At 28.7% G+C, this 57,671-nt stretch carries 50 protein-coding genes (1 of these 50 only partly in view); 29 read left to right on the top strand and 21 right to left on the bottom strand.

The annotated features are described in order from the left end of the window. On the bottom strand, positions 1 to 352 hold the 5' portion of the coding sequence (locus BM335_RS04540; protein ID WP_090223583.1) for a (2Fe-2S)-binding protein. It extends 134 nt beyond the left edge of the window; only the first 352 of its 486 coding nucleotides appear in the window; its start codon is at positions 350 to 352; its stop codon lies off the left edge, out of view. A 222-nt stretch (positions 353 to 574) separates the two neighbouring features. On the opposite strand from BM335_RS04540, the gene BM335_RS04535 reads away from it, so the two are divergent. Together BM335_RS04535 and BM335_RS04530 are read left to right on the top strand one after the other, a co-directional pair. Next, positions 575 to 1,498 (top strand): SPFH domain-containing protein, encoded by a 924-nt coding sequence (locus tag BM335_RS04535; protein ID WP_090223581.1) that lies wholly within the window; start codon positions 575 to 577, stop codon positions 1,496 to 1,498. Beyond that, the gene (locus tag BM335_RS04530) at positions 1,498 to 1,815 is read left to right on the top strand and encodes a heavy metal-binding domain-containing protein (RefSeq protein ID WP_090223579.1); all 318 of its coding nucleotides are present in this window, start codon (positions 1,498 to 1,500) and stop codon (positions 1,813 to 1,815) included. Before BM335_RS04535 ends, BM335_RS04530 begins: the two co-directional genes overlap by 1 nt. 70 nt (positions 1,816 to 1,885) lie before the next feature. Here the strand turns inward: BM335_RS04530 and BM335_RS04525 are convergent, their stop codons facing one another. From BM335_RS04525 to rnr, 3 genes are all read right to left on the bottom strand, one after another. Beyond that, entirely contained in the window at positions 1,886 to 2,083 is a 198-nt protein-coding gene (locus BM335_RS04525; protein ID WP_090223577.1) for a Sec-independent protein translocase subunit TatA/TatB, read from the bottom strand. Between the two features lie 151 nt (positions 2,084 to 2,234). Continuing rightward, the gene (locus tag BM335_RS04520) at positions 2,235 to 2,909 is read right to left on the bottom strand and encodes a head GIN domain-containing protein (RefSeq protein ID WP_090223574.1); all 675 of its coding nucleotides are present in this window, start codon (positions 2,907 to 2,909) and stop codon (positions 2,235 to 2,237) included. A 62-nt stretch (positions 2,910 to 2,971) separates the two neighbouring features. Then, positions 2,972 to 5,182 carry a ribonuclease R gene (gene rnr, locus BM335_RS04515; RefSeq protein WP_090223571.1) on the bottom strand — a complete coding sequence of 737 codons (2,211 nt, stop codon included), beginning with the start codon at positions 5,180 to 5,182 and terminating at the stop codon, positions 2,972 to 2,974. A 112-nt stretch (positions 5,183 to 5,294) separates the two neighbouring features. Here rnr and BM335_RS04510 point away from each other — a divergent pair, with 112 nt between their 5' ends. From BM335_RS04510 to BM335_RS04455, 13 genes are all read left to right on the top strand, one after another. After that, a complete protein-coding gene (locus BM335_RS04510; protein ID WP_090223568.1) occupies positions 5,295 to 6,209 on the top strand; it encodes a diacylglycerol/lipid kinase family protein in 915 nt (304 codons plus the stop codon). Between the two features lie 78 nt (positions 6,210 to 6,287). Further along, the gene (locus BM335_RS15550; RefSeq protein ID WP_143102379.1) at positions 6,288 to 6,470 is read left to right on the top strand and encodes a hypothetical protein; all 183 of its coding nucleotides are present in this window, start codon (positions 6,288 to 6,290) and stop codon (positions 6,468 to 6,470) included. 502 nt (positions 6,471 to 6,972) lie between these two features. Next, complete coding sequence (rpiB, locus tag BM335_RS04505) at positions 6,973 to 7,410, top strand: ribose 5-phosphate isomerase B (RefSeq protein WP_090223565.1); 438 nt, start codon at positions 6,973 to 6,975, stop codon at positions 7,408 to 7,410. An 11-nt stretch (positions 7,411 to 7,421) separates the two neighbouring features. Further along, positions 7,422 to 8,333 carry a cation diffusion facilitator family transporter gene (locus BM335_RS04500; protein WP_090223562.1) on the top strand — a complete coding sequence of 304 codons (912 nt, stop codon included), beginning with the start codon at positions 7,422 to 7,424 and terminating at the stop codon, positions 8,331 to 8,333. Between the two features lies 1 nt (position 8,334). Further along, positions 8,335 to 8,778 (top strand): GNAT family N-acetyltransferase, encoded by a 444-nt coding sequence (locus BM335_RS04495; RefSeq protein WP_090223560.1) that lies wholly within the window; start codon positions 8,335 to 8,337, stop codon positions 8,776 to 8,778. Between the two features lie 3 nt (positions 8,779 to 8,781). After that, positions 8,782 to 9,363, top strand: coding sequence for an NUDIX domain-containing protein (locus BM335_RS04490; protein ID WP_090223558.1), 582 nt, complete (start codon positions 8,782 to 8,784; stop codon positions 9,361 to 9,363). Positions 9,364 to 9,614: 251 nt separating this feature from the next. Continuing rightward, positions 9,615 to 10,328 (top strand): 3-ketoacyl-ACP reductase, encoded by a 714-nt coding sequence (locus tag BM335_RS04485; RefSeq protein WP_218157803.1) that lies wholly within the window; start codon positions 9,615 to 9,617, stop codon positions 10,326 to 10,328. A gap of 146 nt (positions 10,329 to 10,474) precedes the next feature. Further along, positions 10,475 to 11,479 carry a recombinase RecA gene (gene recA / locus BM335_RS04480; protein WP_090223553.1) on the top strand — a complete coding sequence of 335 codons (1,005 nt, stop codon included), beginning with the start codon at positions 10,475 to 10,477 and terminating at the stop codon, positions 11,477 to 11,479. Positions 11,480 to 11,651: 172 nt separating this feature from the next. Further along, a complete protein-coding gene (locus tag BM335_RS04475; protein WP_317041022.1) occupies positions 11,652 to 12,101 on the top strand; it encodes an ATP-dependent zinc protease family protein in 450 nt (149 codons plus the stop codon). Between the two features lies 1 nt (position 12,102). Next, positions 12,103 to 12,975 (top strand): 30S ribosomal protein S6--L-glutamate ligase, encoded by an 873-nt coding sequence (gene rimK / locus BM335_RS04470; protein WP_090223551.1) that lies wholly within the window; start codon positions 12,103 to 12,105, stop codon positions 12,973 to 12,975. Then, on the top strand, positions 12,968 to 13,927 hold the full coding sequence (locus BM335_RS04465) for a succinylglutamate desuccinylase/aspartoacylase family protein (RefSeq protein WP_090223549.1): 960 nt from the start codon (positions 12,968 to 12,970) through the stop codon (positions 13,925 to 13,927). Before rimK ends, BM335_RS04465 begins: the two co-directional genes overlap by 8 nt. A gap of 6 nt (positions 13,928 to 13,933) precedes the next feature. Further along, positions 13,934 to 14,875, top strand: coding sequence for an ABC transporter ATP-binding protein (locus BM335_RS04460; RefSeq protein ID WP_090223546.1), 942 nt, complete (start codon positions 13,934 to 13,936; stop codon positions 14,873 to 14,875). 40 nt (positions 14,876 to 14,915) lie between these two features. Further along, complete coding sequence (locus BM335_RS04455; protein WP_090223544.1) at positions 14,916 to 15,782, top strand: NAD(P)-dependent oxidoreductase; 867 nt, start codon at positions 14,916 to 14,918, stop codon at positions 15,780 to 15,782. A 4-nt stretch (positions 15,783 to 15,786) separates the two neighbouring features. Here BM335_RS04455 and BM335_RS04450 read toward each other — a convergent pair whose 3' ends face one another. The 4 genes from BM335_RS04450 to BM335_RS04435 form a co-directional block, all read right to left on the bottom strand. Continuing rightward, positions 15,787 to 16,980: a sensor histidine kinase gene (locus tag BM335_RS04450; RefSeq protein ID WP_177219156.1), complete on the bottom strand. Its 1,194-nt coding sequence runs from the start codon at positions 16,978 to 16,980 to the stop codon at positions 15,787 to 15,789. A 203-nt stretch (positions 16,981 to 17,183) separates the two neighbouring features. Then, positions 17,184 to 17,615, bottom strand: a complete 432-nt coding sequence (gene dut, locus BM335_RS04445; RefSeq protein ID WP_090223540.1) for a dUTP diphosphatase — start codon at positions 17,613 to 17,615, stop codon at positions 17,184 to 17,186. Positions 17,616 to 17,623: 8 nt separating this feature from the next. Next, positions 17,624 to 18,457: an alpha/beta hydrolase gene (locus BM335_RS04440; RefSeq protein ID WP_090223538.1), complete on the bottom strand. Its 834-nt coding sequence runs from the start codon at positions 18,455 to 18,457 to the stop codon at positions 17,624 to 17,626. Between the two features lie 10 nt (positions 18,458 to 18,467). After that, on the bottom strand, positions 18,468 to 19,928 hold the full coding sequence (locus BM335_RS04435; protein WP_245780604.1) for a lipopolysaccharide biosynthesis protein: 1,461 nt from the start codon (positions 19,926 to 19,928) through the stop codon (positions 18,468 to 18,470). Positions 19,929 to 20,076: 148 nt separating this feature from the next. Between BM335_RS04435 and BM335_RS04430 the strand changes: the two genes are divergently transcribed. The 5 genes from BM335_RS04430 (at position 20,077) to BM335_RS04410 (ending at position 27,491) form a co-directional block, all read left to right on the top strand. Then, a complete protein-coding gene (locus BM335_RS04430; RefSeq protein WP_090223534.1) occupies positions 20,077 to 21,072 on the top strand; it encodes an NAD(P)H-dependent glycerol-3-phosphate dehydrogenase in 996 nt (331 codons plus the stop codon). 109 nt (positions 21,073 to 21,181) lie between these two features. Then, a complete protein-coding gene (locus tag BM335_RS04425; protein ID WP_090223532.1) occupies positions 21,182 to 21,373 on the top strand; it encodes a cold-shock protein in 192 nt (63 codons plus the stop codon). A gap of 137 nt (positions 21,374 to 21,510) precedes the next feature. Then, entirely contained in the window at positions 21,511 to 22,038 is a 528-nt protein-coding gene (gene hemG / locus BM335_RS04420; RefSeq protein ID WP_090223531.1) for a menaquinone-dependent protoporphyrinogen IX dehydrogenase, read from the top strand. A gap of 47 nt (positions 22,039 to 22,085) precedes the next feature. Further along, entirely contained in the window at positions 22,086 to 26,570 is a 4,485-nt protein-coding gene (locus BM335_RS04415) for a PAS domain-containing hybrid sensor histidine kinase/response regulator (RefSeq protein WP_090223530.1), read from the top strand. Positions 26,571 to 26,588: 18 nt separating this feature from the next. Further along, positions 26,589 to 27,491 carry a PD40 domain-containing protein gene (locus BM335_RS04410; protein ID WP_143102378.1) on the top strand — a complete coding sequence of 301 codons (903 nt, stop codon included), beginning with the start codon at positions 26,589 to 26,591 and terminating at the stop codon, positions 27,489 to 27,491. Here BM335_RS04410 and BM335_RS04405 read toward each other — a convergent pair. Genes BM335_RS04405 through pheS form a run of 3 tightly spaced genes read right to left on the bottom strand, consistent with a single transcriptional unit; the run spans position 27,480 to position 30,022 of the window. Beyond that, on the bottom strand, positions 27,480 to 28,538 hold the full coding sequence (locus BM335_RS04405) for a lactonase family protein (RefSeq protein WP_090223528.1): 1,059 nt from the start codon (positions 28,536 to 28,538) through the stop codon (positions 27,480 to 27,482). The two genes, BM335_RS04410 and BM335_RS04405, sit on opposite strands and share 12 nt — an antisense overlap. 17 nt (positions 28,539 to 28,555) lie before the next feature. Then, a complete protein-coding gene (locus tag BM335_RS04400) occupies positions 28,556 to 28,957 on the bottom strand; it encodes a hypothetical protein (protein WP_090223527.1) in 402 nt (133 codons plus the stop codon). A gap of 45 nt (positions 28,958 to 29,002) precedes the next feature. After that, on the bottom strand, positions 29,003 to 30,022 hold the full coding sequence (gene pheS / locus BM335_RS04395; RefSeq protein WP_090223526.1) for a phenylalanine--tRNA ligase subunit alpha: 1,020 nt from the start codon (positions 30,020 to 30,022) through the stop codon (positions 29,003 to 29,005). 262 nt (positions 30,023 to 30,284) lie between these two features. Between pheS and gdhA (BM335_RS04390) the strand changes: the two genes are divergently transcribed. From gdhA (BM335_RS04390) to dinB, 4 genes are all read left to right on the top strand, one after another. Continuing rightward, positions 30,285 to 31,628, top strand: coding sequence for an NADP-specific glutamate dehydrogenase (gene gdhA / locus BM335_RS04390; protein WP_090223525.1), 1,344 nt, complete (start codon positions 30,285 to 30,287; stop codon positions 31,626 to 31,628). 108 nt (positions 31,629 to 31,736) lie between these two features. Next, positions 31,737 to 34,766: a PEP/pyruvate-binding domain-containing protein gene (locus tag BM335_RS04385; protein ID WP_090223524.1), complete on the top strand. Its 3,030-nt coding sequence runs from the start codon at positions 31,737 to 31,739 to the stop codon at positions 34,764 to 34,766. A 166-nt stretch (positions 34,767 to 34,932) separates the two neighbouring features. After that, a complete protein-coding gene (gene gdhA / locus BM335_RS04380) occupies positions 34,933 to 36,270 on the top strand; it encodes an NADP-specific glutamate dehydrogenase (protein WP_090223523.1) in 1,338 nt (445 codons plus the stop codon). A gap of 69 nt (positions 36,271 to 36,339) precedes the next feature. Continuing rightward, entirely contained in the window at positions 36,340 to 37,434 is a 1,095-nt protein-coding gene (gene dinB, locus BM335_RS04375) for a DNA polymerase IV (protein ID WP_090223522.1), read from the top strand. Positions 37,435 to 37,449: 15 nt separating this feature from the next. On the opposite strand, the gene BM335_RS04370 is transcribed toward dinB, so the two are convergent. The 10 genes from BM335_RS04370 to BM335_RS04325 form a co-directional block, all read right to left on the bottom strand. After that, on the bottom strand, positions 37,450 to 38,424 hold the full coding sequence (locus BM335_RS04370) for a DUF4837 family protein (protein ID WP_090223521.1): 975 nt from the start codon (positions 38,422 to 38,424) through the stop codon (positions 37,450 to 37,452). Then, positions 38,421 to 39,959, bottom strand: a complete 1,539-nt coding sequence (locus BM335_RS04365) for a lytic transglycosylase domain-containing protein (RefSeq protein WP_090223520.1) — start codon at positions 39,957 to 39,959, stop codon at positions 38,421 to 38,423. The genes BM335_RS04370 and BM335_RS04365 overlap by 4 nt, the downstream gene beginning before the upstream one ends. Then, on the bottom strand, positions 39,960 to 40,913 hold the full coding sequence (locus BM335_RS04360; protein WP_090223519.1) for an OmpA family protein: 954 nt from the start codon (positions 40,911 to 40,913) through the stop codon (positions 39,960 to 39,962). A gap of 25 nt (positions 40,914 to 40,938) precedes the next feature. Next, positions 40,939 to 41,700 carry an exodeoxyribonuclease III gene (locus BM335_RS04355; protein WP_090223518.1) on the bottom strand — a complete coding sequence of 254 codons (762 nt, stop codon included), beginning with the start codon at positions 41,698 to 41,700 and terminating at the stop codon, positions 40,939 to 40,941. Continuing rightward, the gene (locus tag BM335_RS04350; RefSeq protein ID WP_090223517.1) at positions 41,697 to 43,517 is read right to left on the bottom strand and encodes an AMP-binding protein; all 1,821 of its coding nucleotides are present in this window, start codon (positions 43,515 to 43,517) and stop codon (positions 41,697 to 41,699) included. Before BM335_RS04350 ends, BM335_RS04355 begins: the two co-directional genes overlap by 4 nt. Positions 43,518 to 43,522: 5 nt before the next feature. After that, positions 43,523 to 45,811: a transglycosylase domain-containing protein gene (locus BM335_RS04345; RefSeq protein ID WP_090223516.1), complete on the bottom strand. Its 2,289-nt coding sequence runs from the start codon at positions 45,809 to 45,811 to the stop codon at positions 43,523 to 43,525. Next, a complete protein-coding gene (locus BM335_RS04340; RefSeq protein WP_177219155.1) occupies positions 45,811 to 46,293 on the bottom strand; it encodes a gliding motility lipoprotein GldH in 483 nt (160 codons plus the stop codon). The genes BM335_RS04345 and BM335_RS04340 overlap by 1 nt, the downstream gene beginning before the upstream one ends. After that, complete coding sequence (locus BM335_RS04335) at positions 46,286 to 47,776, bottom strand: PSP1 domain-containing protein (protein ID WP_090223514.1); 1,491 nt, start codon at positions 47,774 to 47,776, stop codon at positions 46,286 to 46,288. The genes BM335_RS04340 and BM335_RS04335 overlap by 8 nt, the downstream gene beginning before the upstream one ends. 113 nt (positions 47,777 to 47,889) lie before the next feature. After that, positions 47,890 to 48,120 carry a ferredoxin gene (locus BM335_RS04330; protein ID WP_090223513.1) on the bottom strand — a complete coding sequence of 77 codons (231 nt, stop codon included), beginning with the start codon at positions 48,118 to 48,120 and terminating at the stop codon, positions 47,890 to 47,892. After that, complete coding sequence (locus BM335_RS04325) at positions 48,121 to 49,374, bottom strand: peptidase U32 family protein (protein ID WP_090223512.1); 1,254 nt, start codon at positions 49,372 to 49,374, stop codon at positions 48,121 to 48,123. Positions 49,375 to 49,546: 172 nt separating this feature from the next. Here BM335_RS04325 and BM335_RS04320 point away from each other — a divergent pair, with 172 nt between their 5' ends. The 5 genes from BM335_RS04320 to BM335_RS04300 all read left to right on the top strand — a co-directional run. Beyond that, the gene (locus BM335_RS04320) at positions 49,547 to 50,536 is read left to right on the top strand and encodes an aspartate-semialdehyde dehydrogenase (protein WP_090223511.1); all 990 of its coding nucleotides are present in this window, start codon (positions 49,547 to 49,549) and stop codon (positions 50,534 to 50,536) included. Between the two features lie 288 nt (positions 50,537 to 50,824). After that, complete coding sequence (locus BM335_RS04315) at positions 50,825 to 52,855, top strand: sensor histidine kinase (RefSeq protein WP_090223510.1); 2,031 nt, start codon at positions 50,825 to 50,827, stop codon at positions 52,853 to 52,855. Next, positions 52,852 to 53,478, top strand: coding sequence for a response regulator transcription factor (locus tag BM335_RS04310; protein WP_090223509.1), 627 nt, complete (start codon positions 52,852 to 52,854; stop codon positions 53,476 to 53,478). Before BM335_RS04315 ends, BM335_RS04310 begins: the two co-directional genes overlap by 4 nt. A gap of 43 nt (positions 53,479 to 53,521) precedes the next feature. Then, positions 53,522 to 53,761: a helix-turn-helix transcriptional regulator gene (locus BM335_RS15990; RefSeq protein ID WP_090223508.1), complete on the top strand. Its 240-nt coding sequence runs from the start codon at positions 53,522 to 53,524 to the stop codon at positions 53,759 to 53,761. 63 nt (positions 53,762 to 53,824) lie between these two features. After that, the coding region (locus BM335_RS04300) for a PKD domain-containing protein (protein WP_177219154.1) at positions 53,825 to 57,671 on the top strand (3,847 nt) is incomplete at its 3' end.

Below are 57,671 nucleotides of genomic sequence, written 5' to 3'. Positions count from 1 at the left end.
TTAATAATAAACCATAAGCGTTTAATATCATTCCAGGTGTACAAAAACCACATTGTAGTGCATCTAATTCTACAAATGCTTTTTGAATTGGGTGTAAATCACCATTTTTAGATTCTAATCCTTCAATGGTTGTAATTTCTTTATTTTGAACATCTTCAACCAAAATCATACAAGATCTGATGGCTTCATTATCTATTAAAACAGTACAAGCACCACATTGCCCAATGCCACATCCATATTTAGTACCTGTTTTGTCTAAGTAGGTTCTAATTACTGTTAATAATGTTTCATCACCAAAAACATCTACAGAAACCACTTCTCCATTTAATTTAAAATTGACTGCTTTATACATTTTAAAATCATTTTATTCAATCTTTAAATTTAACTAATTATTTATAAAATTAATTTAGCTTTTGTAATTTATACTAATTATTAATTAGCAAAAAAATAGTTTTTAACTTAAAATGTAACTTATAGAAGTTTTGATATACATATAGTTATAATTTGTTATAATAAAACTTATAAAAACATTGTATCTTTAATACTTAAATTATTAATCTTTAAATTTTGAAAAATGATTGGAACATATTTTGCTATTTTTATTATAGTAGTAATTGTATTATCAGGGCTTTTTACTGTTAAGCAACAAACTAATGCCGTGATTGAACGATTTGGAAAATTCACTAGCATTAGAGGTGCTGGTTTACAACTTAAAATTCCTTTAATAGATAAAGTTGCCGGGCGTGTTAGTTTAAGAATTCAACAATTAGATGTTATTGTTGAAACAAAAACGAAAGATGATGTATTTGTACATTTAAAAATTTCAGTTCAGTTTTTAATTCAAAAAAATCATGTTTACGATGCTTTTTACAAACTTCAAAATCCACATGAACAAATAACAGCCTTTATTTTTGATGTTGTTCGTGCTGAAGTTCCAAAAATGATTTTAGATGATGTTTTTGAAAAGAAAGAAGAAATTGCCTTGGCTATTCAACGTGATTTAAAACAAGCTATGTTAGATTACGGTTATGATATTATTAAAGCACTAGTTACTGATATTGATCCAGATGAAAAAGTGAAAATAGCCATGAATCGTATTAATGCAGCAGAACGTGAAAAAATTGCTGCACAACACGAAGGTGATGCACAACGTATTTTAATTGTAGAACGTGCTAAAGCAGAAGCAGAAAGTAAACGTTTACAAGGTAAAGGTATTGCTGACCAACGTAGAGAAATTGCACGTGGTTTAGAAGAAAGTGTAGATGTATTAAACAGAGCAGGAATAAATAGTCAAGAAGCATCAGCATTAATTGTAATTACACAACATTATGATACTTTACAAAGCATTGGTTCTGATACAAAATCTAATTTAATTTTATTGCCAAATAATCCAAACGCCGCAAGCAATATGTTAAATGATATGGTTACTAGTTTAGTAGCTGCAAATAAAGTACAAGAATCTTCACATGAAAATGAAACTAAAAAACCTAAAAAATAATGATTTTAAGCACAACAAATACCATTGAAACACAACCTGTTAAAAATTATTTAGGAATTGTTACAGGTGAAACCATTATTGGAGCAAACATATTTAAAGATTTTTTTGCTGGAATAAGAGATATTGTTGGAGGAAGATCTGGTTCCTATGAAAAAGTATTACGTGAAGCAAAAGATACTGCCTTAAAAGAAATGCAAGAACAAGCTGAAAGGCTTGGTGCAAACGCTGTTATTGGAATAGATTTAGATTATGAAACCGTTGGTCCAAACGGAGGAATGTTAATGGTAACTGCTTCTGGTACTGCAGTTAAAATATAAAATAAGATAAATTATTTACAAAAAAACCTGTGAAATTCACAGGTTTTTTGTTTTAGTTTAATTGTAATAACTAGTCTTTATCATCAATTTTTTTTTCTGAATCTTTATCATCATCAGAAGAAGCCTTTTTAAATTCCTTAATACCACTACCAAGTCCTTTCATTAATTCAGGGATTTTTTTACCTCCAAATAATACTAATATTAATACTACAATAAGTATTACTTGTGGAGCTCCAATAACTCCTAAAAATATATAAAGTGAGTTCATATTTTTTAAATTTTAAAGTACAAAGATAGTAATTAATTCAAAACCAATTGTAACTTTTATAAAACTGAAATTAATTTATGTTTTATTTAAGAAAAAAGCGTTTTGTATATTTTTTTTTACAATTAAATAAACCTAAAATAGTGAGATTTAATTAATTCATAGATTTTATGGTTCCTTTTACTACGGTTTTAGATTTTAAAACCTCTGGCGAACCTTCATATAAAATTGTGCCACCAAATTGTGCTTTTGCATCTAATATTTCAGAAGCTCTAACTTCAGCAGTAGAACCAGCTGCTGAATTTACAATAGTTTGTTTACTTTGTAAATCAAATCCATAATAAATACCACCAGTATTTGCTTCAACAGTTTGATTATCAGTATTTCCAGTTAAAGTAATAATTCCTCCTGAAACTGTTTTAACAGACAAATGTTTTATTTGAACATTTAAATTAATTTTAGCACCTTCTTGTACTTTAACTTCTAAATGTTGTTGATTAATTACTTCATCTGATATAATATGAGCACCTTCATTAGCATCTAAAATTGCAATATTATTTGCATAATATAAAACGATATTTGCATCCTCAGCTATAAAACTTTCAGGAAATTTTAAACGAATTTTTAAAACTCCATCGGCATTTTTTATAGAAACATCATCGGCTTGTGATCCAGAAATTTCAATTTTTGAACTTGATGATTGTACTAATTTAACAGTTAAACCATTAAATACTTTAAGTTCATTAAAATCACCTAAATTGGTTGTAATTGGTTCTTGTGCAAACAAAGTTGCACTAATTAATAATAATAATACAGTTAATTTTTTCATTTTATATTCCTTTATAAGTTATAACTACTTTTAAAAGCAATAATTATGCCTTTAAAGTTAAATTATTTACTAATTTTTTCTAATAAGCTAAAATCTAAATGTTTACGTTCTAAATCGGTATGTTTTACTTTTATTAAAACGTGATCACCTAACTGGTATAAATTTTTTGTAGATTGTCCAACAAGTGCATATTGTTTTTCATCATAAATGTAATAATCATCTTTTATTTCACGAATTCTCACCATTCCTTCACATTTATTTTCAATAATTTCAACATAAATTCCCCATTCAGTAACTCCAGAAATAACGCCTTCAAACTGTTGATCTTTATGATCTTCCATATATTTAACTTGCATATATTTTATAGAATCGCGCTCAGCTTTTGAAGCCATATATTCTTGTTCAGATGAATGCTTACATTTTTCTTCATAAGCTTCAGCTTTTGGAGATTTTCCACCATCTAAATAATGTTGTAATAAACGATGTGTCATTACATCAGGATAACGACGAATTGGTGAGGTAAAATGACTGTAATAATCAAAAGCTAATCCGTAATGTCCAATATTATCGGTTGTATAAACGGCTTTACTCATAGATCTAACTGCTAAAGTTTCAATCATATTTGCTTCACCAGTTCCGTGAACATCTTGCAATAATTGATTTAATGATGCGGATGTTGTTTGCTTATTTTTAAGATCAATTTTATTCTTATAACCAAATTTACTTACAATGGTTTGTAATGACATTAATTTATCTTCATCTGGTTCATCGTGCACACGATAAATAAAAGTATTTTTAGTTGGAACACCTTTTTTACTTCCAACAAATTCTGCCACTTTTCGGTTTGCTAATAACATAAACTCTTCAATAAGTTTATTAGCATCTTTAGATTCTTTAAAAAATACACCTATTGGTTCGGCATTTTCATTTAAATTAAATTTAACTTCTACTCTATCAAAAGTAATTGCTCCTTGCTGTAAACGCTTTTTACGAAGAATTTTTGCTAATTTATCTAATTTTAAAACTGCTTCAACAATTTCAGGTTGTACAGTATAAGATTCACCTGTTATTGAAATTTCTTTTGATATAATATTTCCTTTAGTTTCAATAATTTCTTGTGCTTCTTCATACGCAAAACGTTTATCAGAATATGTGATAGTTCTACCAAACCATTGATTAATTACATGTGCTTTTTCGTTGATTTCAAACACAGCAGAAAAGGTTAATTTTTCTTCATTTGGACGTAATGAGCAAACACCATTTGATAAAACTTCTGGTAACATTGGCACTACTCTATCTACTAAATAAACCGATGTTGCTCTGCTATAAGCTTCAGCATCTAATATTGTTTTTTCTTGTAAATAATGTGAAACATCGGCAATATGAATTCCAATTTCATAATTACCATTTTCTAATATTTTAAATGATAATGCATCATCAAAATCTTTTGCATCTTTTGGATCAATTGTAAAGGTTAAATCGCCACGCATATCTCTTCTATTTTCTATTTCTTTTGATGAAATTTCTAATGGAATTAAATCTGCTTCGGCTTCTACATTTTCTGGAAATTTATAAGGTAAACCGTATTCTAAAAGTATAGAATGCATTTCGGTTTCGTGATCACCTGGCATTCCTAAAATAGTTATTACTTCTCCGAACGGATTTTTAGAATTATCTGGCCAATCTGTCATTTTAACCAATACTTTTACACCATCTTCAGCATCTTTTAATTTATTTTTTGGAATAAAAATATCTGCATACATTTTAGCATCATCTGGTACTAAAAATCCGAAGTTTTTATTAAGTTGTAAAACACCTACAAATTCAGTTTTTGCACGTTTTATAATTTCAACAACATCACCTTCTTCTTTACTACTATTTTTGCGGTTGTATTTATAAATTTTAACAGTATCTTTATCTAAACCTCTGTTTAAATTACGGGCAGGAATGTAAATATCTTTTTCTAATTCTTCGCAAATAAAATACGCATTTCCGTTACTTGTTACATCTAAAGTTCCAATATAATATTTTGAAGCTGGCGCAATTTTAAATTTACCTCTTTCGGCTTCTTCAATCTTTTTTTGACCTTTTAATTCTTCTAATTTTTGTATAATTTGGTTTCTACCCGCAGCATCAGTAATTTCTAATTTTGAAGATAATTGTTTGTAATTGTAACCATTAGAAGGAGATTGATTTAATATTTTTAAAATTTTTTTAGTTAAATCTTTAATAACATTTCCTTTCTTTTTATAGATTTTTTTTCTTGTCGACATGTATTTCTTTTTAATTATTATCAAAAGTACAAATAATTAAACATCAAGTAAGTTAATAATAAGTTATATAAATAAGTATTTGTATTTTGGTACGCTTTTTAAAATTTAGTAAATGAGTACAAAATGGTTTGTTGTTATTAATCCTACTTCAGGAAATGGCGCTTCAAAAAAGAAATGGCCAGAGATTTATACAGAATTAATTCATCAAAATTTTGAGTTTGAATTTGTGTTTACTGAATACGAAAAACATTCTTTAGTTTTAGTTCAAAATGCTATTAAACAAGGTTTTACAAAATTAATTTGCGTTGGTGGAGATGGTACAATTCATAATGTGGTAAATGCTGTTTTAAGTTTAAATCCTAATAATTTACAAGAAATAAAAATTGGTATTATTCCCATAGGAACTGGAAATGATTGGGTTAAAACTTATAATATTTCAAAAGATTTTAAAGAAGCTATTAAAATTATTAAAGCTGAAAAAACCATTATTCAAGATATTGGTAAACTACAAATAACAGCTTCTGGTAAAGAAGTTTATTTTAATAATTTAGCTGGAATTGGTTTTGACGGTTACGTTGTTAATAAGGTTCATAAATATAAAAATTTAGGGTTTTTAGCTTATTTTACAGGTGCTATAGTTAGTTTAACTAGTTATAAAAGAAGTAATTTAGAAATTACATTTAACAATACTAATTTACAAGGTAAAACATTAATGTTATTAATTGGTATTTGTAACTATTCAGGCGGTGGAATGCGTTTAACACAAAATCCAAACTCAACTGACGGATTATTTGATATTACGTATGTAGATAGTATAACATTATTTACCATTTTAGGTAATTTACGCGGTTTATTTAATGGTACCATTACAAAATTAAAATGTGTTAAAAATTTTAAAACATCTAACCTAAAAGTAAAAATTTTAGATTCACAAGAAACTTATATTCAAGCAGATGGAGAAATTATAGGTTCAGGTAATTTTAATGTGTCATTACTTCCAAAAGCTATTAATTTTATAGTTGCATAGTTAAAAGTTAAAATTTTCTTAAAAAAAATGTAACATTTAATAAATTGTTTCGTCTATAATATATAGAACAGTCAAACAATGAAAAGGTTATATAAAATTACCATTCTATTTCTTATAATATTTTTAATAGGTATTTATATATCAATTAAAAGTATAAATAATTATTTTACTTCAGAAGATGAAATAGAAACCATTTCTGTTACTCCTAATACAACCAATAATGCATCTCAAGTTTTAGTTATTAACTTTATCAACAATTAATATATTAATAAAAAAGAATTTTAAAATTTTAAAAAATATTTTTTGTTATTATAGCTTGTTAATATGTAGCATAATTTTGTGAATTTTAATTTTGATATATCAATTATAACATGTTACTAACAACTTATAATTTTTTAAATACTTAAAAATCAATAAAATTAAATAGGTTATCAACAGCCTAAAAAAAATTGTAATTAACCGGTTTATTGTATAAAAAAATCAAGTTTCAATGTTTATAAATGGTTAAATTTTTGTTAACAACTTATTCTAAAAATCTAACAAAAAAATTTGGTGAATTAGAGTACGTTTTTGCATTAATCTTTTCTTTCTACATAACAAAATAAAGTTTTCTTTTTTAAGTATAAACTTATTGACAATTCAATACTATTTTAATGTTCTTGTAAATCAACTAATTATAAATTACTATTAACAATGTCTTTTTTTACTGTTAATAATCGTGAATTTGTATTTTTGTACTATAACTTATTAACAAAACACTATTATGACAATTGCAATTGGTAATGACCACGCGGGTACAGAGTATAAATTTGAAATTATTAAGCATTTAGAAAATAAAGGTATAAAAGTTTTAAACTTTGGAACCAATACTACTGAAAGTATGGATTATGCCGATGCTATTCATCCAGTAGCAAATGCTGTTGAAAGCGGAGAAGCAACCTACGGAATTATTTTATGCGGAAGCGGAAACGGTGCACAAATGACGGCTAACAAACATCAAGGCATTAGAGCTGGATTGGTTTGGAATAATGAAATTGTTGAATTAATAAGATTACATAATGATGCAAATATATTAGCTATTCCTGCACGCTTTGTATCGTTACAACAAGCTATTGGTTTTGTAGATATATTTTTAACTACCGAGTTTGAAGGTGGAAGACATCAAAATAGAATTGATAAAATACCAACTAAATGTTGTTAATACTATAAAAAATGAGTCATAACCACTCACACAATCACCCAACTTTATCGGGTAAAAATTTATTGCTATCCATAATTTTAAATACTGTTATTACAGTTGCGCAACTTATCGGCGGAATTATATCGGGTAGTTTAGCGTTAATTTCAGATGCTGTTCATAATTTCTCTGATGTTATTTCATTAATAATAAGTTATATAGCTAACTTATTAACACGTAAAAAAAAGCAAACCAAACAGTATACTTTTGGATATAAACGTGCCGAAATAATTGCAGCTTTTATAAATGCAGCTTCATTAATTTTTATTGCTGTTTATTTAGGTTTTGAAGCAATTCAACGGCTTTTAGAAGTACAACCAGAAATTAAAAGCGATTTAGTAATTTGGTTAGCAATTTTAGGAATTGCAGTAAATGGTTTTAGTGTTTTATTGTTAAAAAATGACGCTAAAAATAACCTAAATATGAAAGCTGCTTACTTACATTTATTAACCGATATGCTAACTTCCTTTGCAGTTTTATTTGGTGGTTTATTAATGAAATTTTATCAAATATATTGGATTGATACATTGTTGACACTCATAATTTCTACATATTTAATTTATATGAGCTGGAGTATTTTAATTGCTTCTATAAAAATTTTAATGCTTTTTGCACCAAAACACATTATTATTGATGAAGTTGCTGTTGAAGTTTTAACTTTTAAAAGTGTAAAAAATATTCATCACGTTCATATTTGGCAACTAAATGATCACGATTGCCATATTGAAGCACATTTAGAATTTAAAGATGATATAAAATTAAGCGAGTTTGATAATATTTGTGAGCAAATTGAAGAATCTTTATTAGAAAAGTTTCATATTACACATTGTAATTTTCAGCCAGAATTTAAAAGAAATGACGAAAAAGACCTTATAAAACAAGATTAAAATGTTAACTATTATTGTAAAACCTTTTTCTGAAATTTCTACCAATGAATTATATGCATTGTTACAATTACGAAGCGAAGTTTTTGTAGTTGAGCAAGATTGCGTGTATCAAGATATTGATTATAAAGATCAAAAAGCATTGCATGTTTTAGGTTATAAAAATCATAAATTAATTGCATATACACGTATTTTTAAGCCAGGAGATTATTTTTTACAAGCCAGTATTGGTAGAGTAGTAGTAGCACAAAACCAGCGTAAATTTGGATATGGTTTTATAATCATGCAACATTCAATAAAAGCAGTTAAAGACCATTTTAATGAAACAGTTATAAAAATTTCCGCACAAAAATATTTAAAAAATTTTTACGAATCTCTTCAATTTGAACAAGTTGGTGAAGAATATTTAGAAGATAATATTCCGCATATACCAATGATAAAAAAATAAACAATGTCAAACCCTAAAGTTAAAATAAATAGCATAGTAAATCTTTCAAATGATTGGTATACATTAGATAAAATTAATTTTGATTACCAAACTAATAACGGAACTTGGCAAACACAAAGTAGAGAAAGTTATGATAGAGGTGATGGCGCTGCAATTTTATTATACAATTCAATAAAAAAGACGGTAATTCTTACAAAACAATTTAGAATGCCAAGTTATTTAAATGCAAATAACGATGGAATGATGATTGAAGTTTGCGCAGGTTTATTAGATAAAAATGACCCAATTACGTGTATTATTAAAGAAGCTGAAGAAGAAACAGGTTACAAAATATCAAATCCAAAAAAAGTGCTTGAATTGTATTCAACTCCAGGAGCTGTCACAGAAAAAATACATTATTTTATTGCTGAATATAATAATGATTTAAAAGTAAGTAACGGTGGTGGTTTGGAAGAAGAACACGAAGAAATTGAAGTAATGGAATTACCATTTTCTAAAGCTTTAAAAATGATTTCATCTGGAGAAATTTGCGATGCTAAAACCATTATTTTACTACAATACGCTCAAATTCATAAATTAATTTAGTTATTTTTTTATAACAAAGCACTTGCTGAGTTTTAAATGGCATGACAAAAAGAATATATTGAAGAAGAAGTTATTAAAAAAGCAATGCGTTTATTTTGGCGTAATGGTTATGAAAATACATCGTGTTGTTTAATAATCTATAAATTTAAATTACAAAAAGGTAAGTATCATTTCACAAAATTTTAAGTAGTCTTATCAGCAATAATAGTAACTTTGAAACTAAATAAACATATTCTAAAAACTAAGAAATAATGAAATTGAAAAATAAAAAAGCCATCATTACTGGTGGAGGAAGAGGTTTAGGAAAAGCAACAGCTATTGCATTTGCAAAAGAAGGAATTGATATTGCAATTACTGGTCGTAATGAACAAAACTTGCTAGAAACCGTTGTTGAATTAAAAGAATTTGGTGTAAACGCAACCTACGAAATTTTTGATGTTGCTAATTACGATGAAGTAAAAACTGGAATTAAAAACATTATTAATAAGCTTGGTTCAGTAGATATTTTAGTAAATAATGCTGGTATTGCTGCTTTTGGAACCTTAAATGAAATGGAAGTAACTACTTGGGAAAACATCATACAAATCAACGTTATGGGAATGTATTATGTAACCAAAGAAGTTTTACCATATTTAATTGAAAAAAATGAAGGCGATATTTTTAACGTGGCTTCAACAGCTGGTTTAAATGGTAATGCAAGTACATCTGCATATTCGGCATCTAAATTTGCAGTAATTGGATTATCACAATCGTTAATGAAAGAAGTTAGAAAAAATAATATTAGAGTAGTTACTTTAACACCAAGTACCATTGCTACAGATATGGCACTTGATTTGGGAATTACAGATGGTAATACTGAAAAAGTTCTACAACCTGAAGATTTTGCTGAATTAATTGTAGCCGGATTGAAATTACCTAGAAGAGCCATGATGGCAAATGCTTCGTTATGGTCTACAAATCCATAAAATTATAGCAATTTTAAAGAATAATAAGAGTAATTATAAAAATCATTTTAATCTAAAAAACAGTTAATATAATTATTTGTAAAGCCTAAATATACTCAATAGTTTTTTATATTTTAGCAACCAAATTAATTCATTTAATAAAGATTATGGCAGACGATAAAGAAAAAGTAGCAAAATTAAAGGCATTACAATTAACATTAGATAAACTAGATAAAGCCTACGGAAAAGGAACAGTAATGAAAATGGGTGATGTTGCTATATCTGATATTGAAGCAATTTCAACAGGTTCATTAGGATTAGATATTGCATTAGGAGTTGGCGGTTATCCAAGAGGAAGAGTAATTGAAATATACGGTCCAGAATCTTCAGGTAAAACAACCTTAACATTACATGCCATTGCAGAAGCACAAAAAGCTGGTGGAATTGCGGCATTTATTGATGCGGAACATGCTTTTGACCGTTTTTATGCACAAAACTTAGGAATTGATATTGATAACTTAATTATTTCGCAACCAGATCACGGTGAACAAGCCTTGGAAATTGCCGATAATTTAATTAGCTCTGGAGCAATTGATATTGTGGTAATTGACTCGGTAGCAGCATTAACACCAAAAAGTGAAATTGAAGGTGAAATGGGTGACTCTAAAATGGGATTACATGCTCGTTTAATGTCACAGGCTTTAAGAAAATTAACAGGAACAATTCATAAAACAAATTGTACGGTAATATTTATCAATCAGTTACGTGATAAAATTGGCGTAATGTTTGGAAACCCAGAAACAACAACTGGTGGTAACGCTCTTAAATTTTACGCTTCAGTTCGTTTAGATATTCGTAAAAGAACACAAATTAAAGATGGTGAAAAAGTAATTGGTAACAGCACTAAAGTAAAAGTGGTTAAAAATAAAGTAGCACCACCATTTATGACTGCCGAATTTGATATTATGTACGGCGAAGGAATTTCTAAAGTAGGTGAAGTTTTAGATTTAGGTGTTGAGTTTGGAATAGTTAAAAAAAGTGGCTCATGGTTTAGTTATGGAGAAACCAAATTAGGTCAAGGAAGAGATGCTGTAAAAGCATTAATTAAAGATAATCCAGATTTAGCAGAAGAATTAGAAACTAAAATTAAAGAGGTAATTAAAGCGCAATAAAAGTAAAAAATTATTAAAATATTTTAAAAGGAAATAGTGAGTTCGCTATTTCCTTTTTTTATGAATGTTAACTAATTATAAATAAACTATTTATAAAATTTTCAACTTATTTACATAAAATCTTTTCAATAATTATTAAAAGATTATTTTTGGCATATAATTACACAAAATTTTGAGCATTAAACCAAATAAATTATTATTAGGCAGAACTGATATAGTTGACTTTCCAAAACTTGATTTACAAGGAATTGATATAAAAGTTGATACTGGCGCATACACTTCTAGTTTTCATAGCCACAGTATTGAAGTAGTTGATAACGTTTTAAAATGCCAATTTTTAGATCCCAAACATGAAAAATATCATGAAAAATTTTTCTTATTTAAAGATTTTACCCAAAAAAACGTAAAAAGTTCAAATGGAATAGTAGAAACTAGGTTTACCATTAAAACTGAAATACTTATATTTAATAAAATTGAGGAAATTGAATTAACCTTAACTGAAAGAGGTTCTATGAAATATCCTGTGTTATTAGGAAGAAAATTTTTATCAAAAAAATTCATTGTTGATACCGCAAAAAAAAACTTATCATTTAAAAAAAAATTAAAATCAAACATTAATTAAGATGAAAATTGTTGTTTTATCTCGTAATCCAAACTTATACTCTACAAAAAGACTTATTGAAGCTGGCAAAAAAAGAAACCATGAAATGATTATTGTAGATCATACTAAGTGTGATATTATTATTGAAAAGAAAAAACCAGCCATACGCTATAAACATGAGTTATTAACAGATGTTGATGCTGTAATTCCAAGAATTGGTGCATCTGTAACTTTCTACGGAACAGCAGTTGTACGTCAGTTTGAAATGATGAAAGTTTTTACAGCTGTAGAATCTCAAGCATTAATGCGTTCACGCGATAAACTAAGAAGTTTACAAGTACTTTCAAGAGCAGGTTTAGGCTTACCAAAAACAGTTTTTACAAACTATTCAAAAAACGTACGTGATGTAATTGAAAGTGTTGGTGGAACACCAATAGTTATTAAATTATTAGAGGGAACACAAGGTTTAGGCGTTGTTTTAGCAGAAACTGACAATGCTGCAGAATCTGTTTTAGAAGCTTTTAATGGATTACAAGCCAGAGTTATAGCACAAGAGTTTATTAAAGAAGCAAAAGGTGCTGATATTCGTGTTTTTGTGGTTGATGGTGTAGTTGTTGGAGCCATGAAACGTCAAGGAAAAGATGGTGATTTTCGCTCAAATCTTCATCGTGGTGGTACTGCTGAAGTGATTGAATTAACTGTTGATGAAGAAAACGCTGCATTAAAAGCAGCACGAATTATGGGATTAGGAGTTGCTGGTGTAGATTTATTACAATCAGCTCGCGGACCATTAATTTTAGAAGTAAATTCTTCTCCAGGTTTAGAAGGAATTGAAGCTGCAACAGGAAAAGATATTGCAGGAAAAATTATTCACTATATAGAACGTCATGTCTAAAGAAATGATTTTTTTGCATCACAAAGTGGGTTTAGGCGAAACAGTTCAAATAAATTTGGATATTGCCAGACTTACTACGCGTGCAAAAATTCAAGTTCCAGTAATTATTTCAAGAGGAAAAGAAGAAGGGCCTTGTATTTTATTAATTGGTGGAATTCATGGCGATGAAACCAATGGAATTGAAATTGTACGTCAAATTGTAGCTTCTGATTATCATAAACCAAATAAAGGAACTGTAATTTGCATTCCGCTTTTAAATATTTTTGGTTTTTTAAATCAAACAAGAGAATTTCCTGACGGAAGAGATTTAAATAGAATGTTTCCTGGTTCTAATACCGGATCTTTAGCAAGTAGATTTGCTTATGAATTAATGAAAAAAATTATTCCTAAAGTAGATTATTGTATAGATTATCATACCGGAGGTGCGCAACGTTTTAATTATTCTCAAATTAGAATTAATGGAACTGATGAGGAATCATTAAAATTGGCAAAAATATTTGATGCACCTTATATTGTTTTTAGCAAAAGCAAAGAAAAAACTTTTAGAAATACTATGGTTGGTTTAGGTAAAAAAGTTTTACTTTTTGAAGGTGGAAAATCGTTAAATTTAGATAGAAATGTTACCAAAACAGGTGTTCAGGGAGCTTTAAATGTAATGCATTATTTAGGATTTAGAGATTTTTCAACAAAAATTTCAAAACCAAATAAAGAGAATCCGCCAGTAATCATTAAAACATCTAAATGGATTAGAGCCAAACATTCTGGTATGTACAGATCGTATGTAAGTGCTGGTCAAAAAGTTGAAAAAGGAATTAAATTAGGTAGTATTTCTGATCCTTTTGGTATGTATGAAAAAGTATTTAAAAGTACTCAAGATGGCTTTATTTTAAACTCTAATCACTCACCAGTTGTAATTCAAGGTGACGCTTTAATTCATATAGGTTTTCAATAAATTTAAATGTTAAAAGTTGATAACATATCATTTGGTTATACTTCAAAAGAAGTTTTAAAAAATATTAGTTTTAGTGCTAATAAAGGTGATTACATTGCTGTAATTGGAGAAAGTGGATGCGGAAAAAGTACGTTGTTAGAAATCATTTATGGCTTACTTCATATTGAAAAAGGTGCAGTTTATTGGAATGATAAAAAATTACTTGGACCTAATTTTCAGTTAATTCCTGGTGAGGATTTTATGAAATATTTGCCGCAAGATTTCGATTTAATGCCTTACATAACTGTTGAAGAAAATATTGGTAAAAATATTTCAATTCTAGATCCAAATAGAGTAACTCGTATTCAAGAATTATTAGAAGTTGTTGATATGAGTGACTTTTTAAAAACTAAAGTAAAAAACTTGAGTGGCGGACAAAAACAACGTGTAGCTTTAGCAAAAGTAATTGCTAAAGAACCTGAAGTTTTATTGTTAGATGAACCATTTAGCCATATAGATAATTTTAGAAAAAATAAATTACGAAGAGATTTATTTCGATATTTAAAATCGAAAAATGTTTTATGTATTGTTGCCACGCACGATGCTACTGATGCTTTATCTTTTGCTGATGAAATTTTAGTAATTAGAGACGGAAAATTGGTTGCAAAAAACACTCCTGAAGCTTTATATAATAACTTAACAAGTGAATATATTGGCTCTTTTTTTAATGAAGTAAATGAAATTCAACTTTCAAAAATTGATTCTAAATCAACTTCTAAAAAAAAGATTTTATTTTACCCAAACCAACTAAAATTAGTTGAAAATTCTGAAATTAAGGCTACTGTAATTACCTCTTATTTTAAAGGAGATTTTTATTTAATTGAAGCTAATTTAAAGGGGAAAATTATTTTTTTTGAACATTTAGAAAAACTACAAACAGGTTCAAATATTTATTTTAAAAAAAACTAAATAGCAACTTTATAAAGTACTTAAATTATAATTAAAAAATATGAAAATAGCTTTTATTGGATTAGGAATTATGGGAAGCAATATGGCTTCAAACTTAGCTAAAAACAATGTGAATTTAACGGTTTATAATAGAACACCAAAAAGTTTTGAAACTTTTGGAAATTCTAACATAGCCATTGCAGATTCTGTTAAAAATGCCGTAAAAGATGCTGATATAGTGTTTAGTATGTTATCAACACCACAAGTTGTTGAAGAAGTATTTTTTGGAGCAGATGGAGCGCTTAATGCAATGAAAAAAGATGCCATTTGGGCAGATTCTACTACTGTAAATCCATCATTTAGTATGAAAGCTTTTGAAGAAGCAAAAAAATCTGAGATTCGGTTTTTAGATACACCTGTTTCAGGTTCAAAAATTCCGGCAGAAAAGGCTGAATTAATTTTTTTAGTTGGAGGAGAAAAAAAGACACTAGATGAGATTCAACCATATTTAAATATGATGGGAAATAAAGTGATGCACATTGGTGATATTGGCAAAGGAGCATCGTTTAAAATGTTGGTAAATATGATGCTTGCACAATCTATGCTTGTTTTTTCTGAAGCTATATTATTTGGTGAAAAAATGGGAATTTCTAAAGATTTTCTTTTAGATACTGTTCCTAACTTAATTGTTTCAGCGCCTTTTACAAAATTAAAAGCGCAGTCCATAAAGAGTGACAATTACGATGTGCAATTTCCGTTAGAATGGATGCATAAAGATTTACACTTAGCCGCATTAACTGCATATGAACATAATCAGCCATTATATTTGGTAAATCTTACCAAAGAACTATATGCTAGCGCCAACCAAAACGGTATGGGAAGAGATGATATGTCTGCTATTTATAAATTTTTAGAACTGAAAAAATAAAAGTTTACGAGAACTCAATTGGGAGCGTTAAATAAACTTTTGTCCCTTTTTCTAAATGGCTTTCAATTTTAATATTCCCTTTATTAATTGTTAAAAATTCCTTACAAAGTTTTAGTCCTAATCCAGTTCCTTTTTCTTTGTTTGTTCCAAAAGTTGATACAATTGAATTTATTTCAAACACCTTTAATAGGGTTTCTTTTGTAATACCAATACCATTATCAATAATTGCAATTGTACATGTATTTTGAGCTACATCAATTTTATCAATAATAATATCTATTTTTCCGTTAATAGGAGTAAATTTTATAGCGTTAGAAATTAGGTTTCTAATAACGGTATCAACCATATCATAATCAGCATAAACAAATAAATCTTTTTCAAAGTTACAGCTTAATTTAATGTTTTTCAGCTTAACTTGAGAATTAAAAAGTCGTACATTATTAAGTACTATCTCACGAAAATTTAATTTATAAGGTTTGTAAATAATTAACCCAGCATTTGTATTTGCCCACTTTAACAAATTATCTAATAAGTTAAATGTAAGTTTGCTATTTTGGTAAAGTGATTTGGTTAGTTGATCTCTTTTTTCGTCGGAAATATTGTTTAACCATAGTAATTCACCTATTTGTTGAAGACCTCCAAGCGGACCTCTTAAATCGTGGGCAATAATTGAGAAAAATTTATCTTTACTTTTATTTAATTCACTTAGTTTTAAATTGTCTTTTTCTTTTAATATAAAGATTAATAATAAAGGAATAATTAGGTTAAGAATTAAGAAAAATATGAGTGGTATAACAAGCATATAACTTGTTGAAAATAGTGCTACTGAAACTTCTAATTGTGCTCCTATTGCTCGTACTAAAAGTAATATAGATGCTAAAGTAAAAATATAACCTGTTAAATACTGTATTTTAGTTTTCCCTTTTTTAGTTAAAAGTATATATGCAGAAAATGCATATATAATTGAAACATTTAATGACATTATAGTTATTCTAGAACTTATAGAAGCTGTACTATAAAAAATTAGTAGTATAGATAAAAAGGTAGGTATTAAAATATATTTTTTAAAATGTTTAGAATTAAATTTACGTTCAATATAAGAAATGCAATAAACTTCATAAAAAACGATAAATAAATTTATTGTAGTATTTAAAATAATACCTATTGGTTTAGGTACACTTTCTCTTGTTGAAAGCATAATTAAAAAAAAAATACCCAATACTCTAGACAGCATAAAGATATTAATTATTGGATTTTTTACTTTATACAATTTAATGTATGTAGCAAAAAGGGCAATAATAAATATATTAGCCGCAGCTGAAAACAGAAATAAAGTTCTTACGTCAATATTTATCATTGCATAGGTTGTATTTATGAAAATTTAGTTTTAATAAAAAAATATTAAACTCCAGTAGATCCAAATCCACCAGCGCCACGTTCAGTTTCGCTTAAAATTTCAACTGGTTGCCATTCAGCACGCTCGTGTTTTGCAATTACTAATTGTGCAATACGTTCACCATCATTTATAACAAATTCTTCGTTAGATAAATTCACTAAAATAACACCTATTTCACCTCTATAATCAGCATCAACAGTTCCAGGAGCATTTAAAACAGTAATTCCATTTTTTGCTGCCAAACCACTACGCGGACGTACTTGAGCTTCTGTGCCAACTGGTAATGCGATAAATAATCCTGTTTTTATAATAGCTCTTTCTAAAGGTTTTAGTGTTATTGCAGCATCAATATTTGCTCGTAAATCCATTCCTGCGGAAGCAATGGTTTCGTAATTTGGTAATTCGTGTTTAGATTTGTTGATGATTTGAATTGTCATTTTTTAATTTATTTTATGTTATAAAGCCAGGAAATTACTTCTTTAAATTCGCTACTCCAAAAAGCTTCATTATGTTTTCCTTCAGGATTTATTTTCGATTTTAAATTCCGTTTCTTAAAGCCTGTTTCAAGTAATAATTTTTCCATTTTTTGAGTATCCGTATCCATACTTTCTCCTTCTTTGCCACCAACCAATAAATAGAGCTTCTGATTCTTTATTTTACCATGTTTTTTTGTAAACATTATAACTTCATCAGAAAACCAAAAAGAGGTTGATAAAGCACCTATTTTTCCAAAAACTGTTGGATATTTAAGTCCGCCGTAATACGATATTAATCCACCTAAAGAACTTCCAATTAAACCAGTATATTTTTGCTGCGGTTTTGTTCTATAAGTAGCATCAATATATGGTTTTAAGGTATTTACTATAAAATTGATATAAATTTCGCCTTTTCCGCCGCCATATTTTTTATGTTCCCAAGGTGTGTATTCGTTAATGCGTTCTTCACCACCATTTTCAACACCAACAACTATAAATCCTTTATTGGTTTTTTTATAAATTTCGTTTAAAGTTTCATCAACTTTCCACTCTCCAGCATACGAAGTTTTTGCATCAAATAAATTTTGAGCATCGTGCATATAAATTACTGGATATTTTTTTGTGGAAGTTTTATAATTTGGCGGTAAATACACCCAAATTTTATGATTGATAGTATTAAGTTCAGGAATTAAAAATTGTTTTTCAATTATAGATACATTGGAAGATGCTGTAGAATTATTTTCTTGACAAAAACCTACAAAAATAAAAGTAAAGAATATTAATAAAGAAAAGTTTGTTTTCATAAGTTAGGTACTATTTATGTTTTAGTAATGCTAAAACTTCTTTTTTCTCATTTTTAAAAATTAGTAAACCAAATAATAGCACTAATGTAAATGATGCTAAATAATTATCTCTGAAAAATGTAAAAGAAATATATGAAATTATAATAGATACGATTAAATAAGAGCCAGATTTTATTAAATTATAAGGCACATTATAATATTTTTTACCATATAAATACGAAATTACCATCATACTTCCATAAGCAGCTAATGTTGCCCAGGCGGATGCTATAAATCCAATTTTTGGAATTAAAACAATGTTTAAAACTATAGTAATTAAAGCGCCAATAATAGAGAAATACATACCATAACGTGTTTTATCTGTTAACTTATACCAAACAGCAATGTTATGATATATCCCTAAAAATAAATTAGCCAACAATACAATTGGTACTATGGAAATGGCTTCCCAATAGTCTGAGTTTTTTATAAATAATAGTTTAATAATATCAATAAAAGCTACAATACCAACAAAAACCAATGAGCCAACAATTATAAAATAGTTCATAATTTTGGCGTAAGTTTCTTTAGCATTTGCTTTATCAGCGTGATTAAAAAAGAAAGGCTCAGCACCTAACCTAAAAGCCATAATGTATAAATTCATAAAAATTGCCAGCTTATAACAGGCGCTGTAAATTCCCATAGTGCTTTTATCAATTAATTGCCCAATTAAGTATTTATCTAAATTTTCATTAATAGTATAAGCAACTCCAGCAACAGCAATTGGCCAAGCGTATTTAAACATTTTTTTAAATAAGAGCGTATTAAAACTCCATTTGAATTTCAGTAAATAAGGTAGTAATAATAACAATGAAACTGCACTACCTATAATGTTTGCAATAAAAATAAAATTAACAATATTAGTGCTGTTATAAATGTTTATTAAAAATGTTGGAACCGATTTTCCTTCGGCAATAAAATCTGGAATAAAGCGTAAAAAAACTAGGTTTATCAACACAATAATTCCAACGTTTAATAATTTTATAATTGCATATCGTATGGGTCTGTTTGCTGCACGTAAATAGGCAAATGGCACAACAGCAATAGTATCTATAACTAAAATCCCTATAAATAATTTAAACTGTAAGGCGTTGTTAGAAAAATCAAAAAGTCTTATAAACTCGTTTGAAAACAAAAAAGTACTTACTAAAAATACGATAGAAGCAATAAATACACTTATAAATGAAGTTGAAATAATAGCATCTTTTTTTTCTTCGGCTTTATAAAACCTAAAAAAAGCAGTTTCCATACCAAAAGTTAGCAATACGGTAAATAATGCTATCCAAATATAAAAATTAGTATTTTCAGCGTAGTTATTTGTTGGTAAAGCATCTGTGTGAACACGAACAAGCAAAAAGTTGATAACTCTTGGTAAAACGGCAGCAATTCCGTAAATTATAGTGTCTTTAAAAAATCTTTTAAGTGTGCTCAAAGTTATTTATAAGATATTTTTTTATAAAAGCATAAAAGTACAAAAGTATATATTGAATTCAATAAAAATATTTACAGGAAATATGTTACCATAATTTTAAGATACATTTAATTTAGTTTTTTTACTTTTGAATTTTAAAACCTTATGTATGATTAATAACCCTAAAGTTGCAGTTTTTGGAAGTGGAAGTTGGGCTACTGCAATTATTAAAATGTTATGTGAAAATTTAGATCAGGTTGGTTGGTATATCCGAAACGAATCTACAATAGAATATATAAAAGAAAACCAACACAACCCAAATTATTTAAGCTCTGCTGAATTATCTGTTGATAAATTACATTTATCAAGTAATATTAATGAACTGGTTGACTATGCGGATATTTTAATTTTTGCTATTCCATCGGCATTTTTAAAAAGTGAGTTAGATAAAATTACCATTGATATTTCTACCAAAATTGTATTTTCAGCCATAAAAGGAATTGTGCCTGAAAGCGGATTAATTGTTGGTGAACATTTTCATAAAAATTACAATATACCATTTGAAAATATTGGCGTAATTACTGGACCTTGCCATGCGGAAGAAGTGGCTATGGAACGTCTATCGTACTTAACTATTGCTAGTCAAGATGCTAAAAAAGCCAAATTAATGAGTAAATTTTTAGCAAGTAATTATATAAACACTAAAATTTCTGATGATATCATTGGTACAGAATATGCCGCAATGCTTAAAAATATTTATGCAATTGCTGCTGGTATGGCGCACGGATTGGGTTATGGAGACAACTTTCAATCAGTTTTAATGTCAAACTCTATTCGCGAAATGAAACGTTTCATAAAAAAAGTGCATAAAATGAAACGTAACATAAACAATTCTGCCTATTTAGGAGATTTATTAGTAACTGGTTATTCCGTATTTAGTAGAAATAGAATGTTTGGAAACATGATTGGTAAAGGCTACACGGTAAAAAGTGCTATGATGGAAATGAGTATGATTGCCGAAGGTTATTATGCAGCTAAAAGTGCGTATGCAATAAACGAGAAAAATAAAGCTAAAACACCAATAATTGATGCTGTTTATGAAGTGTTATATTTAAATAAAAATCCAAAACAAATATTTAAAAAATTAACAGAATTATTAGATTAATAGTTGATTTCTAGTATTTAATTAAAGTTAACTTTTAATAAAAAATTTGTGCTTTTTGTAATTTGCATCGAAATAATTATACCTTTGTGCTTTAATTTATTTTTTAACAATGAAAAAAGGTACAGTAAAGTTCTTTAATGAATCTAAAGGTTTTGGATTTATTACAGAAGACGGATCAAAAACAGAATACTTCGTACACATTTCTGGTTTAGTAGACGAAATCAGAGAAGGTGATGAAGTTGAATTTGATTTAAAAGAAGGTAAAAAAGGTTTAAACGCAGTAAGTGTTAGAGTAATTTAAGTATTATCCAAACTTTTTAAAAAAACTTAAAGTCCATCATTTGATGGACTTTTTTTATATTTTTAATTCTGATATTAATCATATATCTAATTTTTATGTTTTTGTAAATTTGATAAATATTTCATTTAAAAATAGTTATGGGTGTTAAAATAGGTATAGTATATTCAACTGTTGATGGGCAAACTTTAAAAATTTGTAAAAAACTACAAGAATATCTTAAAGATGCAAATACAGAAATTTCGCTTTTTTCAATTGAAGATTTTAATGAAGATATTTTAAGTTTTGATAAGTTAGTTATTGGCGCAAGTATTAGATATGGAGTTCATAATGATAAAATTATCAAATTTATTAACACAAATAAAAATCAGTTAAACGCTATTAAAACGGCATTTTTTTCAGTTAACTTAGTGGCGCGTAAACCAGAAAAAAATACGCCAACAACAAACCCTTATGTTATAAAGTTTTTTAAAACAATAAATTGGAAACCAACAGTGGTAGAGGTTTTTGCAGGTAAATTAGATTATAAAAAATATCCTTTTTTTGATAGAATTATGATTCAATTTATTATGTGGATGACTAAAGGACCAACTGATAGTAATACCAAAATTGAATACACTAATTGGGATAAAGTGAAATTGTTTAGCAGTGTAGTACAAACAATTTAATTTGTTATATTCGCTTTTACTTTATTTAAACCCCAAATAATGCTATTATGGTAGAGGCACGTATTGATAAATTATTAGCGTTTATTTCTAAAAAAGGATATAAATCACATAATAATCAGTTTTTAAAAGAATCAGCTATTTTTTTAACTGAATTATTAGATGTTAATTATGTGATTATTGATAAATATTCAGTAGATGAACCTACTGTTGCAAAAATTGAATGTTTTTACTCTAAAAAAGAACAAAAATTTTTACCAAAAAACACCTATAATTTAGCAGACACACCTTGTGAAAATGTTATAAATAAAAGCGTTTGTAGTTACACTTCCAACACACAAAATTTATTTCCAAAAGATATTTTGTTAAAACAATTAAATATTGAAAGTTATATTGGTATTCCATTATGGAATTCAAATAAACAACCAATAGGTTTAATTGCTATTATGGATGATAAACCAATAATTGATGTAAAAATAGTTGAAAGCATTGCACAAATAATAGCTATTAAAATTGAAAAAATTCTTGCCAAAATAATTTTTAATGATCAAATTAACATTAAAAACGAAAACATTGAAGCCTCTCAAAAGAATTTCGAAAAACTCTTTAATTTAACATTCGAAGGAATTTTAATTCATGATAACGGTATTGCAATTGATGTCAATCTTTCATTTGCAAAAATGTTTGGGTATACAAAAGAAGAATTAATTGGCAAAAACGTTATTGATTTACTTTTTGATAAAAAATTTCATTCAAAAATATACACTAAAAATAAAAATAGTTATACGTTACCTTATGAAATTGAAGGAATTAGAAAAGATAACACTACTTTTTTTATTGAAATTGAATCTAAAACTATAGACACAAATATATCTGGACACACAAGATTAGCTGCAATAAGAGATGTATCAAAAAGAAAATTAGCCGAAAATAGGTTACAAGAAGCGCAACAAATTGCAAATGTTGGTTCCTTTATTTATGATATTGCAAAAGAAACTTGGGAAAGCACACCTGTTTTAGATTCTATTTTAGGTATTGATAAAAATTTTAAAAAAGATCTTGAAAGCATAGCAAAATTTATTTATTCAGAAGATTTAACAACTATTTTAACTGACATAAATGATTTAATTGAACAAAAATTAAATTTTTATAATAAAGAATACCGTATTTTAAGACAAGATAATAAGGAAATAAGTTGGATAAATACGTTAGGTAAATTAGAATTTGATATTCAAGGAAATCCAACTAAAATTTTTGGAACAGTTCAAGATATTACTACAGCAAAAAATAATCAAGAAGAACTTCAAAAGGCAAAAGAAAAAGCTGAAGAAAGTGAAAATAGCTTGTTTGAGGCACAAAAAATTGCAGGTTTAGGTTCTTATACCTTTGATATAAATTCAGGTTATTGGAGTAGTTCAGTTATATTAAATAATATTTTTGATATTGATGTTAATTATACTAAAAATTTAGATGGTTGGCTACAATTAATTCATCCAGAAGATAGAGCTGATATGGATTTATATTTAAAAGATGAAATTTTAGCCAAACGTTTATTTTTTGATAAACAATATAGAATTGTTAGAAACAATGATAAAGAAATTAGATGGGTTCATGGTTTTGGAAAATTGAATTGTGATACTAAGGGAAATCCACTCCAATTGATAGGAACAATTCAAGACATAACAGCTACTATAAAAACACAAAACGAACTTCAAAAGGCAAAAGAAAAAGCTGAAGAAAGTGAACTGTTATTTAAATCACTTATAAAGCAAGCAGGAGATGCAATGTATTTAGCGGATTTTGAAGGTAATATTATTGAAGTTAACAATAAAGCTGTTGAAAATTCAGGTTACAGCAGAAAAGAGCTTTTAAATATGAATGCTAAAGAACTTGAAGCTGAATTTAATGAGCTTGATGGAAAGAAATCAGTTTGGAGTAAATTAACTAAATCTCATCAAATTACCATTGAAACTTTGCATAAAAGAAAGGATGGGTCAATTTTTCCAGTAGAAATTAGTATTGCAGCACTTAAAATAGGAACCAAAAAATTATTACTTGGTTTTGCCAGAGATATTTCGGTAAGAAAAAAAGCATCAAGTGAAATAAAGTTATTATCTACAGCTGTAAACCAAAGTGCAAACTCAATTGTAATTACGGATGTTCAAGGTAAAATAGAGTTTACAAATCCTAAATTTTCTGAAGTTACAGGATTTAGTGCCAAAGAGGTTTTAGGAAAAAACACCAATATTTTAAAATCTGGTTTACATGATAATGATTTTTATAAACATTTATGGGAAACTATTTTAAAAGGAAAAACTTGGCAAGGGCAATTTCAAAATAAATCTAAAAACGGAACCTTAATTTGGGAACAAACAACAATAACTCCCATTAAAAATGATTTAGGAATTATTACCAATTTTTTAGGAATTAAAGAAGATATAACCGAACAAAAAAAATCTGAAATAGATTTAAAAGCTGCGTATGCTAAAATTAAAGAAAAAGAAGATTATTTAAAAAGAATTCTTGAAACTGCCAACGAAGGTTTTTGGATAATAGACAATAAAGGTTTTACGGTAGATGTTAATATTAAACTTTGCAGTATTTTAGGGTATAATAAAGAAGAAATTAAGAATAAATCAATTTTTAATTTTGTTGATGAAAAAAATAGCGAAATTTTTACAGAACAACTAAAATTAAGAGAGCAAGGACTATCAACAACCTATGAAATAGAGCTTATAAAAAAGAATGGTAAAAAAGCTATTTGTTTATTTAATACCTCACCGATTTACGATAGTGAAAACAATAAAAAAGGTTCATTTGCATTAGTTACCAACATTACAAAATTAAAATTAGCATCAAACAAACTAAAACTAAGAAATAAAGAACTTAGCAACTTAAGTATAGAATTGTATGATAGCAATAAACTTTTAAAAGAATCAAGTAACCGATTTTTAAGCATTTTTGAACAAACTCCAATATCAATAATAGAAGAAGATTTTTCAGATGTAATAGAACTTATTAATCAAAAAAAATCTGAAACTGACAATTTTGAAAATTACCTTAATGAAAATTTAACCTTTGTTAAAGAGTGTACAAGCAAAATTAAAATTTTAAACGCAAATTCAACCTGTATAAATCTTTTTAAGGTTGATAACTTAATTGAATTAGTAAAACATTTACGCAAAACAAATAATAAAAATTCTTATGAAGCTTTAAAAAAAGAATTTTTAGCAATTGCAAATGGAGAAACTGAATTTAAAACCGAAACTGAATTTATAAACACGCAAGGAGAGAAAATTTTTGCGTTTATAAAATTAGTTATTTTAAATACCTCAGGAAAGGCAATTGCAACAATTGTAGATATTACTAACATAAAAAATACAGAAAATGAACTAAGAATTGCAAAAGAAAAAGCTGAAGAAAGTAACCGATTAAAAACCGAGTTTTTAAACAATATGTCCCACGAAATTAGAACCCCAATGAATGGAATATTAGGCTTTTCAGAATTATTAAATAATGCAGAATTATCTCCCGCAAAAAGAAATTACTTTGTAAGTATTATTCAAAATAGCGGAAAACAATTATTACAAGTTATTGATGATATTTTAGAAATTTCTCGTCTTGGTACAAAACAAGTAAAAGTGTTAGAAACTAAAGTTTGTGTCAATGATTTATTATTAGAGTTATTCTCCGTTTTCGATTTAAAAGCAAAAGAAAATGGTGTGCCATTATACATAAAAAATCAACTTTCAGATTGTGAAAGTACTATTTATACAGATAAAACAAAACTTCAAAAAATAATTAGTAACCTATTAGAAAATGCTTTAAAGTTTACTAACAAAGGGTACATTTCTTTTGGTTACACCTTAGTTGACGATACTTTAGAAATTTTTGTAAAAGATACTGGTATTGGAATTAAAGAAGAAAAGCAACATATTATTTTTGAACGATTCTCTCAAGAAGAAAAAGATGTTTCTAGAAATGCAAGCGGTTTAGGTTTAGGATTATCAATTGCCAAAGAAAATACGGAATTAATTGGCGGTAAAATTTCTGTAGAATCCGTGAAATGGGAAGGATCAACGTTTTGGGTAAAAATACCATATAAACCAGTAAAAAACCCTAATTTAGAAAATGACAATAGGTGTCCAAAATCAGTAGATGAAAGATCTAAATATAAAGTTTTAGTTGTTGAAGACGAGGAAGTTAACTATTTATTTATTGAAATAGTGTTATTAGATAAAATTCAATTAAATTGTGAAATTTTACATGCAACAAATGGAAAAGAAGCTGTTGAAATTTGTGAAAAATATAATAACATCGATTTGGTTTTAATGGATATTAATATGCCAATAATGAACGGATATGATGCTACAAAAAAAATTAAAGAATTTAGGCCTAATTTACCTATAATAGCCCAAACAGCTTATTCTACTCCAGAAGATAAGGAAAAAGCATATAATGCTGGTTGTAACGATTTTATTTCAAAACCCCTAAATAAAAACCAATTAAAAACAATTATAGATAGCCACTTATAAAAATTAAATTGAAAAAGAATGAAAATCAGGTTTATTTATAATTTTATTTTTATAACGATACTTACAGTTGTGAAAACAAATGCACAGCAAAATTTACTCATTTTTGAAAATGATAGTATTGCTATTTATGATACTTTTTTATCGTTAAATTCAAAAGAAAATATTTCGCCAACATTTTATAATAATGGTCTTATATATGCATCTGCAGATAAAAATGATTTTTATAAATTATATTTTTCTGATTTAAAAAATAAACCTCAAAAAATTAAAATAAACAATTATTTTCATTCTGGAGGACCAGTGGCTACTTACAATAACGAAATTTATTTTGTTAAAAGTCCAAAATTAATGAAAGGTAATAATAATGGTAATTTAACCATTTTTAAAGGTAAAATTGAAAATTTAAAAGTTTCAAAAGTAAAACCATTGTCTATTTGTAAAGCAGATTTTACTTATGGTCAACCAACCATTTCAAAAGATGGAAATAAAATGGTTATTGTAACTAATGAACGCGGAATTTTTCATTTATTAGAATTACAAAGAAATAACAACAACGAATGGGAAAAATCAGATGTTGTATTTATTTCTCAATCAAGTTTTACAATAATTAACCCAACAATTTATGATGAAAACACTATTTATTTTTCATCAAATATAAGTGAAGCAAAAATTGATAGAGTAGAATATACTTTAGAAAACGGAAATCCAGTTGTTGATAATGTATATTATGCTACGGGTGATTTTAATATTTATAAAACCATTAAAGTTGATGGTAAGTGGAGTTTACCTCAAAAAGTATCAGTATTAAATTCTGAATTTGACGATTTAAGTGTTGTTTTTATAACTGAAAAAACTGGTTATATAAATAGTTTTAGATATGATGATACCGATAATATCTACTATTTTGAATTAAAACAATAAACAAACAGGTGTAGGAGCATTTAAACTATATAAAAAAGTTAAAGTTCCTAACTTGTTATCAACATTATAAACACTTATATTTTCACTTCGTTGGTTTGCAACTAATAAAAATTTTCCATTTGGTGAAAGTGTAAAATTTCTAGGCCAATCTCCATTTACGCTTATATTTTGTATTTTTTGTAGCGTTCCGCTTTTAGCATCTCTTTTAAAAACAACTATAGTATTTTCACCTCTATTAGATCCGTATAAAAACTTTTCATCAGCAGATAAATGAATATCAGCACATTGATTTTTTCCATTATAATCATCACTTAAAGTACTTATACTTTCAATAGTTTTATAGGTGTTTTTTCCTTTTTGCTGAAGCACAGTAACAGTTGAATTCAATTCATTGATAACATAAATAAAAGCACCATTTTTAGAAATTTCAAAATGACGAGGTCCAGCGCCTTCTTTCATTAAATGATTTTCTTTTAAAACAAATTCTTTATCATTTAAAATATATTGCGCTAAAAAATCACGTCCTAAATCGGCTACAAACAAGTTGTTTTTATAAAATTTTGCTGAATGTGCGTGTGCTTGTTTATTTTCTAAATTATGGTCAAAAACTTGTGGAGATTCACTAATACTTCCACTTTTATGAATTGTATAAATTGAAACTGTTCCACCGCCATAATTAGAAACTACAAGTTTGTTATTAGCTTCGTTTGTTTGTACGTGGCAAGGTCCATTACCATTTGTACCAACTTTATTAATAAAAGCCAAAGTACCATCATTATTTACTTCATATGATTTCACAAAACTATTTTCACCATTTTCATTTACAGCATATAAATACTTTTTATTTTTTGAAAAAGTTATAAATGATGGATTTTCGGTTTTTACCGCTAATTTTTTATTAGTTATCTCACCAGTTAAAGTATTAAAATTGTAGTAATAAATTCCTTGCACATCATCACTTGTATAAGTGCCAACATATAAAGGAATGTTTTGTGCTTTAATTAAAAAACTACAAAATAATAAAGAGATAAAATAAATGAATTTCATAATAAGAATTGTATAAATTATTTAAGCAATATACCACGTTTATTTAATAACGGAATGGTTCTTAATGCACTTTCTTTTATGGAGCCTTTTTTAAATAAAAACTTTTTATCAAACATAGTATTTCCTTCAAAAAAAGTAACATTAAAAAAGTTGGCTAATTTTAAAACATCTTCGTGCATTAATTCAACTTTTGCGAAAGATTGCGCGGGTAGTTTTTCAATTTTATGACGAAGTAATGAGGTTTCAGCCAGTGTATTTTCATCGTAACCTTTAGATACGATTAATATCATTTCTAAATCAACTTCTTTATTATTTATAATATAAGCATTCCAATCATCACATTTAAACTCGTTGTTATATTCTTTAACAACCGCCATAAAAACGTTTGTAACTTCGGGTATTTTAATATCTTTTTTCATGTTTATTTTAAATAAAAAAATTCCGCAATGAGCGGAATTTATAAATTATAAAACAGATTTAAATTGCTCTAAAAATCGAACATCGTTTTCATAAAACATTCTAATATCTGGTATTTGATATAGCAACATTGCAATACGCTCAATTCCCATTCCAAATGCGTAACCAGAATAAATTTCAGGATCTATATTGGCATTTTTAAGTACATTAGGGTCAACCATACCGCAACCCATAATTTCTAACCAACCAGTACCCTTAGTAATTTTATAATCGGTTTCTGTTTCTAATCCCCAATAAATATCTACTTCGGCACTTGGCTCTGTAAATGGAAAATACGATGGGCGCAAACGTATTTTAGATTTTCCGAACATTTCTTTGGTAAAATACAGTAAGGTTTGTTTTAAATCGGCAAAAGAAACATCTGTATCAATATATAAACCTTCAACCTGATGAAAAATACAATGCGCACGTGCAGAAATGTCTTCGTTTCTAAAAACTCTTCCCGGAGAAATGGTTCTAATTGGCGGTTTGTTATTTTCCATATATCGTACCTGAACAGATGAAGTATGAGTTCTTAATAAAATATCTGGATTGGTTTCAATAAAAAATGTGTCCTGCATATCACGTGCTGGGTGATATTCTGGTAAGTTTAATGCGGTAAAATTGTGCCAATCGTCTTCAATTTCTGGTCCTTCAGAAACAGTAAATCCTATGCGAGAAAAAACATCAATAATTTTATTTCTAACTAAAGATATTGGATGACGTGAACCTAATTCAATTGGTTCTTCAGGTCTGGTTAAATCACCATAAAAACCTTTTTGATCACTTGCATTTTCAAGCGTATCTTTTAACTGATTTACTTTATCTTGTGCTAAATTTTTTAAAGTATTTAATGCTTGCCCAAAATCTTTTCTTTCTGCTGGATTTACATTTTTAAATTCATTAAATAAATCGTTAAGTAATCCTTTTTTGCTTAAAAACTTAATTCTGAAAGTTTCAATTTCATCTTTGGTAGTTCCATTAAATGCAGTTACTTCACCAATCAGTTCTTTTACTTTATCTAACATTTTCTATAAAATTAGTCTGCAAATTTACACTTTTTTATTTTGTTGAATATAAATTATAGTTGAATGATTTATATAACTTATTTTATAAAACATCTATAGCAATAAATGATTTTAAAATTTTAAAAAATTTAGTATTTACGAAAACGTTTTAGAAAATTTGTAAAATAGCTTAAATATTATTATTAATTTTAAATTATATGTTAAAAATTACCTATATTTGTTAGGTAAATTAAACATAATACAAAATAATACATCATAAATTATGGAATCAAAAATAAAAGAGTTCATGGATTTAGTGAAAGTTCGGAACCAACATGAGCCAGAATTTTTACAAGCTGTACAAGAAGTTGCAGAAACTGTTATACCGTATATAGCAAATCATGAAATTTATAATGGTAAAAACATTCTATTAAGAATGGTTGAGCCTGAAAGAGTTGTAATGTTCCGTGTGCCATGGATTGATGACACAGGAGAAATTATTGTTAACAGAGGTTTTAGAATTCAAATGAACTCTGCTATTGGACCATATAAAGGTGGATTACGTTTTCATCCAACAGTTAATTTAAGTATTTTAAAGTTTTTAGCTTTTGAACAAGTATTTAAAAATGCTTTAACAACTTTGCCAATGGGTGGTGGTAAAGGTGGATCTGATTTTGATCCTAAAGGAAAATCAGATGGAGAATTAATGCGTTTTTGTCATAGCTTTATGGCTGAATTATGCCGTCATATTGGTGCAAATACAGATGTTCCTGCTGGAGATATTGGTGTGGGTGCTAGAGAAATTGGTTTCTTATTTGGAATGTATAAAAAAATGCGTAACGAATTTACAGGTGTTTTAACCGGTAAAGGTATGTCATGGGGTGGTTCTTTAATTCGCCCTGAAGCTACAGGTTATGGAACTGTATATTTTGCTCAAAGCATGCTTGAAACAAGAGGTGATACCATAAAAGGTAAAACTGTAACTATTTCAGGATCTGGAAATGTAGCGCAATATGCTTGTGAAAAAGCTACACAATTAGGGGCAAAAGTTGTTACATTATCTGATTCATCAGGATATATTTTTGATGAAGATGGTATTGACGAACAAAAATTAGCTTTTGTGATGGATTTAAAAAATAACAAACGCGGAAGAATAAACGAGTATGTTAAAAAGTATCCAAAAGCAACATTTGTAGAAGGAAAAACTCCTTGGTCTGTTAAATGTGAAGTAGCGATGCCATGCGCAACTCAAAACGAAGTAAATGGTGAAGATGCTAAAACACTATTAAAAAATGGTTGCTATGTGGTTAGTGAAGGTGCAAACATGCCATCAATGCCGCAAGCAATTGAAGCATTTCAAGCAGCAAAAATACTGTATGCTCCAGGAAAAGCATCAAATGCAGGTGGAGTTGCAACATCAGGTTTAGAAATGAGTCAAAACTCTTTACGTATTAATTGGACTCGTGATGAAGTTGATGAAAGACTTAAAAAAATAATGAAAGACATCCATGATTCTTGTATACAATTCGGTAAAAAAGATGACGGATATATTGATTATGTAACAGGCGCAAATATTGCAGGATTTGTTAAAGTAGCTGACGCAATGTTAGCTCAAGGAGTAGTTTAATTTTTATCTAATTTATATTTACACTAAAAAAGGGTTGCTAATTGGTAACCCTTTTTCTATGCGCTTTAAATTAATTAACTAAATTTATATTTTAAAAACGTAGCCGAAATGACTAAAAAAGTATTGCCTGATTTAAGAACTTATGAATTTGAAGAAGTTGCATTTAATGAATTAATGCAAAACCGAATTAACAAAGTTCTTATTGTTTGCTCTAACTATGACTATTATATGTTAGAGGAAGATGGTAGGATTGATGAACGTATTTTTAATGAATACACAGCTTTAAATTTAAGGTATCCGCCAAGTTTTGTACACGCAAATTCGGCAAAAAGAGCCTTAATTATGCTGGCTTCAGATAAAATAGATTTAGTAATAACTTGGTTAGATATTGGTAATTATAAAGCTTTTGAAACATCTAAATTAATTAAAGAAACCTATCCAGATGTTACAATTGCTGCGCTTAGTCATTATTCATCTGAATTAAGAAAAAATCTTGAAAAAGAAAATACAGGAATTATAGATTTTGTTTTTCATTGGAGTGGTAATGTTGATATTTTTTTAGCAATCATAAAATTAACAGAAGATAGAATGAATGCTGAAAAAGATATCAATGAAATTGGTGTTAAAGCAATTTTACTGGTTGAAGATTCCTTGCGATTTTATTCAAAATACTTACCTGTTATTTATAAAATTATTTTAAAACAAACCGATTTTTTTATGTCTGAAGGGCTTAATGAACATCGAAAAATGATGTTGATGCGTGGAAGACCTAAAATATTATTAGCAACAAATTTTGAAGAAGGTAAGTTATTATTTGAAAAATATAAAGACAATCTTTTAGGCGTAATTTCAGATGTTTCATATTTTAGAGAAGGAAAAAGAGATCCAAAAGCAGGTTTTGAGTTGTTAAAATATGTTAGAAGTTATGAGCGTTATTTCCCGTTTTTAGTACAATCATCCGATAGTAATAACAAAAAGTTTGCTTTAGAATTAAAAGGTAAATTTTTATATAAATATTCCGAAACACTTGAAGATGAAATAAAAAACTACATAAATCAATATTTTTCATTTGGCGATTTTGAATTTTGGGATCCAGTTCAAATGAAAGTTGAGGCAACAGCAAAAGATTTAACAAGTTTTCAAAAAGCATTAAATTCTGTTTCAACAGAAACTATTATATATCATGCCAAAAGAAGTGAATACTCTAAATGGTTAAAATCCAGAGCGTTATTTCCATTAGCTAATTTATTTAGCAATATTGAATATGATGATTTTGATGATGCAAATGCAATACGTCAATTTTTAATTAACGCCATTAAAGTGTATCGAATTTTTCGTTCAAGAGGAGTTATTTCAAAATTTAATAGAAAAAAATACGACGAATATTTAGGTTTTGCCAGAATTGGTGATGGCGCATTAGGAGGAAAAGGAAGAGGTTTAGCTTTTATAGATTCTTTTTTAAAGCGTAATAGATTATTTAATAAATATCAAGATGTAACAATTTCAATACCACGAACCGTGGTTATTAGTACGGAGGTTTTTGATGAATTTATTGAACAACACAAATTAATTCATTTTGTAGCTTCTTGTGATAATGATGAAGAGATTTTAAATAAATTTATTTCATATCCATTACCGCAATGGGTTTTAGCGGATATTTTAGCATTCTTAAAAATTAGCAAAGCACCATTAGCAGTCAGATCTTCAAGTGTTTTAGAAGATTCACATTACCAACCATTTGCAGGAATTTTTGCAACGTATATGTTACCTTATGCTGAAAGAGATAGAATGTTAGAAATGGTATCTAACGCTATTAAATCTGTAATGGCTTCCGCTTTTTTTCAAAATAGTAAATCGTACTTAAAAGCTACTTCACATACAATTGAAGAAAGTAAAATGGCTGTAATATTACAAGAAATTACAGGAAAACAATATAAAGATGTTTTCTATCCAAATGTATCTGGAGTTGCTAGATCTATCAATTTTTATCCGATAGGTAATGAACTTCCACACGAAGGAATTGCCAATATTGCATTAGGTTTAGGAGAAATAATTGTTGGTGGTGGACAAACTTTGAGATTTTCACCTTTTCATCCTAAAAAAATATTACAATTATCATCGCCAGGTTCAACACAAAGAGACACGCAGCAGTATTTTTATGGATTAGATATTAACCCTGATAGTTATATAGTTTCTACCAGTGAAGCAATTAACAAAAAGAAAATTTCTATTAGAAATGCTGAAAATCATGGCTCTTTAAAATTTGTAGCTTCAACCTACGATTTGCAAAATAATATTATTAAACCAGGTGTTATGCACGATGGAATTCGGGTAATTTCATTTGATAATATTTTAAAATATAATACATTTCCTTTACCTGAAATATTACAAGATTTATTAAGAATAGGTCAGCGAGAAATGCGAAACCCAATTGAAATTGAATTTGCAATTAAATTGGATGTACCAAATGGAAAGCCAAAAGAATTTAGTTTTTTACAAATAAGACCAATTGTTGAAAGTAATGAAACAAACAGTAAACTTCCAGCTAACTTTTTAAAGAAAGACACTATTATTTATTCAGAATCGGCGTTAGGAAATGGAAAATATGATCATATTAAAGATTTTGTATATGTAAAGCCAGAAACCTTTAATAATGCTAATACAAGGCAAATTGCTGCTGCTGTAGAGCAAATAAATAAAAAATTTACCGAACAAGACAAACAATATGTTTTAGTTGGTCCGGGAAGATGGGGTTCAAGTGATCCTTGGTTGGGAATTCCTGTAATTTGGCCTCAAATTTCTTCAGCAAAAATTATTGTAGAATCTGGGCTGAATAATTTTAGAATTGATCCAAGTCAGGGCACACATTTTTTTCAAAATTTAACATCTTTCAAAGTTGGTTATTTAACAATAAACCCATTTATAAATGATGGATTTTTTGATGTTGAATATTTAAATAAACAAAAAGCTGTTTATGAAGATGAATTTTTACGCCATATTTCGTTTAAAGAACCTCTAACAGTAATTATAGAAGGAAAAAATAATAAAGCTGCAATTTTTAAAGAGAATTTTAAACTAAAAAATACGGTTAAAATAGAAGAATCTACCGATGAATTACCACCAGATGGTTTTATGTAAAAATGTATATTTGTTAAAAAAACAAGCTTTAAACGGTAAAATTATCCCAAATTAACAATATATCATTAATAAAATGTTAAATACTAAAAATATCAATATAAATGTTACTCAAAATTGAATTAAATATATGTACTTTTGTATAAGTTAACCACCTAATAATATTATTATGAATGTAAAAGAAATATTAACAAATTTAGAAACCAAACACCCTGGTGAAAAAGAATATTTACAGGCAGTGCATGAGGTTTTAGAATCTATTGAAACTATATATAATGAAAATCCACAATACGAAGCGGCTAAAATTATAGAACGTTTAGTAGAGCCAGATAGAATTTTAACTTTTAGAATTTCTTGGATGGATGATGCAGGAAATGTACAAGTAAATTTAGGCCACAGAGTTCAATTTAATAATGCAATTGGCCCTTACAAAGGAGGTATTCGCTTACACCCAAGTGTAAATTTAAGTATTTTGAAATTTTTAGGTTTCGAACAAATATTTAAGAACGCCTTAACTACATTACCAATGGGTGGTGGAAAAGGAGGATCTGATTTTAATCCTAAAGGAAAATCGGATGCTGAGATTATGCGTTTCTGTCAAGCCTTTATGTTAGAATTATGGAGACTTATTGGTCCTAGCACAGATGTTCCTGCTGGCGATATTGGAACTGGAGGTAGAGAAATTGGTTTTATGTACGGAATGTACAAAAAACTTCAACATGAAAACTCAGGAGTATTTACTGGTAAAGGTTTAAATTGGGGAGGAAGTTTAATTCGTCCAGAAGCTACAGGTTTTGGTGGTACTTATTTTACTAAAGAAATGTTAGATACCAAAAACGATAGTTTTGTAGGTAAAACAGTTACTCTATCAGGTTTTGGAAACGTTACTTGGGGTGTAGCTTTAAAAGTAACTGAATTAGGAGGAAAAGTTGTAACTATTTCTGGACCAGATGGATATGTACATGATGAAAGAGGATTGGATTTAGATAAAATAACTTATTTATTAGCTTTAAGAGCTTCTAATAATGACATTGTTTCACCGTATGTTCAAGTATTTCCAGAAGCAAAATTCTATCCAGGTGAAAAACCTTGGGGAGTAAAATGTGATATTGCAATGCCTTGTGCTACACAAAATGAATTAAACGGTGAAGATGCCGCAAAATTAGTAGCTAATGGTGTACAATACGTTTCTGAGGTTTCTAATATGGGATGTACTCCTGAAGCAGTTCATGTTTTTCATAAAGCTAAAATATTATATGCTCCAGGAAAAGCTGTAAATGCTGGAGGAGTTGCAGTTTCTGGATTAGAAATGAGCCAAAACGCTATGAAAATGAATTGGACAAAAGAAGAGGTTGATGCTAAATTACATCAAATTATGACCTCTATTCATACAGCTTGTTTAAAATATGGAACGCAAGAAGATGGCTATATAAACTATGTAAAAGGAGCAAATATTGCTGGTTTTATAAAAGTTGCCGACTCTATGTTAGACTTAGGAATTGTATAAAAATAAACTTTATTAAGTTAAAAAAGGGTTGCTATTTAGCAACCCTTTTCTTTTTATATTTGTTATAAGATGGAAGAAAAAAGTACATATCGAAAAATTATACATATTGATATGGATGCATTTTATGCTTCTGTTGAACAATTGGATAATTCTGAGTTAAGAGGAAAACCAATAGCTGTTGGTGGAGGTGAAGATAGAGGCGTAGTTGCTGCTGCAAGCTATGAAGCCCGTAAATTTGGAGTTCGTTCAGCAATGAGTGGTATTTTAGCAAAAAAAAATTGTCCTCAACTTATATTTGTAAAACCTCGTTTTGATAGGTATAAAGAAATTTCAAAAAAAATCCATCAAATTTTTAAAGATTATACGGATTTAATTGAACCGCTATCATTAGATGAAGCTTATTTAGATGTTACTGAAAATAAAAAAGGAAATCCGTCTGCTAGTTTAATTGCAAAAGAAATTAGACAACGCATTTTTGATGAATTACATTTAAATGCTTCTGCAGGAATTTCAAGCAGTAAATTTGTTGCTAAAATAGCTTCTGATATTAATAAACCCAATGGACAAAAAACAATTCCACCAGAAGAAATTATATCTTTTTTAGAAGAATTACCCATTGAAAAATTTTATGGTATAGGAAAAGTTACAGCATCCAAAATGTACAATTTAGGAATTTTTAAAGGAAGTGATTTAAAAGAAAAGAATGAATCTTTTTTAATAGAACATTTTAAAAGCTCAGGCAGTCATTACTATAATATTGTTAGAGGAATTCATACAAGTAAAGTGAAACCTAACAGAAAAAGAAAATCGGTAGCAGCTGAGCATACTTTTGTAAAAAATTTAACTTCGGAGGTATTTATGTTAGAAAAATTAGAGAAAATTTCTGAAGAGTTAGAAAAACGACTTTTACATTCAAATGTTTCAGGGAAAACAATTACATTAAAAATAAAATACAGCGATTTTAAAACGCAAACACGTAGTAAAACATTGCCATATTTTGTGAAAGACAAAAGTATTTTATTAGAAACAGTAAAAGAATTGCTTTTTCAGGAAAAGGTAATGAACTCTGTAAGATTATTAGGTATTTCAGTGACAAATTTAAATAATCATATTAAAAATATCACTGAAAAACCAATAGATGTTCAATTAAAATTTGAGTTTTAAAACTTTAAAATTATATTAATTTATTTTTAATGTTTTTAAAATTGCTTCAATTTCAAACATATAATCTCTTTTATTAACTGAAGGAGCATAAGTTAAACCTTCTACTACAACAACTCTATTATTAGCTTTATCAATTACTGAATAGCTTAAAAAAGGTCCCGCCATATACATTCCTTTTACTTCCCATTTTCCTCTGGTTTCAAAGGCTTTTTTCCCATCTATTTTAACTTCAAAAATATGAGGTGTAAAAGCTTCTTCTGTAATCATATGTGAATTTTCTACTTGACCAGGAATATATTTTTTTCCTATAGAATCTCTATGTGCAACAATTGCGTTTCCATTTTCATCATTTTCATTTTCAATTGGATAGGAATAGGTGATAATTTCCATACTGTTTGCTCCATCAATATGATATCTGTACCAAACAAAATCGCCAGTATCATCAACTAAATTATAATTTCTAGGTATTTTAATTGAATAACCTTGTTTTTTAAATGTTTTTATATTTTCTGGATCCCAATATTTTTTTAAAATATTTCTTTGAACAGTTGCTAAATCAGAAGTTTTAAATTCTGATATAATTTTTTTACTATTGGTTTTAATTAAATTAATTAAATCTTCATCAGTTTTACCTGTAATGGTAATTATTTTTTGAGGCGATGCGTATACATCTGTACTTATAGTAAAAGAATTTTCATCACCCAAATTAATGCTTAATACATTTCTGGTAGCTCTAAACATGCTACCAAAGCTTTCAAATGGAACTTGAGATACTTCAAATTGCGATTCAGGCTGAGGTAAAGCTAAAACAGGTTCGGCTAAAATTTTTCGTAATTCATTTCCTAAATCACCTTGCCAAGCGCTATTTTTTACTACAACTAATAGGCTGTTAATTCTTCCGTTTGCTTCTTTTAATACCTTTTTGTCATTTGCCGGATTACAGGCAATTAATAAAGAAATAAAAACGACAAATAATGCTATTTTTTTCATTTGCTAAATATTTTCAATTTGGTTCCTGGTTTTAAACTTTTAGCACTCCAAATATTGTTCCATTCTTTAATATTTGTAACAGAAACATTTGCATATTTTTGAGCGATGGTCCAAAGTGAATCTCCAGATTTAACAATATAGGTATTATAATCTCCTTTTGGAACTTCTTTTGCTTTTGTAGAAGTTGATTTAGATGTAGCTGCTACATTTACATTATTTGAATAAATTTTTAATCGTTGTCCTATTCTAAGATTATTACTTTTTAGGTTATTCCAGCGTTTTAAATAGCTAACAGAAACATTATATTTGTTGGCAATACGCCCTAAATAGTCGCCTTTTCTTACTTTATAAGTAATTTGATCTTTTACTTCAAGATATTGTGGTAATGCTTTTTCTCTTTTTGATTCTTGATAATCTACATACGCATAAATTAATTTTTCATTACTCACAAAATTCCCTACATGTTTTGTGGGTAATGTTAATACATAATTTTTATTTTTTACGTATGGAATAATATCTAATTTATACTGTGGATTTAAAAATTTTAATATTTCTATATCTACATTTAAAGTTTCGTTAATTTGTTCAAAAGTAATTTGTCTTTTTATTTGAATAGTATCTGTTTCAAAGCGAGTAATGGTGTTTTCACGAGCTTTTATATTATGCTCATTCGCATATTTAAAAATATACATAGTTGCATAAAAAGCTGGAACATATCCTGCAGTTTCTCTTGGTAAATAGTTTCTAATATTCCAAAAGTTTCTGCTACCACCTGCTCGTCTAATTGCTTTATTTACGTTACCAGGACCTGAATTATAAGCTGCTAATGCTAAATCCCAATCATTATAAATTTTATACAAGGTTGATAAATATTTACAAGCGGCTTCAGTTGCTCTAATTGGATCTGAACGTTCATCAACATACGAACTAATATTTAAGTTGTATAAAACACCTGTTTGGTACATAAACTGCCATAAACCCGTAGCGCCAACTCTTGATTTTGCGGTTGGTTTTAAAGCGGACTCTACAATAGCTAAATATTTTAATTCTAAAGGAATATTGTATTTGTCTAAATGTTCTTCAAACATTGGAAAGTAAAACCGTGCTCTTTCCATAATAACTGAAAAAACCGGTTTTCTTTTTGAGAGATATGATTTTATTATTTGTTCTAACTGCGGATTATATGAAATATTAAATGGAGTTTTACTATCTAATTCTTCCAATCGTTGTTTTAATAATTCAGTGGGTAATTCTTTTAGTTCTGAAATAAAAAATTCGTCATCTTCTAAAGAATATCTAAGCGTATCATTTAATGGAGAATTAATTAATTCATTTATCCACAAACTGTCTATTGTACTTACTTCATGGTGAAATTGAAATTTAACAGAGTCTAATTTTTTATAAAAAGTAGAATCTTCATGTGAAAATAAATTTTCAGTATCTTTTAACTTTTCAAGTACTTTGGTGTCTTTTTTATCTTGCGTATATCCAATATTAATAACTAAAATTAGAATTAAAATTACTATTTTTTTCATTTACTCCTCTTTTAAAAGTTTCGAAATTTGATCTAAGTTGGGTGCCAAAATAATTTCAATTCTTCTATTTTTAGCTTTACCTTCTGCTGTTTTATTTGTATCAACTGGTACAAATTTACTTCTTCCAGCTGCAGTAATTTGTGTTGGATCAACACCTTTATTTTCTAAAATTCTAACAATTGCAGTTGCACGTTTTACAGATAAATCCCAGTTATCAATAATAGTTGAACCGGTATAAGGAACATCATCCGTATGTCCTTCAATTAACACATTTATATCTTTATTTTCAGCTAATACGTTAGCCAATTGTTCAACAGCTTTTTTACCTTCTACACCAACTGCCCAACTGCCAGAGTTAAATAACAATTTGTTTTCCATAGAAACGTAAATTTTTCCATTTTTATGAACTACCGTTAAACCTTTACCTTCAAAATTATGCAATGCATTAGAAATTGCATTTTTTAATTGCTGCATTTGTGCTTCTTTTGCATTAATTAAACTTTCCAATTCATCAATTTGTTCAGAACGTTGTTTTAATTCTTTTTGAAGTTTTTCTAATCGGCTATTTTCAGCAGCTAATTTTAATTCTTTCGCTTCTAATTCAGCCAATAATTCTTGATTTTTTTGAGCTTGTTCTGCTAATTTTTTTGAACTTTGGGTAGAAAGCGCATCGTATGATTCTTCTAAATTTTTATGTTTAGTTTGAAGCGATGAAAATTCGTTTTCTAAAATTAATTTTTTGTTTTTTAAAGCAGCATAATCATTTTTAAGACTTTCTAAATTAGCTTCTAACGCTTTTTTTGATGCTAATAATTCGTCTTTTTCTTTTAACAATTCTAAATTTGAAGAACGTAAATTATTAAATTTAGATTCCAATTCTTGATACACTTTTTTACTTACACAAGAAGTTACTGAAAGTGTAATAACTACTAAAAATGCTATTTTTTTTAACATACTTTTCTGCTTTATATATTTTTAATTATTCTATTTCTACTACTATTGGACAATGATCCGAATGTTTTGCCTCTGGCAAAATATAGGCTCTTTTAATTCTATCTTTTAAAGGTTCACTTACCATATGATAATCTATTCGCCAACCTTTATTATTATTTCTAGCATTAGCTCTATAGCTCCACCAAGTATAATTGTGTGGTTCTTTATTTAAATATCGAAAAGAATCTATAAAACCGCTTTCAATAAATTGTCCTAACCAATTGCGTTCTACAGGCAAAAAACCTGAAGTATTCTGATTTTGTTTTGGGTTATGAATATCAATTTCTGTATGACAAATATTATAATCGCCAGAGATAACAATGTTAGGTATTTTTTTTGTTAATTCCTTTATATATTCTTGAAATTCAGCCATATAGTTTAACTTAAAATCAAGCCTATCATCATTTGTTCCAGATGGTAAATACAAACTCATTATAGATAAATCATCAAAATCTAACCGTAAATTTCTACCTTCAAAATCCATTGTTTCAATTCCGGTGCCATATTCTACATGATTTGGTTTTATTTTAGACAAAACAGCAACGCTGCTATAGCCTTTTTTTTGTGCTGAAAACCAATAGTGATAAGGATACCCAGCATTTTCAAACAAACTTAAATCCAATTGTTCTTTATGCGCTTTGGTTTCTTGTATACAAATTACATCAGGATTTGCAGCTTGTAACCAATCTAAAAAACCTTTATTTAATGCCGCTCTAATTCCGTTTACATTGTATGATATTATTTTCATTTACTTTCGTATAAATCTCTTAAACTTCGTCTCATTACTTTGTTTGAAGCTGTTCTTGGCAACGCTTCAATTTTCACTAAATCATGCACTTTAAATAGCGGATTTAGTTTTTCTTTCACACAATTTATGGCTTGTTGTAAGCGTTGGTTTTCAATTAAATGTGAAGGGTTTTCTACATAAAAAATTACCAATAAACTTGGACCACCATTTTCAGGCGAAGCAGCAATTGCTGCTGATTCTTTAATAAATTCTAATGAATTTAAAACCCTTTCAATTTGAACAGAACTTACTTTTATACCACCTAAATTCATTGCGTCATCAACTCTTCCTTGCGCTTTATAATATCCGTTTTCTAATTCTTCTAATTCATCGCCATGTCTTCTTAATAATTTACCTTCAAAAGTTGGTGTTCCTTTATAATACACTTTATAATGATCTCTGTTTAAAAGTGTGTTAGATAATCCCATAATAGGTGGAATTAAAAATAACTCTCCTTTTGAACATTTATTGTGATTATCGTTTAACAAAACAAATTCTCCACCTAAAGCTTGGGTAGAAAATGTACTTGCAATATTTGGCTGAACAACAGTACTTGTAACATAGCCACCACCAATTTCGGTTCCTCCACAATACTCAATAACTGGTTTGTTATTTGCTAATTGCATTAAATAATTCATTTCATCTGCATTTGAAACTTCACCAGTAGAACTAAAACACTTTATAGAATTCCAATGGTACTTTTCCATATTTTTTGATGTTTTCCAATATTTTACAAAACTTGGTATAACACCTAACATGGTTACTTTTGTATTTTGAATAAATTCTCCAAAACCATTTCCAGTGGGCATATCATAATACAAAGCAATGGTTGCTTTATTTATTAATGTTGCAAAAACAAGCCAAGGCCCCATCATCCAACCTAAATTTGTAGGCCAGCAAACCACATCATTTTTATGAATATCTTGATGATAATAACCGTCACTAGCGCTTTTTATGGGAGTTGTATGTGTCCAAGGAATAGCTTTTGGATCACCTGTTGTGCCTGAAGAAAACAAAATAGTAATAATGTCGTCAGGCTTTTGAATTACAGTTTTAAATTCTGTTTTTGAACTTAAAAAAGCATCCCAAAATAAATCTTCATTTCTTAGTTCAATATTTTCTTTTGATGATTTTAAAACAATTGCCTTTGGCGCATTTGAAGCAACTACTTTTTTATATAGAGGAATTTCTTTGCCAGCTCTATGAAGCACATCTTGTGTAAAAATAATTTTTGGTTCGGTAATTTTTAAACGAACTTCTATTTCGTTTGGTGTAAAACTGTCGGCAATGGTAACGATTGGCATTCCAGCTTTAATTCCGGCAAGGTAAATAGCAACTGCTTCCAAGGTCATTGGCATATCAATAGCAATGCTGTCACCAACTTTTAAGCCTAAATTTATGAGGCCGTTGGCAATTTTATTTACAAGTTCAAGCAGTTGTTTTTGACTTACTTTTTGAAGTTCTTTTCCCGATTCTTGAAAAATAATAGCAATAGCATCATCATCATTTTGAAAACAAGAATCAACAATATTTAATTTGGCATTTTTTAACCATTCGGCATTTTCTACACCTTTTGAAATATCAACAATTGAAGTGTAATTTTCAACTAATTGTATGTTTAAATTTTTTACTGTACTTGCCCAAAAATCTTCTTTATTAGCAACAGACCATTTCCAAAAGTCTTGATATTTATCAAAACCTTTTTTTTGCATCATTTTAAAAATGTTGCTTTGTTCAATAGTTTCTTTTGATGGTTTCCAAACAGGTACAATACTCATTTACATTAAAATTCAGGTACTTCTTCCGAAGAATTTAATAAATTATCTTTATCAAGGTTTTCTTTAGAGCAATCAATATTAATGGTTAATTTTTCAGGTTTTTCAAAAGCATCTTTACTTACAGTTAAAGTTGAATCAGCATACATTTTTTTATAATATAAAGCCCAAATAGGTAACGCCATTGTTGCTCCTTGTCCAAATGTAATTCCTCTAAAGTGTGTTGCTCTGTCTTCTCCGCCTACCCAAACACCGGTTGCCAAATTTGGAACAATTCCCATAAACCATCCATCAGATTGATTTTGAGTTGTTCCTGTTTTACCTGCAATAGGATTTGTAAATTTATAAGGGTAACCAGTTACTACATTATCTGGATAAGAACCTCCACTTGTTCTTAAACGAATACCTGATCCGCCTTCGGTTACACCTTGTAACAAATTGGTAATAACATATGCGGATTCTTCACTTAAAACCTCTTTTGAATTTGGAATAAATTGCTCTAAAACAGTTCCGTTTTTATCTTCAATTTTTAAAATCATCATTGGTTCAATTCGTAAGCCTTTATTTGCAAACGTAGAGTAAGCTCCAACCATTTCAAATAATGATAAATCTACCGAACCAAGTGCAATTGAAGGAACTTCAGGTATTTCACTATCAATACCTGCGCTTTTTGCTAATGTTACCACATTTTTAGGATTTACCATATCAATTAACTTTGCAGTAATAACGTTAACAGAATTAGCCAAAGCTTGTTTTAATGTTAATTCACCGCCATATTTATTGTCAGAATTTTTTGGGGTCCAATCTTCAGGCATATCATATTTTTCTTTTAAAATAGTATATGGAATATTAGGAAATTTTTCACAAGGAGATAGGTTTAACTGATTTATTGCAGTTGCATAAACAAATGGTTTAAAAGTAGAACCCACTTGGCGTTTTTGCTGTTTTACGGCATCAAATTGAAAATGTTTGTAGTTGATTCCGCCAACCCAAGCTTTTACATGACCAGTTTGTGGCTCAACAGAGAATAAACCTGCTCTTAGAATTTGTTTGTAATAAAAAATGGAGTCTTTTGGAGACATGATTGTGTCTAATTCTCCTTTCCAATTAAAAACTCGCATATCGGTTTTTTCATCAAAAGATTTTAAAATTTCATCTTCTGAGGCACCATTACTTTTCATTCGAATCCATCTATTTGAGCGTTTCATAGCTTGAAGAATAGTTGATTCAATTTGAGTTTTATCTAAATCATAAAAAGGTGCTTTTTTATTTTTCTTTTGTTCTTTATTAAATACACGTTGCAAATTAGCCATATGTTCAGCCATGGCTTCTTCAGCGTATTTTTGCATACGAGAATCTAAGGTGACATAAATTTTTAAACCATCTCTGTGTAAGTTATATTCTGTACCATCAGGTTTTGGATGTTCTTTTATCCAAGTTCTCATAAAATCTCTTAAGTACTCTCTAAAATACGTTGCGTAACCATCGCTATGACTTTCTCTATTCACATTTAAACTAAGCGGTGTGCTTTGCAGTGAATCTCTTTCGGCCTTGGTTATAAAATCATTCTTATACATTTGACCCAAAACCGTGTTTCTACGATTTAGTACTAACTCTTCTCTTCTTAATGGATTGTAATAAGAAGCATTTTTTAACATTCCAACCAGCATTGCAGATTCCTTTACAGATAAATCAATAGGTTCTTTTCCAAAATAAATACGTGATGCAGAACGAATTCCAACTGCCAAGTTTATAAAATCGTACTTGTTTAAGTACATTGTTAAAATTTCTTGTTTGGTGTATTGGCGTTCTAATTTTACCGCAATTACATATTCTTTTACTTTTTGAAGAATACGTTCAGGTAAATTTTTTGACCCTTCTCCATGAAAAAGTAACTTGGCTAATTGTTGGGTTATGGTACTTCCTCCACCATCTTTTCCTAACATTGCAACTGCTCTAACAGATGCTTTTACATCAATCCCAGAATGTTCGTAAAAACGTTCATCTTCTGTTGCAATTAGTGCATTTACAATGTTTTGGTTTAAATCTTTAAATTTAATAGGTGTTCTGTTTTCAAAAGCATATTTACCTAAGGTTTTTCCATCAATAGAAATAACTTCTGTAGCTAAATTGTTTTCTGGATTTTCTAATTCTTCAAAAGTTGGAAGCGGACCAAAAACGCCCCATGAAGCTAATAAAAATAGTAGTATTAGTACAATTATACCTGATAAAATGCTGATCCAAAACCATTTAATGTATTTTGAAAAATTTGGTGCAGCCGTATTATTTTTTGCCATTATTTAACTTTTTCTATGCTTAAACCAACATCAGTAATTCCTTTTAATGGATTTTTTCCTTCAATATCGTTAATGCTTCTTGTTGCTTGTTGAATTAAAAATTTATAATCACCTTTTTCTGATAAAACTACTTTTTCTCTTAAAAAGAGTTTATTTTCTTTAACATCAGAAAAACCTTGCCCTAAAAATTTTCCTTGCGCATCAGTCATTTCATATTCTAGCGTATCTACCAATTTATAACCACTAGGAAACTCAATTTTTGCTATTAAAAACAACGAACTAAATTCATAACTTTTATTGTTTCTTATATTTATAAACACATTTCTTTTTGAAATAGTATCTGTATTGTTAACTATAAATTCAAAATTAGCGCTTGGAGACCATTCCAAATTCTTTACAGGTTGATATTGATCGTAAATTTTATTTTGGTTACACGATAAAATCAATATAAAACACAAAAATAGCAGTAGCTGTTTATACATTTTCTGAATTGTTAGCATCTTTTTTTGGAGGTCTTCTTTTTTTATTTCTATTCTTATTTTTAGGTTTACTGTTCGTTGTGTTTTGAACGGTTACATCCTTATTTTCAGCATTTTGTTGTGCTTTTTGAGTTTGTTGTCCGTTACCTTTTTTACGAATAGGTTGTTTTTTTTGTTTTGGTTTATTGCTGTTTATTCCTTCCGAATTTTGATTACCAGTTACTTGATCGGTAGGTTTTTTATTAAAATTAGCTTTTTGTTTTATCTTTTTTTGCTGACCCTGATTTTGCTGCTTTTGGGTTTGTGCTTCCTGATTTTTAGCAGTGTTATTTGGTTTATTTATATCAGTATTTTGCTGCTTTTTGTTTTTGTTTTTACGTTTTTTTCTAGATTTTGGGATATCAAATCTTGTTAAACTATCTTGTCCAACAACATCTTCGTATTCAGCCTTTTGAGCTTCAACAATTTCAGATTCATATTCTTCTAAAGAAGCAACTATTTCTCGTTTTTTATTCGCTGAAATAATTTCCTGAACTTGTTCTAGTGTAAGTTTATACCATTTGGCTCTATTTTCTTTGTAAGTATACCAAAGTAATCCTTTAAAAATGTCCATTTTCACAAAAACAGCATCTCCTTTTTCGGTTTTTAAAATAGTATCTTGTTTTGGAAATTCCTTTAAAGCATCAACATAAGTATCTAATTCGTAATTTAAACAACACTTTAATTTACCACATTGTCCAGCTAATTTTTGTGGATTTAATGATAATTGCTGGTAACGTGCTGCTGTAGTATTTACTTTACGTAAATCTGTTAACCAAGTAGAACAACATAGTTCTCTACCACAAGAACCAACACCGCCTAAACGTGCTGCCTCTTGACGTAAACCAACTTGTTTCATTTCAATACGAATATTAAAAGTGCTGGCAAAATCTCTAATTAGTTGCCTAAAATCTACCCGATCATCAGCTGTGTAATAAAATGTAGCTTTGTTTCCATCACCTTGATACTCAACATCAGAAAGTTTCATTTTAAGTCCTAATTTACCTAAAATTTCACGTCCTTTGTATTGTGTGTCGTATTCTTTATCTCTGGCAGCGTTCCAAATATCTATATCTTTTTGGGTAGCTTTTCGGTATATTTTTTTTATTTCTTCACTGTCAGCGGCAATTCCTTTTCTTTTTAATTGAACTTTAATTAGTTCACCTGTTAAAGAAACAGTTCCAATATCATGTCCAGGATTACCTTCTACAGCAATAATATCGCCAATTGAAATTTGTAGATTTTCAGTATTTTTATAGAAATGTTTACGCCCGTTTTTAAAGCGAACTTCAACAATATTCATAGGTTCCTGACCTGCAGGTAAAGCCATATTTGCCAACCAATCGAACACCGAAAGTTTTTCACAGTCTCCTGTGCCACAACTTCCATTACTTTTACACCCTTTGGGTACACTATTTATATCTGAAGAGCAACTATTACAGCTCATATATGTTTAAATTTTAAACGGTTAAGTACATTGAAAAATACAATTATACTATCTTCACTAATTTGTAAAGATATAATTAAAATTACGAACTGTAAAACGATAAAAAGCGGTTTTTATGTTTGTTTTACATCAATAATTTTTACGGGGCAAGCTTCCTTGGCTTTTATGCTGTCGTTAAAAATAGTTTCGTCGGGTGATTTTATAGTGAAAAATCCTTTTTTTTCTTTAGAATGAAGTAACACCGATTTGCCATCTTTTTTAGACATTTGAAACTGAGCTGGAGCCAATTCTACACAGTAATTACAGCCAATGCATTTGGCTCTTTGTAATGTTATAATTACCATTTAAGCTTCAACTTTGTTTTCAACAATTTTATATAATTTATCAGAAGGTCTTATTCTAAAATTTAACGGAATAGTACATGAATCACCTTTTTGAGCGCTACTTCCTTCAACATCATTTACAAACATTTGATCTATTTGCATTTCTTTTGCTCCAGTTGTTGGACCGGTAATTAAAATGGTATCTCCAACATTTATATCGTAGGCTTCAATTTTAAATTCACCAATATTTGCCTTTGGAAAAAAGTGCATTCCTTTACCAACATATACTTTCTTTTGTGTGGCATGGCTTCCGGATCCATTACTCCATTCTCCTAATTTTTGACCTAAATAATAGCCACTCCAAAAACCACGATTATATACTTTTTCTAGTTCTAACATCCAAGAAATAACTTTTTCTTTGCTGTAGGTTCCTTGCTCAATACTATCAATAGCATCTCGGTAACATTTAATTACTTTTGCTACATATTCCGGAGCACGTCCTCGACCTTCAATTTTTAGGACTTTTACACCAGCATCAACAATTTGATCTAAAAAATCAATAGTACATAAGTCTTTTGGCGACATAATATACTCATTATCTAGTTCCATTTCAAAACCAGTTTCTTGATCAATTACCGTGTATTTTTTTCTGCAATTTTGCTTGCATGCACCTCTGTTTGCTGAAGAATTTGAAGAGTGTAAACTCATATAACACTTGCCCGAAACTGCCATACATAACGCTCCATGTCCAAAAATTTCAATTTCTAATAATTTACCAGAAGGTCCACAAATATTTTCTTTTGCAATTTGTTCTGTTATTTTTTTAACCTGACGCAAACTTAATTCTCTACTCAACACCATAGTATCTGCAAACATGGCGTAAAAACGTGCCGTTTCAATATTGGTAATGTTAATTTGAGTAGAAATATGCACTTCCATTCCAATTGCTCTTGCCGATGAAATTACAGCTTGATCCATGGCAATTACCGCAGTAATATCAGCTTCTTTTGCTTTTTGAAGTAATGTTTTTATAATGCTTAAATCGTGATCATAAATAATTGTATTTAAGGTAAGGTATGTTCTAACATTTTTTTCTTTACATCTTTTTGAGATTTCTTGTAAATCATCTAAAGTAAAGTTAATGGAAGCTCTTGCGCGCATGTTCAACTGCTCAACACCAAAATATACTGAATCTGCGCCATTATCTAAAGCGGCTTGAAGTGATTCAAAGTTTCCGGCAGGAGCCATTAATTCTATTTTTCCAGTAGTAGTCATTCTTTTTTGATTTTTTGCAAAATTACATATTTTATAATAATTATCAGTTTTCAGCATCAGAATACTTTTTTTAACAAAAAAATATTGATTTGTTAATTTTCAAATATTTACAATAGTTTATAAAGTTTTTTTTACAAAATTTGCAGAGTATTAAAATTAAAAAATAATTAAAATGAAAGTAGCTGTTGTAGGCGCTACCGGAATGGTAGGTAATGTAATGTTACAAGTTTTAGCGGAAAGAAATTTTCCAATTACAGAATTATTATTAGTTGCTTCAGAGCGTTCTGTTGGCAAACAATTAGAATATAAGGGCAAAAACTATACAATTATTGGATTACAAGATGCTGTGGATGCTAAACCTGATATTGCGTTGTTTTCTGCAGGTGGAACTACTTCTGAATTATGGGCACCAAAATTTGCTGAAGTTGGTACAACTGTAGTAGATAATTCTTCTGCTTGGAGAATGGATCCTTCAAAAAAATTAGTGGTTCCTGAAATTAACGGAAACGTTTTAACAAAAGAAGATAAAATTATAGCGAATCCTAATTGTTCAACAATACAACTAGTAATGGCTTTAGCACCACTTCATAAAAAATATAAAATGAAACGTGTGGTAATTTCTACCTACCAATCTGTTTCAGGAACAGGTGTAAAAGCGGTTCAACAATTAGAAAATGAAGAGAAAAGTATAAAAGGAGAAATGGCATATCATTATCCAATTAACAGAAACGCCATACCACAATGTGATGTGTTTTTAGAAAATGGATATACTAAAGAAGAAATGAAATTAGTAAAAGAGCCAAAGAAAATTTTAAATGATGATTCTTTTTCAGTTACTGCAACTGCCGTTAGGATTCCAACTTCTGGAGGTCACTCTGAGGCTGTAAATGTACAGTTTGAAAATGATTTTGATTTAGCAGATGTTCGTAAATTATTAGCAGAAACTCCTGGAGTAATTGTGCAAGATAATTTAGATACAAATACCTATCCAATGCCAATGTATGCAAATAATAAAGATGAAGTTTTTGTTGGACGTATTAGAAGAGATGAATCATTACCAAATTCATTAAATATGTGGATTGTAGCTGATAACTTACGTAAAGGAGCAGCAACAAATACAATTCAAATAGGTGAGTATTTAATTGCAAATAAATTAGTTTAAAAATAGTTCAGTAAATCATTCAAATCGATTAAATACAAATTTTGTGTTTAATCGATTTTTTTTGCTCAAAAAAACGTAATATTATATATTAAAAAAATATTTATTGTAAAAATGGGCTTTGCTGATGAAATGAAAAACTAACTTTAAAGAATAGTTATATACCATAATTTTTTTTGACAAACTAAAATAGAAATTTGGCTTTTGCCATAACATTTACTCATTCATTTATTCTGTAACTAATTCTTTATCTACTCTTTAAAAATATTATCTTTACCAAAAACCATTTTCTTGAAATTAAAATTATTAACTATAAGCCTCATTTTATCAATAAATTTGTTTGGTCAAACATCAACAAATTCAATAGTTACTACTTTAAATCAATCATTAACCGAAGATGAAAAGATAGATAAACTTTATAGTTCTTTAGAAAATAATCATTTTCTAAAAGATACTATTTTTGAAAAAACACTTACTAAATATTTAGTTAAAGCCCAAAAGAATCTTAATTTCAATTATGCACTTAGGTTTACAAATGAATTAGCTAACTATTACATTTACAATAGCTTGCAACATAAAAAAGCTGATTCTATTTTAACTATTTATAATAAAAATATTGATAAATGCACTCATATTAAAGATATTGGAAAGTTTTATATAGCATATAGTGAGGCCAGTATTTATATGCAAAATCACAAAAAATCAATAGCTATTTTAAAAAATGCAATCACTTTTTTTGAAAAAGAAAAGGATTCTTCTTTATATGAATTTGCTTATTCTTATTTAAAAGCTGGTGAAGCTACAATGGCTTTAACCGAAATTTCTGAAAGTGCTGGCTATTTTAAAAAAGCTGAAGAATTATTTACGTATCAAAAAGACACACTTCATATATTATGGACTAAAAATGGATTAAGCACTTTATTCAGTATAAACGGTTTATTTGATGAAGCGGAACAGGAAAGGGAATTAATTTATGAAATAGGATCTAAAATTGGTGAGTATCAGGTAGTAGCTATGGCTCATATTAGTGCAGTTCTTGATGCTCGTTTTTTAGAAAAGCCAGATAAGGAATTATATCATATTAGAAAAGCCTTAATTAACAATAATAAAAATTCTGTAATTCAAGAAATTGTAAGGATTTTAACCCTCTCTTTTGCCACATCCACTTATGCAAGAAATAAAAAAATAGACTCTTCAAATTATTATTTAGATAAGTTAAAATTAAGCATGAAAGGACAGTATAAAAATCCCTTTTTAAATAGTTATTATAAATCTGCTCTTGCTCAAAATGCATTTGCAAAAGGGAATTATACTTTAGCAGAAAAAAATGCTCTTGATGTTTTAAATAATATAAGTAAAGAGAATAACTGGATAAGCAGAAGTTTAGCAATAAACAGCTTATTAGCTGAAATTTACGAAAAACAATCAAATTTAAAAAAATCTTTATTTTATTTAAAAAATTATATTAAACTAAAAGATTCTTTAATTCAGCTAAACACCAGGAAAAAATTTGATTATGTACAAACTCAATTTGAAACGGATAAAAAAGACTCTCAAATAGTCCATCAGCAAAAAAATATTGCGTTATTAAATGCTGAAAATAAATTAAAAAATCAATGGATATTATTTGGAGGTTTAGGGTTAGTATCTTTATTTGGCTTTGGATTAGTTCTTCGTTCAAAATATTATGCTAAAAAGAAACAAAAGCTACAAGAATCATTTACTCAGGAAATTTTAAAAACACAAGAACTAGAGAGAACCCGCATTGCCTCAGAGTTACATGATAATGTTAGTCAAAAACTGTTATTAATAAAAAACGCTCTTGTTATTAATAAAATAAAAGTTAAAAATGAATTAGATTTAGTTGGAGAAACCATAAAAGAAGTTCGAGAAATGTCGCATAATCTACACCCTTTTCAGTTTGAGAAACTTGGTTTGGTTACTTCTTTAAAAAACTTAATAAAAAATTTTCAGAAAAATTCTACTGTTTTTTATTCTGAAGATATACAAATTACTGATGGTTTAATTCCAAAAGAAAATGAAATTTATATTTTTAGAATGCTACAAGAGTGCCTTACAAATGTTGAAAAACATGCGAAAGCTACTGCTTGTAATCTTTCAGCTAAAGAAGAGAAAAATTATATTATTTTTAAGGTGAAGGATAACGGTAAAGGATTTGACACAAATAAAAAACCTGAATCTATTAATAGCTTAGGAATGAAAACACTACATGAACGCGCACACTTTATTAATGCTAAGTTACAACTAAACTCTACTCTAAATAAAGGAACCTCTATAACTATTAAAACTTCTAAAATATGAGCCCCACTATAATTCTTGCAGACGATCATCCAATTTTATTAACAGGCACTAAACATTTTTTAGAAAGTAAAAATTTCAAAATTTTAGCAACTGCTTTAGATGGCAATAATGCCTATAATGAAATTATTAAAAAAAACCCAGATATTGCCATTTTAGACTTTGATATGCCTAAATTAAATGGGCTTGAAATTGCTGCTCAATGTCAATTGAAAGGAATTAAAACTAAAATTATAATACTTACACTATTTAAAGAAGAAGCAATATTACAAGAAATAGGTAAAACCATACAGGGTTATATATTAAAAGAAGATGCTTTAAAAGAAATAGAAGATTGTATTTGCCAAATAGTAGTAGAAAATACTTATGTTAGCAAAAACATGAAGGCTAGTATTCATTTTTCAAACTCTCAAAAAGAGATTCATAATCTTACTGCAACAGAAGCAAAAATTTTAAATTATCTAGCAAAAAATTTGTCTTCATCTCAAATAGCTGAGCAATTATTTATTTCAAAAAGAACGGTAGAAAAACACCGTAGCAATATAATTAAGAAACTAAATATACCTCCTACACAAAACGGGTTGTTACTTTGGGTTCAACAAAATTCACAACTTTTTAATACGTAGGTATACGTATTGTTTTTGTTTTTTCTATATTCTATGTTTGAATATGCCTTATTTAAACACAATAAAAAATAAACATCTTTTAAAACTAAGCCAAACCGAATTAGAAATTTTATTTTTTATTAAAAAAGGAATAACTTCTTCTCAAATCGCAAAACTTAAAAATTGTTCTACTCGCACTATTGAAAAACATAGGAGTAATATTATTAAAAAGCTTAACCTTAAATCTTCTCAAAACACCTTGTTATTGTGGATTTCTCAAAATTCACACTTATTTAATACGTAGGTCTACGTATTGTAGAAAAAAATTATTCATTTTAGTTTAGCCACTTAAACTAAAAAAATAATTATGAAATATTGTTACATCTTTTTAATATTATTACCTTTTTTAGGTTTTAGTCAAGTACAGATAGGAACCGATATTATTGGAAGTTTTACAGAAAATTGGGCAGGTTTTTCTGTTAGTATGAATGAAGATGGAAGTAGAATGGCTGTAGGAGCCCCTAAATACAATAGTAATCAAGGCCAGGTAAAAATTTATGAATTTTCTGGTAATGATTGGGTTCAATTAGGCAATACTATTTTAGGAGAAAAACAATTTGATTTTGCAGGTTGGGATATAAGTCTTAGTTCAAGTGGTAATCGTATTGCCATTGGGAGTTATACAGGTGGAACTACTTATTCGCAAGGGCAGGTCAGAATTTTTGAATTGAATTCAGGTGTTTGGGTTCAACTTGGAAACTCTTTAAATGGAGATGATCAACAAAATTACTTTGGACAATCCGTAAATTTAAGTGGTGATGGTAAGCGTGTAGTCATAGGAGCTCCTTTTAATGATTTAAATGGAACTGTTGCAGGACAAGTTAAGGTTTTTGAATTTGATTTGAATAATTGGATTCAAATAGGAGCAGATATTTTAGGAGAAGCATCTCAAGATCGATCTGGCTGGGATGTGAGTATTAATGAAACAGGAAACCGAATTGCAATGAGTGCAATTACGACTAAATCGGGACATGTACGTATATTTGAATTTATTAATGGAAATTGGACTTTGTTAGGTCAAAAAATTACAGGTGTTTCAGCCTATGAGAACTCAGGAACTTCTATTAGTTTAGATAATAGTGGAAATAGAATTGCTATAGGAAATAGGTTAAATTCAGAGGTAGCTTCATCCTCGGGACAGGTAAGAATTTATGAATTCTCTGGCGGTAGTTGGACTCAGTTAGGAAGAGATCTGAATGGAAATGCAAAAAATGATGAATTGGGATCTTCAGTTAGTCTTAGTAGTGATGGGAATAGATTGGCTGTTGGAGCTCCAAATGCCACAGCTCCAGATGATAGTATTGGTTTTGTTCAAGTATTTGAATTTTTGGAAGGAGATTGGATTCCTATAGGAGAAAATCTTACAGGAGAGGTTGTTAAAGATGAATTTGGTAAATCTGTAGGTATTAGTGGAAACGGTAAACGATTGGTTGTAGGTGCTCCTAAATACAAAAATAACGTTTACAAAGTTGGAAAAGTAAAAGTATACGACCTTAATACGGTTAGAATAACAGGAATAAGCCAAGATACTGGAAATTCAAATACAGATGGAATTACTAAAAATCAAGAGCTTATTATTAATGGTAAAGCAGAGGCAAATTCAATTATTGAAATTTTTTTAAATGGTATTTCCATAGGAACAACAACTGTTAATGCTTTTGGAAATTGGTCATTCGATTATACTGGAACTACTTTAGAGGAAGGTGTTTACAATCTTACAGCTCAAGCTACTGATACATTTAATAACACGGGGCCTATTTCAAAGGTATTTACCATAGTAATTGATATAACTCCACCAATTATAACATTTCCAGAAGATATAACTCAGGAAAACGATTTAAATGATTGTGGAGCTGCAATAACATATGAGGTAACAGTAAATGATAATAATCAGGGAGCTACTATAAGTAGTATTCCTAATTCTGGAAGTAGATTTCCTCTTGGAAAAACGGTAGTAAACGTTCTAGGAACAGATGTTGCAGGTAATATTGCAACAAATACCTTTAATGTTACTGTAAATGATAATGAAGCTCCTGCAGTAATAACCAAAAATATTACAATTCCATTAGGAGCCAATGGAACTATAACACTTTTACCATCACAAATAAACAATGGTTCAAGTGATAATTGTGAAATTGCAGAAATAACATTAAGTAAAACAACATTTGATTGCTCTAATATTGGAGATAATACCGTTGTTTTAACTGTTAAAGACACAAATAACAATGAAGCCTCTTCTACTAGTGTTGTAACAGTTATTGATACTATTGCTCCAACAGTTGCTACAAAGAATTTAAATTTACAATTGGTAGCTGGAAGTATAACAATTACACCTGAAGATGTTGACAATAATTCCTCAGATAATTGTGAAATATCCTCAATGAGTTTAAATAAAACAACTTTTAATTGTTCTAATATTGGAGAAAATACGGTTACCTTAACGGTTACCGATACATCTGGAAACAGTAACAGTGCAGATGCTATAATAACTATTGATGGAATTCAAACTACATTCACAAGTAATGAAAACATTGTATGTAGAAATACTCCTGTGGATTTTACAGATACCTCAATAGTATATGGAACAGCAACAATAAGTTCTTGGAATTGGGATTTTGGTGATGGATTAACTTCAACAGAACAAAACCCAACACATACTTTTGATTTGCCAGGTAACTATATGGTTTCATTAACTACTACCGATTCTAATGGTTGTCAAAATACATTTACTTCAACAATTAAAATTAATCCTCCAAAAGCTGACTTTACGTTAAATCCAGCAACTGGTGGATCAACGCTTCATACAGTATTTTTTACAGATCAATCTGTATTACCAGATACTTGGTCATGGGAATTTGGTGATGGAAGCACTTCAACTGCTAAAAATCCAATTCATACTTATACATCTTTTGGAGATTTTACAACTAAGTTAACAGTAACTGACACCATTGTTGGTTGCTCAGATTTTACTGAAAAACTTGTTAAAATAGCCAAACCTAATTCTAATTTCACATCAAACACTCAATTTGGTTGTGGCCCTTTAACTGTCAATTTTGAAGATACTTCCACAGTTTCAGGAAATGATACTATTGAAAGTTGGCTCTGGGATTTTGGTGATGGTACTACCTCTACTGAGCAAAATCCTACACACATTTACGAAAACTCAGGTAGATATTCTGTATCTCTAAAAACAACATTAACCACAACTGGTATTACCAATACTAATTCAAAATCCAATTATATTCAAGTGCTGGGCCCAAATGTGAATTTTACAACAACTAATACAACTGTTGGTTGCCCAGATTTAACTATAAATTTCGAGGATCAAACAGTATTTAGCTCACCTTCAGTATCTTGGACATGGGATTTTGGCGATGGATCCGTTTCAAATCTACAAAATCCAGCACATACTTATACAACATATGGAAGTTACGACGTAAGCTTAACTGTGACTGATTTAGATGGTTGTTCAAGAACATTAACAAAACAAGCATTTGTAGATACCTCAGATACTATCGCCCCCACAGCGGTTTGTAAACCATTTACAGCAGCACTAAACACTAATGGTATGGTTACCATTAGTGCTACAGCTGTAGATGGAGGTTCTACAGATAATTGTAAAATAGCTTCATTAACCATAACGCCAAATACTTTTACTTGTGCTAATATTGGAGAAAATACAGTAACCTTAACAGTTACTGATGAAAATGGAAATAGTACCTCTGAAACAGCAATTGTAACAATAGAAGACAAAATAGCTCCAATAGCACTTACCAAAGACATTACTATACAATTAGGCGAAAATGGAACTGCTTCTATTTCCGCTGAAGATGTTGATAATGGATCTTATGATGCATGTGGTATTAAACTTTTAAGCTTGTTTCCTACCAATCAATCTTTCGATTGTTCCAATATTGGAGAGAATGAAGTTAAACTTTTGGTAGTAGATAATAGTGATAATGTAACTGCGGCGTATGCTACCGTAACTGTTGTAGATACTACTGAACCAACTGTTAGTACGCAAAATGTCACTGTGCAATTAGATGCAAACGGAACTGTAAGTATTACTGTGGAGGATATCAACAATGGTTCTTCGGATAATTGTGAAATTGAATCTATGAGTATTGATGTTACTTCTTTTGATTGTACTGCTG

The organism is Lutibacter maritimus, from assembly GCF_900116115.1.
GTDB lineage: Bacteria > Bacteroidota > Bacteroidia > Flavobacteriales > Flavobacteriaceae > Lutibacter > Lutibacter maritimus.
The sequence above is the reverse complement of the archived record's forward strand: the minus strand, read 5'-3'. Positions and strand labels throughout refer to the sequence as shown.

Excerpts from the sequence above, each read along its gene's own strand:
- BM335_RS04535 (WP_090223581.1), top strand. The coding sequence starts at position 575 with ATGATTGGAACATATTTTGCTATTTTTATTATAGTAGTAATTGTATTA.
- BM335_RS04530 (WP_090223579.1), top strand. The coding sequence starts at position 1,498 with ATGATTTTAAGCACAACAAATACCATTGAAACACAACCTGTTAAAAAT.
- BM335_RS04525 (WP_090223577.1), bottom strand. The coding sequence starts at position 2,083 with ATGAACTCACTTTATATATTTTTAGGAGTTATTGGAGCTCCACAAGTA.
- BM335_RS04520 (WP_090223574.1), bottom strand. The coding sequence starts at position 2,909 with ATGAAAAAATTAACTGTATTATTATTATTAATTAGTGCAACTTTGTTT.
- rnr (WP_090223571.1), bottom strand. The coding sequence starts at position 5,182 with ATGTCGACAAGAAAAAAAATCTATAAAAAGAAAGGAAATGTTATTAAA.
- BM335_RS04510 (WP_090223568.1), top strand. The coding sequence starts at position 5,295 with ATGAGTACAAAATGGTTTGTTGTTATTAATCCTACTTCAGGAAATGGC.
- BM335_RS15550 (WP_143102379.1), top strand. The coding sequence starts at position 6,288 with ATGAAAAGGTTATATAAAATTACCATTCTATTTCTTATAATATTTTTA.
- rpiB (WP_090223565.1), top strand. The coding sequence starts at position 6,973 with ATGACAATTGCAATTGGTAATGACCACGCGGGTACAGAGTATAAATTT.
- BM335_RS04500 (WP_090223562.1), top strand. The coding sequence starts at position 7,422 with ATGAGTCATAACCACTCACACAATCACCCAACTTTATCGGGTAAAAAT.
- BM335_RS04495 (WP_090223560.1), top strand. The coding sequence starts at position 8,335 with ATGTTAACTATTATTGTAAAACCTTTTTCTGAAATTTCTACCAATGAA.
- BM335_RS04490 (WP_090223558.1), top strand. The coding sequence starts at position 8,782 with ATGTCAAACCCTAAAGTTAAAATAAATAGCATAGTAAATCTTTCAAAT.
- BM335_RS04485 (WP_218157803.1), top strand. The coding sequence starts at position 9,615 with ATGAAATTGAAAAATAAAAAAGCCATCATTACTGGTGGAGGAAGAGGT.
- recA (WP_090223553.1), top strand. The coding sequence starts at position 10,475 with ATGGCAGACGATAAAGAAAAAGTAGCAAAATTAAAGGCATTACAATTA.
- rimK (WP_090223551.1), top strand. The coding sequence starts at position 12,103 with ATGAAAATTGTTGTTTTATCTCGTAATCCAAACTTATACTCTACAAAA.
- BM335_RS04465 (WP_090223549.1), top strand. The coding sequence starts at position 12,968 with ATGTCTAAAGAAATGATTTTTTTGCATCACAAAGTGGGTTTAGGCGAA.
- BM335_RS04460 (WP_090223546.1), top strand. The coding sequence starts at position 13,934 with ATGTTAAAAGTTGATAACATATCATTTGGTTATACTTCAAAAGAAGTT.
- BM335_RS04455 (WP_090223544.1), top strand. The coding sequence starts at position 14,916 with ATGAAAATAGCTTTTATTGGATTAGGAATTATGGGAAGCAATATGGCT.
- BM335_RS04450 (WP_177219156.1), bottom strand. The coding sequence starts at position 16,980 with ATGCTTTCAACAAGAGAAAGTGTACCTAAACCAATAGGTATTATTTTA.
- dut (WP_090223540.1), bottom strand. The coding sequence starts at position 17,615 with ATGACAATTCAAATCATCAACAAATCTAAACACGAATTACCAAATTAC.
- BM335_RS04440 (WP_090223538.1), bottom strand. The coding sequence starts at position 18,457 with ATGAAAACAAACTTTTCTTTATTAATATTCTTTACTTTTATTTTTGTA.
- BM335_RS04430 (WP_090223534.1), top strand. The coding sequence starts at position 20,077 with ATGATTAATAACCCTAAAGTTGCAGTTTTTGGAAGTGGAAGTTGGGCT.
- BM335_RS04425 (WP_090223532.1), top strand. The coding sequence starts at position 21,182 with ATGAAAAAAGGTACAGTAAAGTTCTTTAATGAATCTAAAGGTTTTGGA.
- hemG (WP_090223531.1), top strand. The coding sequence starts at position 21,511 with ATGGGTGTTAAAATAGGTATAGTATATTCAACTGTTGATGGGCAAACT.
- BM335_RS04415 (WP_090223530.1), top strand. The coding sequence starts at position 22,086 with ATGGTAGAGGCACGTATTGATAAATTATTAGCGTTTATTTCTAAAAAA.
- BM335_RS04410 (WP_143102378.1), top strand. The coding sequence starts at position 26,589 with ATGAAAATCAGGTTTATTTATAATTTTATTTTTATAACGATACTTACA.
- BM335_RS04405 (WP_090223528.1), bottom strand. The coding sequence starts at position 28,538 with ATGAAATTCATTTATTTTATCTCTTTATTATTTTGTAGTTTTTTAATT.
- BM335_RS04400 (WP_090223527.1), bottom strand. The coding sequence starts at position 28,957 with ATGAAAAAAGATATTAAAATACCCGAAGTTACAAACGTTTTTATGGCG.
- pheS (WP_090223526.1), bottom strand. The coding sequence starts at position 30,022 with ATGTTAGATAAAGTAAAAGAACTGATTGGTGAAGTAACTGCATTTAAT.
- gdhA (WP_090223525.1), top strand. The coding sequence starts at position 30,285 with ATGGAATCAAAAATAAAAGAGTTCATGGATTTAGTGAAAGTTCGGAAC.
- BM335_RS04385 (WP_090223524.1), top strand. The coding sequence starts at position 31,737 with ATGACTAAAAAAGTATTGCCTGATTTAAGAACTTATGAATTTGAAGAA.
- gdhA (WP_090223523.1), top strand. The coding sequence starts at position 34,933 with ATGAATGTAAAAGAAATATTAACAAATTTAGAAACCAAACACCCTGGT.
- dinB (WP_090223522.1), top strand. The coding sequence starts at position 36,340 with ATGGAAGAAAAAAGTACATATCGAAAAATTATACATATTGATATGGAT.
- BM335_RS04370 (WP_090223521.1), bottom strand. The coding sequence starts at position 38,424 with ATGAAAAAAATAGCATTATTTGTCGTTTTTATTTCTTTATTAATTGCC.
- BM335_RS04365 (WP_090223520.1), bottom strand. The coding sequence starts at position 39,959 with ATGAAAAAAATAGTAATTTTAATTCTAATTTTAGTTATTAATATTGGA.
- BM335_RS04360 (WP_090223519.1), bottom strand. The coding sequence starts at position 40,913 with ATGTTAAAAAAAATAGCATTTTTAGTAGTTATTACACTTTCAGTAACT.
- BM335_RS04355 (WP_090223518.1), bottom strand. The coding sequence starts at position 41,700 with ATGAAAATAATATCATACAATGTAAACGGAATTAGAGCGGCATTAAAT.
- BM335_RS04350 (WP_090223517.1), bottom strand. The coding sequence starts at position 43,517 with ATGAGTATTGTACCTGTTTGGAAACCATCAAAAGAAACTATTGAACAA.
- BM335_RS04345 (WP_090223516.1), bottom strand. The coding sequence starts at position 45,811 with ATGGCAAAAAATAATACGGCTGCACCAAATTTTTCAAAATACATTAAA.
- BM335_RS04340 (WP_177219155.1), bottom strand. The coding sequence starts at position 46,293 with ATGTATAAACAGCTACTGCTATTTTTGTGTTTTATATTGATTTTATCG.
- BM335_RS04335 (WP_090223514.1), bottom strand. The coding sequence starts at position 47,776 with ATGAGCTGTAATAGTTGCTCTTCAGATATAAATAGTGTACCCAAAGGG.
- BM335_RS04330 (WP_090223513.1), bottom strand. The coding sequence starts at position 48,120 with ATGGTAATTATAACATTACAAAGAGCCAAATGCATTGGCTGTAATTAC.
- BM335_RS04325 (WP_090223512.1), bottom strand. The coding sequence starts at position 49,374 with ATGACTACTACTGGAAAAATAGAATTAATGGCTCCTGCCGGAAACTTT.
- BM335_RS04320 (WP_090223511.1), top strand. The coding sequence starts at position 49,547 with ATGAAAGTAGCTGTTGTAGGCGCTACCGGAATGGTAGGTAATGTAATG.
- BM335_RS04310 (WP_090223509.1), top strand. The coding sequence starts at position 52,852 with ATGAGCCCCACTATAATTCTTGCAGACGATCATCCAATTTTATTAACA.
- BM335_RS15990 (WP_090223508.1), top strand. The coding sequence starts at position 53,522 with ATGCCTTATTTAAACACAATAAAAAATAAACATCTTTTAAAACTAAGC.